Below are 56,467 nucleotides of genomic sequence, written 5' to 3'. Positions count from 1 at the left end.
AGGCGCGGGGACGCCGTGAGCACACGGTCCTGGACCTCGACTACCGGCCGATGTTCTGGCCTGACGTCGAAAGCGCGCGAACCGAGATCGGCGGGATGCTCGACCACGTCACCGTCGCGGTCGGCAACCGCGCCGAAGTGGAGGTGGCCGTCGGCACTGCGGATCCCGACACCGCCGCCGACCGCTTGCTGGAGCGCGGGCTGCACTTGGCCGTGATCAAGAAGGGCGCCGAGGGCGTCCTGGTGGCGACGCCGGAGGGGCGGTCGACGGTGCCACCGCAACGCGTCGAGGTCGTCTGCGGGCTCGGTGCCGGCGACGGCTTCGGCGGCGCGCTGATCCACGGGCTGCTGTCCGGCTGGGACCCGGTGCGGATCGCCGAGTACGCGAACGCGGCGGGCGCGCTGGTGGCGTCGCGGCTGGCCTGCGCCGACGCCATGCCGACCGCCGGGGAGATCGAGGAGCTGCTGTGATCCTCACCGACGAGCGCTGGCGCGAACTCCTGCACACCCGGGCCACGAACCCGGGCGCGGTCCGGCAGGCGTACGCGACGCGCAAACGGCGTCCGCAGCTGCTGTCCGACCAGGGCACGCTGTTCCTGGTCGCGGCCGACCACCCGGCCCGCGGGGCGCCGGACCGGCGGGCACTGCTGGAGCGGCTCCTGGTCGCGCTCGAGAACCCGGCGGTCGACGGCGTCGTCGGCACCCCGGACGTCGTCGAGGAACTGCTCCTGCTCGGCGCCCTGCACGACAAAGTCGTCTTCGGATCGATGACCCGCGACGACCGGTTCACCGGCTACGACGCCCGGATGCTGATCGACTGCGGACTGGACGGCGGCGAGCTGCTGCTGCACCTGACCGGCCCGGCCCTGCAGGCCTGCGCCGACGCCGTCACCGAGCTGGCCGCGTACGGCCTGGTCGCCATGATCGAGCTGCAGGAGGACCCCGCATCGCTGGCACGGGCGGTCACGGTCGCGTCCGGCCTCGGGACGACGTCGGCGCACACCTGGCTGAAGCTGCCGCCGACGAGCTCGGCCGCCGTTCTGGACGCCACGACGCTGCCGGTGGTGCTGGGCGACCTGCCATCGGACTGGACGCTGTCGCACGGGGTAGTCCGCGGCCTGGTCATGGGCAGCCCCCTGCTCCACCCGCCCAGCGGATCCACCCGCGCTGCCGTCGAAGCCGCCGCGAAAGCACTGGAGGCCGCGAAGTGAGCAAGCTGCACCGTCCACTCGGGACACTGTCCGACGACACCGACCCGGTCCGGCTCACCCCGGACAGCGCGGGCTGGACCTACACCGGGCTGCGGGTGCTCTCCCTGGCCCCCGGCGAGGTCCGGGTGCTGCACACCGGCGAATTCGAGGCGTTCGTGCTGCCGCTGGCCGGATCCGCGACGGTCCGGGTCGACGGGGAGGTCTTCGAGCTGCGCGGCCGGGAGTCGGTGTTCACGCGCGTGACGGACTTCGCCTACGTTCCGCGCGACGCCGAAGTCGAGTTGTCGACAAAGGACGGTCTGCAGGTCGCGCTGCCGATGGCGCGCTGCACCCGCCGTCTCTCCCCGGCATACGGCCCCGCGGAGGACGTCCCGGTGGAGGTGCGCGGCGCCGGGCAGGCGACGCGGCAGGTGACCAACTTCGGCGTGCCCGGGGTGTGGGACCACGCCGACAAGCTCAACGCGTGCGAGCTGATCACGCCGGGCGGCAACTGGTCGTCGTACCCGCCGCACAAGCACGACGAGGCGACCGAATGCGAAGTCGTCAACGAGGAGATCTACTACTTCCGCGTCGCCGGCCGCGACGGCGTGACACCGTCCCGCGAAGGTTTCGGCCTGCACCGGACGTACACGACCGACGGCGACCTCGACGAGGACGTCGCCGTGCGCGACCACGACGTGTTCCTCATCCCGCGCGGGTACCACGGGCCGTGCGTGGCCGCGCCGGGCTATCCGATGTACTACCTGAACGTCCTGGCGGGACCGGCTGACGAGCGTTCCATGGCGTTCTGCGACGACCCCGCGCACGGCTGGGTCCGCGACACGTGGGCGTCGCAGGAGCTGGACCCGCGGTGCCCCGTCACGAGTCACGAAGGGCGTGTGCAGTGAAGCTGACGACGGCTCAGGCGCTGGTCCGCTGGATCCTCGCCCAGCGCTCGGAAACCCTCGACGGGCGCGAAGTCCCGCTCTTCCCCGGCGTCTTCGCGATCTTCGGCCACGGCAACGTCCTCGGCCTCGGGACGGCGTTGGAAGAACACCGCGCCGAGCTGCCAGTCTGGCGTGGGCACACCGAGCAGGGCATGGCGCTGGCCGCGGTCGGCTACGCGAAGGCCACGCACCGGCGGCAGGTCGGCGTCGTGACGTCGTCGATCGGGCCGGGCGCGCTCAACATGGTCACCGCCGCCGGCGTCGCGCACGCGAACCGGCTGCCGGTGCTCCTGCTGCCGGGCGACACGTTCAGCAACCGGGCGCCGGACCCGGTGCTGCAGCAGATCGAACCGTTCGGCGACGCGACCGCGACGGTGAACGACGCCTTCCGCGCGGTCTCGCGCTACTTCGACCGGGTCACCCGGCCCGAGCAGCTGATCTCGACGTTGCCGCAGGTCGCGCGGGTGCTCACGGACCCGGCGGAGAGCGGGCCGGTGGTCCTGGCGCTGCCGCAGGACGTCCAGGTGGAGACGTACGACTTCCCGGACGCGCTGTTCGAGCCGGTGACGCACCGGCCGCTGCGCCCGCGTCCGGACCGCCGTTCGGTCACCGAGGCGGCGAGCGTCCTGCGTGCTTCCCGGCGTCCCCTGCTGGTGCTCGGTGGCGGCGTCCGGTACTCCGGCGCCGGCCGGCGCGCTCTCGATTTCGCCGAGCGGCACGGGATTCCCCTCGTCGAGACGACCGCGGGGCGCACGCTGGTGCCGCATTCGCACCCGTTGCACGCGGGGCCGCTGGGCATCACGGGCTCGTCGTCGGCGAACGCCGTCGCGGCCGAGGCCGACGTCGTGCTGGCGGTCGGGACGCGGCTGCAGGACTTCACGACGGCGTCCTGGACGGTGTTCTCCCCCGACGTCCGCCTGGTCACGCTCAACGCGGCCCGGTTCGACGCGGTGAAGCACGGGGCGCTTTCCGTGGTCGGGGACGCGGACGCCGGGCTGACGGACCTGGCCGCCCAGCTGGAGAGCTGGCGCGTCGACCCGTCGTGGACTTCGCGGGCGTCAAGTGAACGGGCTGCCTGGGACGCGCACATCGACTCGCTGCGCGCTTCCGCTTCGGAGGTTCCGTCCTATGCCCAGGTCGTCGGGGTGGTGAACGACCTGTCGGCGGCGGACGACTACGTCATGACGGCGTCGGGCGGCCTGCCGGGCGAGCTGATCGGCGGCTGGCGCGGGTCGGGATCGCTGTCGATGGACGTCGAGTACGGGTTTTCCTGCATGGGCTACGAACTGGCGGGCGCGTGGGGCGCGGCGATCGCGTGGCCGGGGCTGGTCACGACGCTGCTCGGCGACGGCTCGTACCTGATGCTGAACTCGGAGCTGTTCTCGGCGGCTTTCGCGGGACACCCGTTCGTCGCGGTGGTGTGCGACAACGACGGTTACGCGGTGATCGCGCGGCTTCAGGAGGGTCAGGGCGGGAAGCCGTTCAACAACTTCTACGCCGACTGCACGACTTCGCACGCTTCGCCGCCACGCGTTGACTTCGCTCAGCACGCGGAGTCATTGGGCTGCGTGGTGTTCTCTGCGTCCACAGTGGACTCGCTACGGACGGCTTACGCGTCGGCCCGCGAGGCCGCCGTGGCCGAACGGCGACCGGCGGTGGTCGTGGTGAAGACGCAGCCGTCGACGTGGACCGAGGCCGGCGCGTGGTGGGAAGTGGGCGTGCCCGAGCACTTGGCCGGCCGGGACGGCTACGAACGAGGGAAGGCCGAGCAGGTGCGCTACCTCGGATCCTGACCCCGGCCGCGGGGGCGCCCCCCATTTTCCACTTTACCGGAGGGCACCGACATTTTCGGCCGCTGCCCGCACCCGCGGACGCAGTGTGAACCCGCTCGGCTTGAGCGTCAACGACTCGACGATCTTCAGTTCGTACGACGGATCGACCTCGAAGTCGTAGCGCTGCAAAACCATCCCCAGCGCCAGCACGGCTTCGTGCAGCGCGAACTGGCGGCCGATGCAAGCGCGCTCGCCCGTCCCGAACGGCTTGTACGCCTGCGCCGGCCGCTTCTTCACCGCGGCGGGCTCGAAGCGGTCCGGGTCGAACCGCTCCGGCTCCGGCCAGGCCGCCGGATCGCGGTGCACCAAGGGAAGCGGCACGATCACCCAGTCGCCCTTGCGCATCCGGTACTTCCCGCCGAGCACGACGTCTTCGCGTGCTTCGCGCGAGTAGCCGGGCGCGGTCGGCCAGAGCCGCATCGCCTCGTCCAGGCAGCGACGCACGTAACGCAGCTTCGCGACGTCCGCGAACGCCGGCTCGCGGTCGCCCCACACCGCGTCGACCTCCGCGCGCGCCTTCGCCAGCAGCTCCGGGTGGCGCGTCAGGTAGTACAACGCGAACGACAGCGCGCCGGACGTCGTCTCGTGGCCCGCGACGACGAACGTGATGGCCTGGTTGCGGACGTTCACCGGGTCCAGCCGCTCCCCCGTCACCGGGTGGCCTTCGGTGAGCATCAACTCCAGCAGGTTGTCCGAGCCGGCGCGGGCGTCGATGACCTCGTCGACCAGGTTCGTCATGGTCGCGATGTCGGCCCGGTTCTGCTCGGGCGTCCCGGCGAACGCGCGTCGCACGAACGGGAGCTTGACGTTCTGCAACTGCGCGTACCGCAGCGCGCGGATCATCGCCGTCACGAACGGGTGCGGCTCGGCGCGCTCGAACGAGCCGAACCGGTAGCCGAAGCCGGCTCGGCCGATCGTCTCCAGGGTCAGCCGGGTCATGTCGGCGGCGACGTCGACCGGGCCGTCCGCCGCGTCCCAGGCCGCGGTCAGCTCGCGGGCGACGTCGAGCATCACCGGGTGGTAGCGGCGCATCGCCTCGGCGGAGAACGCGGGCTGCAGGATGTCGTGGGCCAGCCGCCAGTTCGGCTCGTGCGTGTGGGCGGTGAACAGCCCGTCGCCGGCGACCGCGCGGAGGTTCTCGATGCCCAGGCCGACGTGCTTGCCGAACTTCGTCTCGTCGTTCAGCTCGGTGACCAGGTCGACGCCGCCGACGAAGACGATCTCGAAGCCGAAGATCTTGCGCGTGAAGATCGGGCCGAGGCGCCGGCCGATGCGCAGGGTGTCCTGCAGCGGCGTACGCGGGTTGGCGCCGATCAGGTCGCCGAGCACCGGCAGGCGGCCCGGCCGGTGCGGAATCCCGGTGGTGTCCACGGCAAGCCCCTCTATTGAACCCGTATCCAATAGGGTCACGATCCCCTGCTACTGAACCCGTGTCAAGTAAGCTCGGGGCATGCGGACGAGGCTGAGCACCCAACAGCGTCGTGAGCAGCTGCTCACGATCGGCGCCGGTCTGTTCGCGAACCGGCCGTACGACGAGGTGTGGATCGAGGAGGTCGCCGAGATCGCGCAGGTCTCGCGCGGCCTGCTGTACCACTACTTCCCCACCAAGAAGGACTTCTTCGCGTCGATCGTCCGCGCGCAACGCGACCAGCTGCTGGCGATGAGCGAGCCCGACCCGGCGCTGCCCGTGGCGGAGCAGCTGCGGGCCGGGCTCGACGTCTACCTCGAGTTCGCGCGCACGCACCCGGACGGCTACCGGATCGTGCACCGCGCCGCGAGCGGCGCCGACCGCGAGATCCAGGAGATCCGCGAGGCCGGGATGGCCGCCAACGCCACCCGCATCCTCGACGCGGTGAGCGTGCTGACGCCGGTCACCGAGGTGACGCGGCTGGCCGTCCGCGGCTGGCTGACGTTCGTCGCGACGACCATCCTCGAGTGGCTGGACCAGCCGAAGGTCACCCAGGAGGAGCTGCGCGACCTCTGCGTCCGGACGCTGTTCGCGGCGGTCGGCGTCACCCCGTGACGGCGGGCGACGCCGCGCCGTCGACGAGCTTCCGCGGCGCGCCGGAGCCGTCGGCCGGGACCGCCCAGACGGCGTTGTCCAGCCCGTAGAGGACGGTGTGGTCGTCCTGCCACAGGGCCTGGTCGTCGACGCTCTTCTGTTCCGCCAGCTCGGTTTCCTTCATGGTCCTGAGGTCGAGGACCGAGAGCCGCCAGCTGCCGTCGGAGACTTTCTTCTTGAAGGCGACCCGGGTGGCGTCCGGGGACAGCGACGGGCATTCGACGTTCTCCCTGACGGTTTTCCCGCGGTAACGCTTGTAGTCGGCCTCGACGAGGTACGTCTTCCCTCTGCTGCCCAGAGTGGCGTAGAAGCGGTTGCCGTCGGAGGCGAACGTGATGCCCCAGTAGTTGACGTCGGCGGCGAAGTAGCGCTTGTCGCCGACGAACACCGGCAGCTCTTCGATCGTCTTGACCAGCCTTCCACTGTCCACTTCGTACAGTCCGGCGCGGGTCGAAAACCCGGTCTGCGCATAGGAGTCACCGGTCACGAAGAGCGTCCAGTAGACGCGCTTGCCGTCCGGCGAGACCCGGGCGCGGCTCGGCGTGCCCGGCAGGGTCTCGGTGTGGCGGACGGCGAGGTGGTCGTCGAGGACGAGGACGTCGGTCACCGCGGGGAGCGTCCCCGGCTGGACGGCCAGGCACACCGCCGTCTGCTTCGCCACCGCGAACCGGTCGCACTTCAGGCCGCTGAGCTGCGGTTTCTCGTCGGGTCGGCCGAGCGGGACGGCGCCGACGCGGCCGGTTGCCGTGTCGCGGAACAGCAACTGGCCGGGGCTCAAGGTGAGCTGGGCGGCCGGAGTGGCGTCCGCGTCGTGGCGGGCGCTGACGGTGTAACCGACGGCCGCGGCGACCAGGAGGGCCGTGCCGGCCAGGGCGAGGACGATCTTCTTCACGGGCGCACCGGTTTCGCGAGGGCGGCGGCGAGGGCGACGACGGCCAGGCAGCCGGCGGCGGCGAGCACCGCGGGCCGCAGGTCCCAGAGCGTCCAGGCCAGTCCGAAGAGGACGGAGGAGAGCATGCGGGCCACGGCCTGCCCGGTCTGCACGACGGCCATCCCGGTGGCCCGCAGGTCGCGCGGGATGAGCGGGCCGGCGGCGGCCATGAGGACGCCGTCGGTGGCCGCGTAGAACACGCCGTGCAGGCCGAGCGCGACGACAGGGATCACCGCGTAGGCCGGGCCGCAGAGCAGGACCAGCGCCAGGCCGAGCGCGGCGTGGCCGCCGAGGAACACCGGCCAGCGGCCGATCCGGTCGGCGAGCTTGCCCAGCGGCACGGCGAGCACCAGGTAGACCCCGGCGGTGCCGAGCGGCAGCAGCGGGAAGAACGTCGCCGCGATCTCCCACCGCCGTTGCAGGACGAGGTAGACGAACGAGTCGCCGACCGTCACCAGGCCGAGCAGCGCGGCCCAGAGCGTCACGCGCCGGAAGTCGCTCTGCTTGAGGAGACCCGCCGCTGTTCGCAGTGACACCGCAGCACGGTCCACGCCGCCGGGGTGGTCGCGGACGAACAGGGCGAGCAGCAGCACGGCGATCGCCGCGACGCAGAAGCTGGTGAAGAACACGCTGGTGTAGCTGCCGAGGCTCAGCGCCAGCACCGCCATGGCGACGAGCGGGCCGAGGAACGCGCCGACGGTGTCGAGCGCGCGGTGCACGCCGAACGACCGGCCGAGCGCGTCCGGCTCGCTGGACAGCGAGATCAGGGCGTCGCGCGGGGCGGTGCGCACGCCCTTTCCGGTGCGGTCGGCGGCGAGGACGACGCCGATCGCGGCGACCGACGAGCCGGCCGCGACCAGGCCGAGCTTGCACACCGCGGACAAGCCGTACCCGAACCCGGCGACGGCCTTCAGGCGCCGCCACCGGTCGGCGAGGTGGCCGCCGAGCACCCGCACCAGCGCGGTGGCGCCGGCGTAGAGCCCGTCGAGCAGCCCGAACTGCAGCGGGTTCAGGCCGAGGCCGAGCACCAGGTAGAGCGGGAGGACGGCGGTCACCATCTCCGAAGAGACGTCGGTGACGAGGCTGACCATCCCGAGCGCCACCACGTTGGCGGAAACCCTTTTGAGCGCGGGTTTCCGGTGGTTGCCCGCCGCCAGGTCCGAGGTGCGGCTTGCCGCGATGTACATGCCCGTCCTCCTAGTGGCAGGGGTAGGTCGGGCTGTTGTCGAGGACCTTGCCGTCGACGCCGATGAGCTGCGACTGGAACGAGGTGTCCGTCATCGACAGCTTGAGGACGCCGTAGGTCTTCAGCAGCTTCGCGGTCGTCGGGTGCGCGGTGTGGATGGTGTAGAGGTTCGCGCCGCCGCTGCCGCCGACGATCTCGACCGGGCCTGCTGCGTCGGCTTGGCCGTCGGCGTTCTGCGGGACGAACCGCTCGTAGTCGTGGTCGTGGCCGTTGAGGACGAGGTCGACCTTGTTGGCCGTCATGATGTTCCACAGCTCGATGCTGTCGGGATTGTCGCCGTGGTCACCGGAGCTCCACCGCGGGTGGTGGTAGTAAGCGGCGACGCAGCCCTTCGTGTTGTTGGCCAGGTCCTGCTTGAGCCAGGTGAGCTGGGGCGGCTCGGCGAAGTCGTCGTGGGTGACGAAGTCGTTGGAGTCGAGGGCGATGAAGTGCCAGTTGCCCATTTCCCAGCTGTAGTAGCGCTTTCCCTGCGGCTTGGCGATGGCGCCGAAGTAGTCCTCGTAGCCCTTGAACGGCGTGTCGTCGTAGGACTCGTGGTTGCCCGGGATCGGGTGGGTGATGCTCTTGAACTTGCCCCACGTCTTGTCGTAGTAGGACTTGAAGTCCGAGAGGTGCGCGTCGTCGTACTGGTTGTCGCCCATGGTGATCACGGCGGCGGGGTTCATGGTTTCGACGAGCTTCGCGGTCTTCACGTGGGCACAGCTCGAGCTGCTCGACGTACAGCGTTCGGCGATGTCGCCGGCCGCGGCGAGGACGAAGCTGGTGCCGCTGCCCGCCTTGGTCTTGACGGTGATGGGCGCGCTGGGGCCCGAGAGGTTCCCGGCGGCGTCACGGGCGCGGACGGCGTAGGTGTAGCTGGTGTCGGGTGTGAGGCCGGTGTCGGTGTAGGACGTCGTCGTGCTGGTGGCGACGGGGGTTCCGTTGCGCAGGACGTCGTAGCCGGCGACGCCGACGTTGTCCGTGGCGGCGGTCCACGTCAGGGCGGCGCTGGTGGCGGTGGTCGTCCCGGCGGTGAGGCCGGCCGGGGTGGTCGGGGCCTGGGTGTCACCGGAGGAGTCCGTGCTGCCGAAGACCTGCATCTCCCAGAAGGAGTAGCCGTAGCTGGTCGCGCGGGTGACGCCGACGAAGCGGACGTACCGGCCGTGGGCGTTGAGGGTGAGGTCGTCGATCTTGCCGTCACCGGCGTCGACGGACGTGGCGGCGGTGAAGTTCGCGCCGTCGTCGGAGACTTCGATGCGGTACTTCTTGGCGTAGGCGGCTTCCCAGTTGAGGAGGACGCGGTGGATCGCGGCAGACTGGCCGAGGTCGATCCGCAGCCACTGCGGGTCGGCGCCTTCGGCGCTGGCCCACCGGGTGGTGGTGCTGCCGTCGACGGCCTTGCTCCCGGCGTAGGACGAGCTCTCGACGGTGGAGGTCGCGACGGGTTTTCCCTGCGAGAGCAGGACATCGGCCTGTTCGCTGGCCTGCGCGGCGACGATCGCGGAGGGCAGCAGGGTGACCGCGGCTAGCACGGGGGTGAGGCGGGAGAATGTTCGCAGGCGGGTCGACGGCACGTCGCACTCCTTCTGGGCCTTGGCGGTGGCTGTGGGCTGCGGCGTCGGGTTGAAGTGTTAGGAAAGTTTCCTAACAAAGCAGACTGTATCGATGACCGGTTTCGGCTGACAAGACTTGTCTTGTCCTTGAATCGGTCAAGAGGGTGAGTTTTCGACGGTTTCCGCAGCTCAGGGCATGTTTCGATGAGCGGGATACTGCACCGTGAGCCGGGACCGCGAGGTCTGACCTTTCCCGGCGCTTCCGATTTTGTCGGTGGCTTCGGGTAGCGTGGGAACCGGGGGCAGCGCCCATCGGCTTTCGTTCTCCCGCAAGGAAAATCGAGTTCCTGCCGCCCCGCCGAGCTTCACCCGATCCAGTGATGATCTTCGCTCAGGTGTTCGGGTAGCTTCGGATGTATGACCTCAGCCGTCCGAACTCAGCAGCTTCTTGATCTCCCCGACCGCGGCCCGTCCCGCCCGATTCGCCCCGACCGTGCTCGCCGAAGGCCCGTACCCCACAAGGTGCAGCCGCGGCTCGCGCACCACGCGCGTGCCGTCCATCCGGATCCCGCCCCCGGGTTCCCGGATGTGCAGCGGCGCGAGGTGGTCGATCGCCGCGCGGAACCCGGTCGCCCAGAGGATGACGTCGGCGTCGAAGCGAGAGCCGTCCGCCCAGACGACCCCGTCGGGCGTGATGCGCTCGAACATGGGCCGCCGATCGAGGATCCCGGCAGCCCGCGCGGCGCGCACCTCGGGCGTCACGGCCAGATCGGTCACGCTCACCACGCTCTCGGGAGGCAACCCGGCACGCACTCGTTCATCGACCTTCGCGACGGCGTCGCGTCCCCAGTTTTCGCTGAACGGCTCGTCCCGCCACACGGGCGGCCGCCGGGTGACCCACGCCGTCGCCCGGGCGAGCGGGGCGAACTCCATGAGTAGCTGAACGGCGGACGCCCCACCCCCGACCACGACGACCCGCCGGCCACGGAAGTCTTCGGGCCCGGTGTAGTCGGCGGTGTGCACCTGGCGGCCGGCGAAGGTGTCCTGCCCGGGATAGCGCGGCCAGAAGGGCCGGTCCCAGGTACCGGTCGCACTGATCACGGCTTTCGCGGCCCAGGACTCCGCGGGGCTCGCCACCACCAGCCGATCCCCCGCCCGCGTCACGGACTGGACGTCGACGGGCCGGAAAACAGGGAGGTCATAGACGCTTTCGAAGCGAGCAAAGTACTCCGAGACGACTTCGGAGGCGGGACGCGTGACGTCCGGGCTGCCGAAGGCCATGCCGGGCAGGTCGTAGATGCCGTGCACCTTGCCGAGCACCAGGGAGGGCCACCGGTACTGCCACGCGCCCCCGGCCCGCTTCCCATGGTCGAGGACGACGAAGCCGGCACCGTTGGCAAACCCGGCCCGCCGAAGGTGATAGGCGGCGGAGAGCCCGGCCTGCCCAGCCCCGACAACCACGACGTCGGTCTCGTGATCCGCACGGCTCATGTCGGGTTCAACGGCTGTGGGCAGAAGGTATTTCGCGCCGTTCGTCACACGTCGACGGGTCGCGCCCTGCCATCTCGGCCACGATCCCGGCGACTGCGACCGATTTCGACCCGGCCGGCGCCATCGCGGCAAGGCGCCGACCTCGCCCGTCGGTCAGGGGCGCCGCTCGGTACCTCGGCCGTTCAGGTCCCTACCCATGCGAGCCCTCCGACCGGCACCGCACCCAGGCACGCGGCGGCCAATCACGGCGCCCATTGCCACCCGACCCGCACGCCGGGTCCCAATCCCGGCCAGCCGCGCGCCCTCACCCAGTTCCCGACCAGAACCGCGGCGGCGTCGGCGGCGGCGCCCTTGCCGCGCAACCTCAGCCGGCCCAGCGTGCGCCCTTGCGATGGCGGCGGCCAATCACGGCCCCCATTGCCACCCGACCCGCACGCCGGGTCCCAATCCCGGCCAGCCGCGCGCCCTCACCCAGTTCCCGACCAGAACCGCGGCGGCGCCGAGCAGCCCGAGCCCACTCCACAGGCCCGCCTCGGACCCGCCGCGGCATCGGCGGCGGTGCCCTTGCCGCGCAACCTCAGCCGGCCCAGCGTGCGCCCTTGCGATCGCGGCGGCCAATCACGGCCCCCATTGCCACCCGACCCGCACGCCGGGTCCCAATCCCGGCCAGCCGCGCGCCCTCACCCAGTTCCCGACCAGAACCGCGGCGGCATCGGCGGCGGTGCCCTTGCCGCGCAACCTCACCCGGCCCAGCGTGCGCCCTTGCGATCGCGGCGGCCAATCACGGCCCCCATTGCCACCCGACCCGCACGCCGGGTCCCAATCCCGGCCAGCCGCGCGCCCTCACCCAGTTCCCGACCAGAACCGCGGCGGCATCGGCGGCGGTGCCCTTGCCGCGCAACCTCAGCCGGCCCAGCGTGCGCCCCTTGCGATCGCGCCGGCCTTCGTCGCCCCGCGCCGACCTCACACGGCAACGCGGTTCCGCCCGGCCTCCTTCGCCCGGTACAACGCGGCGTCAGCCGACCGAAGCACGTCGTCCAGCGTCGGCCCCGCGTCCGGGTGGCGCGCCACCCCGATCGATACCGACAGGCCGCTCACCCGGACCGTGCCGCCGCCCGTCGAGATCACCACGTTCAGCTCCCCCACCGCCGCCCGCACTCGTTCGGCGATGCCCAGCACGTCCGCGCGGCCGATGCCCGGCAGCAGCACCACGAACTCCTCGCCGCCGAACCGGCCGACCGTGTCGCCCTGGCGCACCGCGCCGGAAATCGCGACCGCCACCGCGGCCAGGACGTCGTCGCCGGTCAGGTGGCCGTACGTGTCGTTGATGCGCTTGAAGTGGTCGAGGTCGATCATCAGCACCGCGAACCCGCCGCCGGCCGGGCCGCGCCGCTGCACCCGGGTGTGCTCGCGCACGGCGGACTCGTGCCAGCCCGCCGTGTTGAGCAGGCCCGTCTTCTCGTCCGTCACCGCCGCGACCTGCAATTGCTGTTTCAGCAACAGGTAGCGGTGCAACAGCAACAGCGGCGCGACGACGAACACCACCAGCACCGGCTGCTCGGCCAGCGCCAGCGCGGCGAGGCCGCCGAGGCAGAGCGTCGCCAGCTCGAAAGCGTTGTCCTCCCAGGTGCCCATCAGGTCGGCCGCCGAGCGCTGGCTCGTGTAGAGGTAGATGCCGGCCGCGACCAGGCCGACGTTCACCAGCTCGAACACCGCGGCGGCCAGGCACAGCGCGAACAGCCCGCGTGCCGTCTGCAGCGGCGTTCCGTGCAAACCGGACACCGCGAGAACGGACGAAGCGGCGAAGCACGAGAGCATCGCCCAAGCCGTGCTCGCGACGAAGCGGTGCGCGGGCCGCGTACGCACCTGACGCCACACGCGCACCCACAGGTGCGTGTAGAGCACGACGGCCAGCAGCGCGACCCACGCCGGCGGCAGCAGGACGACGCCGGCGAGGTACCAGACCGACGTGACGTTGATGTGGGTCTGCCCGCTCATCCACCGCCGCAGCCGCTCGATCCGGCGCGACATCTCGGCCTGGGCCACGCCGAGCCCGACGAGCACCGCGAACCACACCGGCCGCACGGGCCCGCCGAAGCCGGTGACCAGCGCCGTCCCGGTGGCGACGACGGCGACCAGTTCACACCCGAGCGCGTAGGTGATCCAGCGGGTTTTCGCCCCGGCCCACATTTCCCACCGCGCGGGCCAGCCCGGCCAGGTGGAAAGCGCTTCCCGGCGCACGGCGGCCTGGGCTCTCAAGAGCCGAAGCCACAGAAGTGACGGACCGGCATCGTGACGTACCCCTTGCGCGAAGTTCGGCCGACCAGGTAGCCCAGCGTAGCCGTTCCGACGACGCGCGTCGCCAGTCCGGGCGATTTGCGGGCAACGCACCTGCCCGAAGACCCGCGCAAAGTAGATCCACCCAGCTCAGCAGCTCACGAGCGGATCATCGCCCCGGGAATGCGGCCCGGGAACGCAGGGGCGGGAACGCGAACCCGGGAACGCGGCGTCGGGAACGCGCGGGCGAGAACGCGGACCTGGGAACCCAGCCCTGGGAACGAGCAGGCGAGAACTCGACCCTAGGAACGCCGCCCCGGGAACGCGCGAGCGAGAATGCGGATCTGGGAACGCCGAAGTGGGAATCCCACCTCGGCGATCCCACGCTCGCCGAGGGAAGAGCACAAATCACCGCGCGAGCCGGAGACCGACGGGCACAGATCCGGCCGGCGACGCACGGCTCGGCTGGGTGAATCACCCGCCGGCGCAGGTCACTGGGCCGCGCACGAACACAAGCGCACGACCGATGCCGAAGCACGGCGCAAGCCCACCAAACCCGGCCCTGCACCGCGCACGACCGGTACCGGAGCACGACACAAGCCCACCAAACCCGGCCCTGCACCGCGCACGACCGGTACCGGAGCACGACACAAGCCCACCAAACCCGGCCCCGCACCGCGCACGACCGGTACCGGAACACGACACAAGCCCACCAAACCCGGCCCCGCACCGCGCACGACCGGTACCGGAACACGAGGTAACCCCGCCGACCCGGCCCCGCACCGCGCACGACCGGCCGGCGCGGCGCGGCCCGGCGCGCCGGGGCCAGCCGCGGGCGCGGCCCGGCGCGGCGCGGCGCGGATCAGCCCACTACTTGCGCAGCGCCCTGATGATCGCCACCAGGCCCACCACCGCCGCGATCCCCAGCAGCACCGGCGCCACCCGCTTCAGCACCGACTGCCCCGCGTAATCGAGCAAGTCGATCGCTTCCGTCTCGGGCGCCGCCGGGACGCTCCGCAACGGGGGCCGGTCCGAGGACGATGCCGCCGGCTTCGGGTCCGTGTTGATCTCCGCCGTCGTCGGGGCCGGCTTCACCGCCGGGGCCGGCTTGGCCACCGGCTCCGCGGTCGACGTCGGCTCAGGCGTCGGCGCCGCTGCCACCGGCGACGGCGCCGGCGAAGCAGCCGGAGCCAATTTGCCCGACAAGCACCCCGCGAACGTGTCCAGGATCTTGCCGCCGACCTCGCTGATCAGCCCGCGGCCGAACTGCGCGGGCTTGCCCGTGATCGACAGGTCCGTCGCCACCGCGCCGTGGGTTCCGCCGTCGGCTTCGGTCAGCGTCAACGTCACCGTTGCCGCCGCCGTGCCCGCTCCGCGGGAGTCCTTGCCCGAGGCCTTGATCGTCACCTTGTGGGCGGCGTCGTCCTTCTCCAGGAACTCGCCGTTGCCCTTGTACAGCAGGGAAATCGGCCCGAGCTTGACCTTCACCGTGCCGCTGAACTTGTCGCCCTCGACCTTCGTCAGCGTGGCCCCCGGCATGCACGGGGCGACGCGCTCGGGGTCGACGACCGCCTGCCAGACCTCGCCGATCGGAGCCGGGACGGTGAATTCGTGGTCGAGCCGCACGGGCCGACCTCCTTCCTGATGACGACGGGGTCCGGTCCCCACCCTAGCCGCCGCCGGAGCGGCGGCCAGGGTGGAGCGTCAGGCTCCCGCGGCCGCCGCGATCGCGCGGCCCGTCAGCACCTGGGCCAGGTGCCGGCGGTATTCGACGTCGGCGTTGCTGTCGACCGGCGGATTCGTGCCCTCCGCCGCGTGCGACGCCGCCGCCGCGATCGAATCGGCCGAGGCCTGGACCCCGACCAGCGCCGCTTCGACACCGGACGCCCGGACCGGCGTCGAGCCCATGTTCGTCAGCGCGACGCGCGCCTCCTCGATGACGCCCGCCTCGGTGCGGACGGTGACCGCGACCGCGACCATCGACCACGCCTGGGCGACCCGGTTGAACTTCTCGTAGTGCGCCCGCCACCCGGTGTGCTTGGGCACGCGGACCTCGACCAGCAGCTCGTCCGGCGCGAGCGCCGTCGTGAACAGGTCCTGGAAGAACTCCGCGGCCGGCACCGTCCGGCGCCCCGAAGGCCCGGCGACCACCAGCGACGCGTCCAGCGCCAGCACCGGCGCCAGCAGGTCCCCGGCCGGGTCGGCGTGCGAGATCGCGCCACCGAGCGTGCCGCGGTGGCGGATCTGCGGGTCGGCCACCGTGTCCGTCGCCTCTTTGAGCAACGCGGCGTGCTCGGCGACCAGCGCGTCACGCTGGACCTCGTAGTGCGTCGTCATCGCGCCGATGACCAGCTCGTCGCCCTCCTCGCGGACGCCGCGCAGCTCCGCGACGCGCCCGAGGTCGACCAGCGTCGTCGGCGCGGCCAGCCGCATCCGCAGCACCGGCAGCAGGCTCTGCCCGCCGGCCAGCACCTTGGCGTCCTCGCCCGCCGACGCCAGCGCCTGCACCGCTTCGTCCACTGTGGACGGGCGAACGTAGTCGAAGGAAGCCGGGATCACTGCGCACCTCCGGTGGCGTCGAGGGAACCGAGCCCGCCGCCCGCTTCGTCGCGGCCGGGGCCGCCCGCGTCGGTCGTGCCGTGCTGGATGGCGTGCCACACCCGCATCGGCGTCAACGGCATCTCGATGTCGTTCACGCCGAAGTGGCGCACCGCGTCGATCACCGCGTTGACCACTGCCGGCGTCGAGGCGATGGTGCCCGCTTCGCCGACGCCCTTGGCGCCGAGCGGGTTCGTCGTCGACGGCGTTTCCGTGCGGTCGGTGGTGAACGAGGGCAGGTCGGCCGCCGACGGCAGCAGGTAGTCGGCGAATGTGCCGGTCGTGAGCGTGCCGCTGTCGTCGTGTTCGGTGCCCTCGAACAGCGCCTGCGCGATGCCCTGCGCGAGCCCGCCGTGCACCTGGCCCTCGACGATCAGCGGGTTCACCGCGACCCCGACGTCGTCGACGCAGACGTACGAGCGCAGCTTGATCCGCCCGGTCTCGGTGTCCACTTCGGCGGCGCACAGGTGCGTGCCGTGCGGGTACGAGAAGTTCTCCGGGTCGAACGTCGCGTCCGAGTCGAGCGACGGCTCGATGCCGTCCGGCAGGTTGTGCGCCGCGAACACCGCGAGCGCGACGTCCCCGATGCCGGTCGACGTGTCCGTGCCCTTCACCGTGAACTTGCCGTTCGTGAATTCGAGGTCGTCCTCGGCGCATTCGAGCAGGTGCGCCGCGATCGGCTTGGCCTTGGCGATCACCTTCTCCGCGGCCTTGACGATGGCGATGCCGCCGACGACCAGCGAGCGGGACCCGTAGGTGTCCATGCCCTTGTGCGACGACTGCGTGTCACCGTGGATGATCTCGACGTCTTCGAACGCGACGCCGAGCTGGTCGGCGACGATCTGGCTCCACGCCGTCTCGTGGCCCTGGCCGTGCGCGGACGCGCCGGTGATGACCTCGACCTTGCCGGTGGGCAGCATCCGGATCGCCGCGTGCTCCCAGCCGCCGGCGCCGTAGTCCAGCGAGCCGAGCACCCGCGACGGCGCGAGCCCGCACATCTCGGTGAACGTCGAGATGCCGATGCCGAGCTGCACCTTGTCGCCGGCCTTGCGGCGCTTGTCCTGCTCGGCGCGGAGGCCGTCGTAGTCGAAGAGCTGCTTCGCCTTCTCCGTCGCGGCCTCGTAGTTGCCCGAGTCGTAGGTCAGCCCGGCCACCGTGGTGAACGGGAACTCCTCGTGCTTGATCCAGTTCTTCTCGCGCAGCTCCATCGGGTCCATGCCGAGCTCGACGGCGAGCTCGTCCATGATCCGCTCGATCGCGAACGTCGCCTCGGGGCGGCCGGCGCCGCGGTAGGCGTCGGTCAGCGTCGTCGTCGTGTACACGTTGGTGCACGCGAAGTGGTACGCCGGGATCTTGTAGATCGCGTTGAACATGAACGCGCCGAGGATCGGCACGCCGGTGCCGACGAGCCCGTTGTACGCGCCGAGGTTGGCGAGCAGCTCGACCTTGAGCCCGGTGACCTGCCCGTCCCGCGTCGACGAGATGGTGATGTCCTGGATCTGGTCGCGGCCGTGGTGGGCGGCGAGCATCGTCTCCGACCGCGACTCGTTCCACTTGACCGGTTTGCCGAGCTTCTGCGCGACCAGCAGCGACATCATCTCTTCCGGCAGGACGCCGATCTTGCCGCCGAAGCCGCCGCCGACGTCCGGGGCGATCACGCGCAGCTTGTGCTCGGGGATGCCGAGCGTCAGCGCCGACATCACGCGCAGGATGTGCGGGATCTGCGTGGCCGACCACATGGTGATCTGCGTGCCGGTCGGGTCGACGACGCACGCCCGCGGCTCCATGAACGCCGGGACCAGGCGCTGCTGGCGGAAGCGGCGCTTGACCACGACCTCGGACGAGCTGATCGCGTCCTCGACGTTGCCGCCGGTGCCGGCCTCGGCGGAGTCGAACTTCCAGACCGCGCTGGTGTTGCTGCCCTGGTCCTCGTGGACCAGCGGGGCGCCGTCGGCGATCGCGGCTTCCATGTCGAGGATGACCGGGAGCTCGTCGTACTCGACGTCGATCTCCTCGAGCGCGTCGTGCGCTTCGGCCGACGACCGCGCGACGACGACCGCGACGCCTTCACCGGCGAAGTTGACCTGGTCGGACGCGAGCACCGGGCGGCGTGGCGCCTTCATGTCCGGCGTGATCGGCCACGCGCAGGGCATGCCGATCGAGCTGTCCGGGTCGAGGTCCTTGCCGGTGTAGACGGCGACGACACCGGACGCGCTCTTCGCGGCCGACGTGTCGATCGAGACGATCTTGGCGTGCGCGAACGGGCTGCGCAGGATCGCCATGTGCAGCATCCCGGGCAGCGTGATGTTGTCGGTCCAGCGGGTGCGGCCGGTGATCAGCCGCTCGTCCTCCTTGCGGCGGCGGGACTTGCCGACCTCGGGTTCGATCGTGGCGGTCATCAGTCACCACCCACGCCGACGTGCTTGGTCTCGGCGATCCGCTCGGCTTCGGGCCCGGCGCCGGGGCTCATGTGCTGCGCGGCGTCGCGGACCGCGCGGACGATGTTCTGGTAGCCGGTACAGCGGCACAGGTTGCCTTCGAGGCCTTCGCGGACGGCTTCCTCGTCCGGGTCGGGGTTGTCGGCCAGCAGGTCGATCGACTGCATGATCATGCCGGGCGTGCAGAACCCGCACTGCAGCGCGTGGTTGTCGTGGAAGGCCTGCTGCACGGGGTGCAGCTTGCCGTCGCGGGCGAGACCTTCGATGGTGGTGACCTCGCAGCCGTCGGCCTGCACGGCCAGGACGGAGCAGGACTTCACGCTGTGCCCGTCCAGGTGGACGGTGCACGCGCCGCAGTTGCTGGTGTCGCAGCCGACGACGGTGCCGACCTTGCCGAGTTTTTCGCGCAGGTGGTGCACGAGCAGGGTGCGGGGCTCGACTTCGTCGGTGTACTTCGTCCCGTCGACGGTGACGGTGATGCGCATCAGGCCTCCAAAAGCCGGTTCGGGAACGGCCTGCCCGACCGTGATCGGGCTCACAGACTCCCGAGCGTGCTACGCGACCTTCGCGCGGACAAGTCCTGATGTCACACGTTCAACTACTTGTTCCGCAGATACGCGGCGCCCATGGATTCGGCGCCGCATCTGCGGAAGTCCGGATGGGTGAACTTTTGTGGGCCACCCGGAGTATTCAACCGTGGATGCGTCCCGTCAGTTCCGCGAGCCGCTTTCCGCCGCCGCCCCACCGCAACGCGATGATTTCCGCGGCGATGGACACCGCCGTCTCTTCCGGGGTGCGAGCACCGAGGTCGAGGCCGATCGGCGACGACAGCCTCTCCAGCTCCGGTTCGGTGATCCCGGCTTCGCGCAGGCGGGCGAAGCGGTCGTCGTGCGTCTTGCGGGAGCCCATCGCGCCGACGTAGCCGACGTCGAGCCGCAGCGCGACCTCCAGCAGCGGCACGTCGAACTTCGGGTCGTGGGTCAGCACCGCGATCGCCGTGCGCTGGTCGATCCGGCCCGCGTCGGCCTCCGCCTTCAGGTAGCGGTGCGGCCAGTCGACGACGACGTCGTGCGCGTCCGGGAAGCGGCTGGTGGTGGCGAACACCGGCCGCGCGTCGCAGACCGTGACCTGGTAGCCGAGGTAGGCGCCCATGCGGGCCATCGCGGCGGCGAAGTCGATCGCGCCGAAGACCAGCAGCCGGGGCGGCGGCTCGAAGGAGTTGACGAACACCGCCATGCCCTCACCGCGGCGCTGCCCGTCCGGGCCGTAGTGCAGGGTGCCGGTGCGGCCGCTGGCCAGCAGGCCGCGCGCGTCGTCGGCGACCGCGTCGTCCATCCGCGACGACCCCAGCGAGCCCGCGGTCCGGTCCGGCCAGACGATCATGTGCTCGCCGATCAGGCCCTCACGCTCGTGCTCGATGATCGTGACGACCGCGACGGGCTCGCCGCCGCGCACCGACGCGACGACGTCGCCGAGCTCCGGCATCGACGCGCGGTCGACGTGCTCGACGTAGATGTCGATGATCCCGCCGCAGGTCAGGCCGACCGCGAAGGCGTCGTCGTCGCTGACGCCGTAGCGCTGCAGCACCGGCTTGCGCTCGGCGACGACCTCCTGCGCGAGCTCGTAGACCGCGCCTTCGACGCAGCCGCCGGACACGCTGCCGGCGACGGTCCCGTCCGGGGCGACGACCATGGCGGCGCCGGGCGCGCGCGGCGCCGACGAGAAGGTCGCGACCACGGTGCCGAGTCCCACCGTCTCGCCGTCGGACCAGCGGCGGAACACGTCGTCGAGTACGTCACGCATCGGAAATCTCCCCGAGCAGTCGTTCCAAGGTGGCCAGGGTGTGCCCGGCCAGGAGCCGGTCGATGTGGGGCAGCGCGGCGACGATGCCCGACTGGACCGGAGCGTACCCCGCACGGCCGGCGTGCGGATTCACCCAGAATACGGCGTGCGCGAGCCGGCGCAGGCGGGCGAGCTGGTCGCCGAGCAGCCCGGTGTCGCCGCGTTCCCAGCCGTCGGAGAAGACGGTGACCACGGCGCGGCGCGCGACTCCCCGCTGCCCCCAGCGGTCGAGGAAGGCCTGCAGCGTCTCCCCGAGCCGGGTGCCGCCGGCGAAGTCGGGCACCGCCGAGCCCGCGGCGAGCATGGCGCGTTCCGGGTCGCGTTGACGCAGCTGGCGCGAGACCCGCGTGAGGCGCGTACCGAGCGTGAAGACCTCGACGGACTGCGGCGCGGACCGCGTCAGGACGTGGGCGAACCGCAGCAGGGCGTCGGCGTAGGGCGACATCGAGCCCGAGACGTCGATGAGCAGCACGACCCGCCGCGGCCTGCTGCCGCGTCGGACGTGGGCGAGCTTCACGGGTTCGCCGCCACTGGCGAGCATGGCGCGCAGGGTCCGGGAGGGATCGAGCCGCCCCCGGTGCGCCGGGGTTTTGCGCGCGGCCGGGCGTTTCGGGGGGACGGGCTTCAGGGTGGCGAGCAGTTCGCGGAGGTGTTCGCGTTCGGCGGTGGTGAGGGCGGCGAGATCCCGGTGCCGCAGGACTTCTTGCGCACTGGCGGCGACTTTGAGCTGGTCAGGAGCGTCTTCGCTGGTGGTCTGCCCACCATCGGCATCGACGAGCGGCGCGATCCGGGCCTGCTTGGGCGCGGCGGCTTTCGCGCGTTGCGGAGTGGTCGGTTCGATGGCGAACCACTGGCTGAAGGCTTCTTCGTAGCAGGGGAGGTCGTCGGGGCTGGAGCAGAGGGTGAGCCGGCCGGCCCAGTAGAGCTGGGTGGGTTCGGCGACATCGACCTCGGCGACGGCGGCCAGGTAGGCCTGCACGCGCCGGGCATCACAGGCCACACCGGCTTCCCGCAGGGCGGCGGCGAACCCGGCGTACCCGGCAACGGGATCGGCGGCGGCGGTCATGACTCCATTGTGCGCTCAACCGGTGAGGAGGGCTCGCCTGTGGACAAGGCGGCGGTGGGCACCGGAGATTGTCGGTGCCCTCGGGTAGCGTGGAAAACGGGGGCGCAGCCCGATTGGCGCGGGCGGCGACCGGGCCGGCTTGGCGACGGTGCGGCCGGGCAGCCGCATGTATTGCCCGGCAGCAGGCGCGAGCCGGGTCGGCGCAAGACCGGTCCGGCAGGCGCCGCATCGGCTTGGCCAGGCACTCCGGCTTGCCGCGGCGCCCCGGCTTGCCCAGGGCACTCCGGCTCGCCGCGGCGCCCCGGCTTGGCCTGGGCGCGCGGATCGGGCACGCGATGAGCAGTCCAGCCTTTTGCGGTGGCGCGTGGTTTCGGCGTCCCGGCGAGGAGTCGAACCTCGGACCTCGGCGTTCGTAGCGCCGCGCTCTGTCCTGCTGAGCTACCGGGACGGGGCGGTCTGCGCGCACGCCCCTCCCCGGGCGGGCGCAGACCGCGCTCTTCGCCGCGGCCGACCCGAGGTAGCGAGGGGTGGGCGCGAAGAGCCTTCAGGAAGATTCAGCGAACGGCACGGGAGATCGTGCCGCATCGGTTCGCTTGCCGGTTCACGATCTCCTCCTCTCGGTGGCGGTTCCTGCTGTACTGCGAAAATGATGCCGGAGCCCGGCGCGCCGGGCAACGCATTTAATTTCTGTCCTTTGTGGACCGTCAGGCGAACAGCGCGTCGAGTTTCGCCCGGACCCGGTCGAGGTCTTCGCTGTACTTCAGGACGGCTCCGAGCGTTCGGGCCGCCGTCGCCGCGTCCAGCTCGTCGCGGTTCAGGGCCAACAACGCGCGAGCCCAGTCGAGTGACTCCGCCACTCCCGGGGGCTTGAGGAGGTCCATCTCGCGGAGCCGGTGCACCGCTTCCGCGATCTGTCGGGCCAGGACCTCACCGATCTCGGGGATCCGCCCGCGCAGGATGGTGACCTCGCGTGCCAGTTCGGGGTGTTCCAGCCAGTGGTACAGGCAGCGGCGCTTGAGGGCGTCGTGCACTTCGCGGGTGCGGTTCGAGGTCAGCACCACCAGGGGCGGCTGTTCGGCGCGGACTTCGCCGTACTCGGGGATGGTGACGGCGTGCTCGTCGAGCAGCTGGAGGAGGAAGGCTTCGAACTCGTCGTCGGCGCGGTCGATCTCGTCGATGAGCAGGACGCACGGCGCGCTGATCAGGGCCTGCAGCAGGGGGCGGGCGAGCAGGAAGCGTTCGGTGTAGAGCGAACGCTCGGCGGTCTCGACGTCGACGCGTCCGTCGCCGGCGGCTTCGAGGGCGCGCAGGTGCAGGAGCTGGCGCGGGAAGTCCCACTCGTAGAGGGCTTGGGCGGCGTCGATGCCTTCGTGGCACTGGAGGCGCACGAGCGGGCGGCCGAGCGCGGTGGCCAGCGCGATGGCGAGCGACGTCTTGCCGGTGCCGGGTTCGCCTTCGCAGAAGAGGGGGCGGCCCATCCGGAGGGCGAGGAAGCCGGCGGTGGCGAGCCCGTCGTCGGCGAGGTAACCGGTCGCGTCGAGCGCGGCGGCAAGTTCTTCAGGCGAGGCGAGCGAGTCCGTCACAGTGTCGATCGTAGGCGGCGCGCCGGTCACCGGCCGGGCAGATCGGCCCGGCGGTCGACGTCGCGGCCACTGCCGAGGTCACCGCACTCGACGAGCTTCAGGTCGGCGCGGGTCGACAGCCAGTCCCGGGCACCGCGGTCGCCCTGGGCGGAGTCGGCGATCTCGGACCACCAGCGGCGGCCGAGGAGGACGGGGTGGCCGGGGGTGCCGTCGTAGGACGCGCGGGCGACGGTTTCGGTGGTGGCGTCCGCGGCGACGCGGGTGAGGATGTCGGCGCCCGCCCACGGCAGGTCGACGAGGTGGACCAGGGCCGCGACCGGAGCCGGGTCGTCGGAGAGCGCGGCCAGGCCGGCTTTGAGGGAGGCGCCCATGCCGGTTTCCCAGCCCTCGGCGAAGACGGCTTGGCCGGGCTCGGGCAGGAGGGCCCGCACCTGCTCGGCGGCGGCGCCGACGACGACCCGGATGGGGTGGCAGCCGGCGGCGGAGAGGGTGGAGAGCGCGCGGAGGACGAGAGGTTGCCCATCGAGTTCGGCGAGGGCTTTGGGGCCGCCGAACCGGCGACCGGCCCCGGCGGCGAGCAGCAAGCCCGCGACAGGCGCGGTAGCCAGGCTCATCGGCACACCAGCTCCCCGGCGCCAAGCAGCACGCCGACGATGGGCAAGCGAACCGGCGTTGCCGCAGGCCGCTCCCCCGGCCGGCAGCCCCGGCTGCAAGCGGCGAGCCGGCGACCGGCGGTCATCGGCGCACCGAACGTGAGCTCAGCCCATGTGCTCAACCCGCCGCCCTCGGCCCCTGCCGCCCGGCCCGCGCTCTCAGCCATGGGCTCGGCCTGGGGCGCCGATGGCCAAGTCGGCCTCTATTGCGCGGGCCGTCTCCAGGAGTGGGGGTACCAAGTCCCTCTGCACCGACTCTGCCGTTGTGCGGCTCGCGTGCGTTGACAGGTTCACCGCCGCCGCCACCCGGCCTCTGCGGTCGTGGATGGGGGCCGCCACCGAACGGAGGCCTTCCTCCAGTTCCTGGTCGACCATTGCCCAGCCCTGCTCTGTCACCTTGGCCAGTTCCTCGCGGAGGCGATCGGGGGCCGTCACCGTGCGGTCCGTCAGGCGGTCGAGCTTGGCCACCACGAAGTACGCCTCCAGCTCCGCCTTGCTCAGGCCGGCCAGCAGCACGTGCCCCATCGAGGTCGCGTAGGCCGGGAAGCGGGTTCCCACGTTGATGCTCACCGTCATGATGCGGGAGACCGCCACCCGGGCCACGTAGACGATGTCCGTTCCCTCCAGGACCGACACCGAGCTGGACTCGTGCACCCCCGCCGACAGGTGCTCCAGGTGCGGCTGCGCCACCTCCGGCAGCGTCATGCTCGACAGGTACGAGTACCCCAGCTCCAGCACGCGGGCCGTGAGGGAGAAGTACTTGCCGTCCGTGCGGACGTAACCCAGGTCGGCCAGCGTCAGCAGGAACCGGCGGGCCGCGGCCCGGGTCAGGCCCGTCGACCGGGCCACGTCGCTCAGGGTCAGCTCCGCCGCGTCCGCGTGGAAGGCCTTGATCACCGCCAGGCCGCGCTCCAGCGACTGCACGTGGTGGGCACCGCGGTGCGCCGGTTCGGTGTCGACCGCGAACTCGCCTTCGATGTGCCTCCCCACGTCCATGAGCGCACCCTATCCGGCGTCGGCCGGGCGGGCGGTGGGCTCGCCGAGCTCGGCCAGGGTGCGCTGCGCGATGGCGAACGCCGCGTTCGCCGCCGGGGCGCCCGCGTAGACCGCCGTGTGCAGCAGGACCTCGCTGATCTCCGCCGCCGTCAGGCCGTTGCGGACCGCGGCCCGGACGTGCATCGCCAGCTCGTTGTGCGCCTGCAGCGCCGTCAGCGCCGCGAGCGTGACGCAGCTGCGCGTCCGGCGGTCCAGGCCGTCGCGGGCCCAGACCGAGCCCCACGCGCCCTCGGTGATGTAGTCCTGAAACGGGCGGCTGAAGTCCGTCGTGCCCGCGACCGCGCGGTCGACGTGCTCGTCGCCGAGCACCTCGCGCCGCACCTTCATGCCCTGCTCGTGGCGGTCGGTCACGCTCGCTCCAAGTGGTCCAGGATCAGCCGGGTGAACTCTTCGGGCCGCTCGTAGCTGCCCAGGTGCGCCGCGTCCGCGACGACTTCCAGGCGGGCGCCGGGGATGCCCGCCGCGATCAGGTCGGCGTGCCCCTCCGGTGGGGTGGCCGGGTCTTCGGCGCCCGCGATGACCAGGGTCGGCGCGGTGATCTTCGGCAGCGCGTCGAGCTGGTCCATCCGCTCGATCGCACCGCAGCAGGCCGCGTAGCCCTCGTCCGGCACCGCGGCGATCATCGAACGCAGGAACGCGGCGCGGTCCGGGTGCCGCTCGGCGTACGCCGGGGTCAGCCAGCGGGCGACCCCCGCCTCGGCGACGGCGGCGGTGCCCTCGGCACGAACCGTGCGAGCCCGGTCGGCCCACATCTGCGGCGGCCCCAGCTTCGCCGACGTGCAGCACAGCACCAGGCTTGCGACGCGGTCCGGCGCGTGGGCGCCGAGCCACATGCCGGTCATCGCGCCGAGCGACAGGCCGACCAGGTGCGCCCGCGCGACCTCGAGGTCGTCGAGCAGCGCCAGGACGTCGGCGCCCAGGTCGTCGATTTCGTACGGACCGGCCGGCACCGGCGAGGCGCCGTGCCCGCGCGTGTCGTAGCGGACCACCCGGAAGCCGCGCTCGAGCAGCGGTACGACCTGCGGCTCCCACATCCGGACGTCGCTGCCGAGCGACCCGCCGAACACGACCACCGGCCCCTCCTCGGGGCCTTCCACGACCCGGTGCACCCGCACGGCGCCCACGTTGCCACCTCCGTTCATACGGTGAAGAACACCGTCTCTCCCTCGCCCTGCAGCCGCACGTCGAAGCGGTAGCCGTCCTCGGTCTTCGCCGCGATCAGCGTGCCGCGCCGCTCCTCCGGCACCGTCGCCAGCACCGGGTCCGCGGCGTTGTCCTGGTCCTCGAAGTAGATCCGCGTGACGACCCGGTTGAGCAGGCCGCGGGCGAACACCGAGACGTCGATGTGGCGGGCCTGCGTGGTGCCGTTTTCGCCTGGCACCGGGCCCGGCAGCAGCGTCAGGATCCCGTACGTGCCGTCGGTTTCGGTCGGGCAGCGCCCGAAGCCGCGGAACTCGCCGGTTGCCTCGCCGCGCGGGTCGTCGGGGTGGCGGAAGCCGCCGTCCGGGTCGGCCTGCCACGTCTCGATCATGGCGTCCGGGACCGGGTCGCCGTTGCCGTCCCGGACCGTGCCGCGGATCCAGAACGCGCCGGGCGTGCCCTCGGGCACCACGTGCGGGCCGTCCGGCCAGGGCAGCCCGATCGACAGGTACGGGCCGACGGTCTGCGACGGGGTGGGCAGCAGCTTGGTCATTCGTCCTCGTCCTCTTCCTCTTCGAACACCGACGCGTCGCGCCCGCGCAGCACGATGTCGAACTGGAACCCGAGCGCCCACTCGGCCTGCGTGATCTCGTGGTCGTAGCGCGAAACCATGCGCTGACGGGCCTTCTCGTCGGGGATCGAGTTGAAGATCGGGTCCTGGTAGAAGAGCGGGTCGTCCGGGAAGTACATCTGGGTGACCAGCCGCTGGGTGAACGCCGAGCCGAACACCGAGAAGTGGATGTGCGCGGGGCGCCAGGCGTTGTCGTGGTTCTTCCACGGGTACGCGCCGGGCTTGATGGTGGTGAACGTGTAGCGGCCGTCGCTGTCGGTCAGGGTGCGCCCGACGCCGTCGAAGTTCGGGTCCAGCGGCGACGGCCAGCGGTCGCCGGTGTGGCGGTAGCGGCCGCCGGCGTTCGCCTGCCAGATCTCGATGAGCGAGTCGCGCACCGGACGGCCGTCGCCGTCGAGGAGGCGGCCGGTGACGATGATCCGCTGCCCCTGCGGCTCGCCTTCGTGCTGACGGGTGAGGTCGTTGTCGTGCTCGCCGAGGCGGCCGGGGCCGAGCAGCGGGCCGGTGACCTCGGTCAGCATCTGCGGCAGCAGCACGAGGTCCTGCTTCGGGTGCCGCAGCGCCGTCGAGCGGTAGCCGGTGAAGCCGAGTTGCGGGTGCGTGCCTTCGGGGTCCTGCCCGTAGCGCGGCAGCCTGAGTTCGGTCGGAGTGCTCACGATTTCTCTCCTTACCGGCCTTCGAGGACGACGGCCAGGCCCTGGCCGACACCGATGCAGATGGCGGCCAGCCCCCAGCCACCGCCGCGGCGGTGCAGGTCGTGGGCCAGGGTGCCGAGGATGCGGCCACCGGACGCGCCGAGCGGGTGGCCGATGGCGATCGCGCCGCCGTGGGTGTTGACGATCTCCGGGTCGAGCTTCTTCCAGTCGCGCAGGCAGGCCAAGGACTGCGCGGCGAAGGCTTCGTTGAGCTCCACCGCGGCCAGGTCGTCCCAGCCGATACCGGCCCGCTCGAGGGCGATCTCCGCCGCGCGGACCGGGCCGATGCCGAAGACGTCCGGGTCGACGCCCGCCGCGCCCCGGCCGGCGATCCGGGCCAGCGGTGCCTTGTTCAGGCGGTTCGCGGTCGCTTCGTCGCCGAGGAGGAGCGCCGAGGCGCCGTCGTTCAGCGGGGAGGCGTTGCCGGCCGTGACGGTGCCGTTCTCCTTGCGGAAGACGGGCTTCAGCTTCGCGAGCTTCTCCGGGCTGGAGTCCGGGCGGATGCCTTCGTCGCGGGCCAGGTCGACGCCCTCGACCGGGACGACCAGGTCGTCGTAGAAACCGTCGTCCCACGCCTTGGCGGCGTTGACGTGGCTGCGGGCGGCGAAGGCGTCCTGCTCGTCGCGGCCGATGCCGTAGCGCTCGGCGAGCAGTTCGGTGGATTCGCCGAGGGAGATCGTCCACTGCGACGGCATCGCCGGGTTGACCATGCGCCAGCCGAGCGCGGTGTTGTAGAGGGTCTGGTTGCCGGCGGGGAAGGCCTTTTCCGGCTTGGGCATGACGAGCGGCGAGCGGGTCATCGACTCGACGCCGCCGGCGACGACCAGGGACGCGTCGCCGACCTGGATCGCGCGGCTCGCCTGCATCGCCGCGTCCAGGCCGGAGCCGCAGAGGCGGTTGACGGTGTTGCCGGGGACGCTGGTCGGCCAGCCGGCGAGGAGGGCGGCCATGCGGGCGACGTTGCGGTTGTCCTCGCCCGCGCCGTTCGCGTCGCCGAGGGTCACTTCGTCCACTGTGGACGGGTCGAGGTCGTTGCGGGCCTGGAGCGCCTTGAGGACCCCGGCGGCCAGGTCGTCCGGGCGGACGCCGGCCAGCGCGCCGCCGTAGCGGCCGAACGGGGTGCGGATCGCGTCGAGGACGTAGACGTCGGTCATGCGCTCGCCTTCCGGAGTGCCGGGGTGGTCGGGTGGACCGAGCCTGCCACGGCGGGGCCGGCCGGGCTGGACGCGGGAGCGGAGGTGCCGGTCGGCGCTGCCGGGTGGGCGCGCGTGGGAGTCATGCGCTTGCCTGGCCGGGCGCCGAGCCGGGCCGAGAACGCCACCGAGGTGCTCGGCGCGGTGGGGACGGAGTTCGACACTGCGGGGAGAAGGAGCACGTCGGTCATGCCTTCTCCAGGTCTCGGAGCACCGTCAGCTCCTGCTCGGTCGGGGCGGGGGTGACCTTCAGGTCGGCCGCGACCTTCAGTGTCCACCCCGTGGCCTTGATCGCCTGCTCGAGCTCCACGCCCGGGTGGAGCTCGGTGAGGGTCAGCTCGGCGGTCTCCGGGTCGGGGCGCATCAGGCCGAGGTCGGTGACCACCAGGGTCGGGCCCTTGCCCGGCAGGCCGAGCTTCTCGCGGTCGCCCTTGCCCGTGCCGTGGCCGAAGGACGTCACGAAGTCGACCTTTTCGACGAAGGCGCGGGGGCTCTGGCGCAGGACGATGAACACCTCGCCGCAGGAGGCCGCGATCTCGGGCGCGCCGCCCGCGCCGGGGAGGCGGACCTTCGGGTCGTGGTAGTCGGAGCCGATGACCGTGGTGTTGATGTTGCCGAACTTGTCGAGCTGGGCGGCGCCGAGGAAGCCGACGTCGATGCGGCCCGGCTGGAGCCAGTAGTTGAACACCTCGGGGACGCTGACGACGGCGTCGGCGGTGTCGGCCAGCTCGCCGTCGCCGATGGACAACGGGAGGCGCGAGGGCTTCGCGCCGAGGCAGCCGGATTCGTAGATCAGGGTGAGGTTGGGGGCGTGAGCGCGGCGGGCGAGGTTGGCCGCCTTGCTGGGGAGGCCGATGCCGACGAAGCAGGAGGTGCCGTCGGCGAGGGCGCGGGCCGCCGCGATGCTCATCATCTCGTCGGCGGTGTAGTCGGTGCTCATGCCGAAACCCCCGTCAGCTCGTTCAGCCACTTCGTGAACTCCTCGCGATCCCGGCCCACCTCGTCCCACGCTTGGTACGCCGAGTTGTCGCGCTCGTAGTACCCCGCCGCATACGACGGCTTGGCGCCGCCGGGGACTTCGGCCACCGCGGTGACCACCCAGGCCGGGAGGACCACCGCTCCCGGACGGGGCTCCAGCTCGTCGACGATCTCCTCGACCGTCACGATCGAGCGCTTCGCCGCCAGGACCGCTTCCTTCTGGACCCCCGTGATGCCCCACATCTGGACGTTGCCGTCGCGGTCCGCGCGCTGGGCGTGGACGATCGTGACGTCCGGGTTCAGCGCCGGCACCGCCGTCAGCCGTTCGCCGGTGAACGGGCACGTGATCGGCTTGATCGTGTCCGTCTGGGCCGGGAGGTCCGTGCCCGTGTAGCCGCGCAGCACCGCGAACGGCAGGCCGGACGCGCCGGCCACGTACCGGTTCGCCATGCCCGCGTGGCTGTGCTCCTCGATCTCCAGCGGGACCGGCCAGTCGTGCTGGACCGCGTCGCGGAACCGGTGCAACGAGCCGACCCCGGGGTTGCCGCCCCAGGAAAAGACCAGCTTGCTCGCGCAGCCCGCGCCGATCAGCTGGTCGTACACGATGTCCGGGGTCATCCGCACCAGCGTCAGGCCACGCCTGCCCTGCCGGATGATCTCCTGCCCGGCCGCGACCGGGATGAGGTGCGTGAACCCTTCGAGCGCGACGGTGTCGCCGTCGTGCACCAGCCGGCCCACGGCCTCCTCCAGCGACAGCAGCTCCGCCATCCCACACTCCGAATCTGTTCGCATCACGCACACTCGTTCTGCAACCGAACATAGCACGGTTCGGAGGGCGCCGACCAGACGTCTTCCACCCAATGGATGACGCACGCACGACGAAGGGGACTTTTCTCGCGTGAACAGCGAGAAAAGTCCCCTTCGACAGAGAACGCTCAGCCGATCCGGACCAGCCGTGAGCCGTGCGGAGGCACCGCGGACGCCGTCCACGAGCCGGGGAACCGCCCGAGGTCCTTGCGCGCGACGAGGTCACGCACCGGTCGCGCCCCATGGAAGTCCACCGTGATGTCCGCGGGTGTGGACCCCAGGTTGTAGACGGCCGCGTACGTCCGGCCGTCCGGCGCGCGCTTCGTCCACACCTGGTGGTCGCCGCCGGTCACCTGCGTCGGGTAGGTGCCGGACTGGTCGACCCGGATGACTTCGGGGTTCGTCAGGATCGAGACCGCGGACGCGTCCAGAAAGTAGATGTCTCCCCCGACGTACAGCGGCGACGACGCCATGGACCAGAACGTCATCACGCTCTGCCGCTCGACGTCGGAAATTCCGTCCTGGATGCCGGAGCCGGTGTTGTTGCTGATCGGCATCGAGTCCAGGTCCGGCCGGTACTGCGGGCCGAACACGCCGAGCCAGCCCGGGAGATCCGTCCAGCGGGCCTTCACCGAGCTGTCCCAGGTGGACACCGTCTCGCAGTAGCACTCGACGTCGGTGTCGACGCGCACGCCGTTGGCGTAGGGGGCCAGGGAAGAACCGATGGACCGCGGCACCGGCCACGCGCTCGCCGTCAGCCACATCGGCCGCCGCGAGTGGTCGATCGCCTTCGACCACGCCGCGATGTCGGGGACGTTGTCCGCGGTAGTCCCGTCGACCTTGAGGAAATCGACGCCCCACGAAGCGAACTTGGCCACGATCGAGTCGTAGTACTTCTGCGCGCACGGGTTGCTGAAGTCGACCTTCCAGTTGCCGCCCCAGCCATTGGACGGCGTCAACGGCCGGTAGGCGATGTCCTGCGCGTGGCACGACGTCCCGAGGATGGGCGCGTTCTTGTCGTAGACCTCCTTCTCGAGGCCGGTGACCGCGTACAGGCCGAGCTTGAGCCCGAGCGAGTGCACGTAGGAGGCCAAAGCGGGAATTCCGGAAGGAAAGCGCCCCGGATCGGGCGTCGGGATGCCGTTGACGTCGGTGTGGAACACCCATGACAAGTCGGCGTTCCAGCCGGAGTCGATGTTGACGTAGGTGTAGCCGGCCGACTTGAGCTTCGAAGCCATGGCCGATGCCGCGTCGCGGATGTGCGACTCGTTCAGCCACGAAGTGCCGTAACCCGCGCGGGTCGACGACTCCAGGCTCCAGCTGCTCCAGCCCATGAACGGCTTGACGAACGGCGTGCGCGCGTCGGCAGCCGAAACCAAAAAGGACGAAAGCCCGAGCACGGCGAGGAAAACGGAAAGGAGGCGCTTCACTGAACACTCCTCGATAGGGGGGACCTACTCCTTGAGCCCGCTCGCCGCGATCCCGCGGACGATGAACCGCTGGGCGACCAGGAACATCGCGACCAGCGGCGCGATGGTGACGAGCGCGCCGGCGAACAGCGCCGGCAGGTTGACCGACTGCGCGGTCAGGAACGTCGAGAGCGCGATCTGCGCGGTCCACGACGACGGGTCCTGCCCGATGACGAGGGGCCACAGGAACGCGTTCCAGCTTTCGATGAACATCAGCGCGCCGAGCGACGCGATCATGCTCCCGGAGTTCGGCAGGACGAGCCGCCGGTAGACGCCGAGGTAGCCGAGCCCGTCGAGCCGGCCTGCCTCTTCGAGTTCGACGGGGAACCGCAGGTAGAAGTTGCGGAACAGGATCACGGTGAACGCGCTGAACAGGTTCGGCGCGATGATGCCCCACTCGGTGTTGACCCCGCCCATCGAGCCGACGACGACGAACGTCGGCACGAACGTCACCGACTGCGGGATCATCAATGTGACCAGCACATAGGTGAAGACAAAGCGTCGCCCGGGAACGTTGATCCGGGCCAGCGCGTACCCCGCCATCGAGCCGAACAGCGTCCCGACCGGCGCGGTGACGATCGCGACCAGGAACGAGTTCCCCAACGCGTGCGCCATCGGTACCGACGTGTCCGCGAACAGATCGCCGAAGTTCACCCACGACAGCGGGTCCGGCAGCCACGACCAGTCCGGCGAGCTGACCTGCTGCCGCGTCATCAGCGCGTTGCGCACCATGATGTAGAACGGCAGCAGGAAGATCAGCGACAGCACGGACGCGAGAACGTACTTCGGCGCCTTCCGGACGCGAGGAGCGGCGAGGACGGCCATCAGTCCTTCTTCCCGAAGCCGACGAACCGGCCCTGCAGCAGCGTGATCACGATGATGATCACCGTCAGCACGAACGCGCCCGCCGAGCCGACGCCGTAGTTCTGGTCGCCGAGCGCGGAGTCGTACAGGTAGACGAGCGGCGGCTTCACCGGTGCGGTCGCCGTGCCGGAAAGGCCGGTGCCGAACAGGTTGTAGAACTCGTCGAACGCCTGGAACGCCGCGATCAGGATGAGCAGCAGGACCGCGACCGACGTGTTCCGCAGCTGCGGCAGCGTGATGTAGCGGAAGGCCTGCCACTTCGTCGTGCCGTCGAGTTCCCCGGCTTCGTACAGCGACGGCGAGATCGCCTGCAGCCCGGCCAGGAACAGGATCATGTACAGCCCGACCTGCAGCCACAGCCGCAGCGTCACGACCGCGACCCAGTACACCGGCGGGCTCGTCGTCGACAGCCACGGCACCGGGCCGGCGCCGAACAGCCCGCCGACGACGTTCGCGACGCCGGACGGCAGGCCGTTGAACAGCGCCATCTTCCACACCAGCGCCGCGACGACGTACGACACCGCCGCCGGGATGAGGAACACCGTCCGGAAGAACGCCTTGCCGCGCTTGATGCTGTTGATCAGCACCGCCAGCCCGAGCGACGCCACGAACGTGATCGGCACGATGAACACGGTGAAGATCGCGATCGTCGACAACGACGTCAGGAAGGCGTCGTCGCCGAGCAGGAACGCGTAGTTGTCGAAGCCGATCCAGTGCCCGAGCGTGATGGTGCCGCGGGCGTCGTTGAAGCTGAGCAGGAAGCTCCACGCGATCGCGACGTACTTGAACAGCCCCAGCCCGATCACGACGGGCCCGGTCAGCACGGCGAACGCGCCGATCGCCCGCCAGTCGCGACGGCGGCGACGTCTCTTCACAGCCGCCGCCGGGACTGGCGGAGCCGCCATCACGGCCGTCATGCCAGCTGCTTGTCGACTTCGGCCTGCGCCTTCTTCGCCGCGTCGGCCAGTTCGGCGGCCGGGTCGGCCTGCCCGTTCGCGATCTTCGTCGCGGCCTGCAGGAACAGCGTCGCCGACGCCTTGTTCCACAGCCCCGAGTAGGACTTGCCGTTCTGCTGCGAGATCGTCACGGCGTCCTTCGCCGGACCGCTGGAGAACTCGGTGGTCTGCGCGGCGACCGGCTTGCGGGCCGGGATGTGGAAGCCGTACTTGACGCACCAGTCCTTCTGCAGGTCGGCGTTCTTGATCCACAGCCAGTCGATGAACTTCTTGACAGCTTCCAGGTTCGGCGACTTCGCGTTCGCCAGCTGATACCACCCGCCGACGCGGGCGACCTGCTTGCCGGCGTCGCCGAACTTCGGCCACGCGACGACGCCGAAGTCGTCCCCGAGCGCTTTCTTGATGTCCGGCAGCGACCACAGGCCGCCCCACTGCATCGCCGTGGCGCCGTTGGCGAACGCGCCCGGGTCGGACCAGTCCGTCGGGTAGCCCTGGAGCAGGCCGCCGGTGTCGTGCAGCTGCTTGAGCCCGCCGATCGCGGCGATCGCTTCGGGCGAGGCGAAGGCGACCTTCTTGCCGCTCGAGTCGAAGAAGTCGCCGCCGGACGACCAGAGCAGGAGCGTCGCCGCTTCGCCGACGCCGTCGGTGCCGACGTACAGGCCCTTCTGCTTGCCGGTGTTCAGCTTCCGCGTCGCTTCCAGGAGCTCGGCGAACGTCCGCGGCGGCTGGACGCCCGCGGCCTGCAGCGCGCTCTTGCGGTAGTACAGCATCATGACGTCGTCGATCATCTTGACGCCGTAGATCTTGCCGTCGACGGTCACGGTGTCCAGCGCGGCTTGGCTGAAGTCGCCCTTGACCGGGTCCACGATGTCGTCGAGCGGCGCGAGCAGGCCGTTCTTGACGTTCTGGTACCGGAAGTCGCCCAGCTCGAACAGGTCGGGCGCCTGCGCGGTGAGCATCGCCGAGTTCAGCTTGGTTTCGTAGTCGCCGGCGATCCAGCTGACGTTGATCGCGATGTCCGGGTTGGCCTTGGTGAACTCCTGGGCGTACCGCTGGACGGCCTGCTGCGTCCCGGATTCGCCGTACGCGTGGTACCACTGCTGCAGCGTCACTTTCGCGCCGGAGGCGGCGCCCGCGTTCTTGTTCAACGGGTCCGAGGTGCAGCCCGCGAGGGCCGCTCCCCCGGCGAACAACACGGAACCGACCAGGAAGCTTCTGCGATTCAGTTTGGATGTCACAGGGCTCACTCCTTATGCGCTCTCGGCGACGAAAAGACTTTGGATGGCGACGGCGGCCGCGCCCCGCGCCCACTCCTCGAACGGCAGCGGCCGGATCACCAGGCCGCAGCGGGCGGCGCTGCCGAACGCCTGGACCGCGAAGGTCCGGCGGATCTGGTCTTCGAACAGGTCGTAGGTGGCGACGCCTTCCCCGGAGACGACCACCCGTTCCGGGCCGAACAGGTTGACCAGCGCGGCCAGGCCGAGCCCGATCGCGTGCCCGGCCCCGGCGAACACCCCGCGCAGCGACTCGTCGCCGCCGCGGGCGCGCGTCACGGCGTCTTCCATGGTCAGCGCGGGTTCGCCGGCGACTTCCCTGGCCCGGGTCAGGATCGCTTCGGTGGACGCGATCGCCTCGACGCAGCCCTGGCCGCCGCAGTGGCAGGACGGGCCGCCGTCGGCGACCGGGACGTGCCCGATCTCGCCGGCGACGCCGTGCGCGCCGCGGACCAGGTCGCCGTTGACGACGAGTGCGCTGCCGATCCCGGTCCCCACCGTGACCAGCGCGAACGACGACGCGCCGACGCCTTCGCCGAACCACTGCTCGGCGACGGCGAGGGCCTTGACGTCGTTCTCCAACGTCGCCGTGAGCCCGGTGGCGTCTTCCAACAGCGAGGCCAGGGGGACGTCCCGCCAGCCGAGAAACGGCGAGTACCGGACGACGCCCGACGCGCGGTCGACGTCACCGGAAACGGCGACGCCCAGGCAGTACGCACGTTCGCGGAGGTTGCTGGTGCCGTCCGGGGTCGGCCCGGCCAGCAGCTCGCCGACGAGGTCGGCCAGCGCGCGGACGACGTGGCCGACGTCGTGGCTCTTCAGCGCGTGGTGGGCGCTGGCCCGGACGTCGGCGCGCAGGTCGGTGACCACGCCGATCAGGTCGTCGCCGGTGATCTTGACGCCGACGAAGTACTCGCGGTCCGGGCGGATCGCGAGGGGGTTCGCGGGGCGGCCGGCACCGGGCGTGGTGCGGCCTTCGGAGGCGAGCTCTTCGAGGTAACCGGCTTCGATGAACGGCCGGGCCGCCTTGGTGACCGCGGCCGACGACAGACCCGTGCGCCGGGCGACGTCGACGCGAGAGACCGGCCCCTCGGTCAGGACCGTGGTGAACACGGTCGCTGCCGCGGGACTGGTGATCGGCGCCCTTGCCGGTGCACTGCGAGGCATGGCCGGAAGGGTAGGCAGTATTAATTAACTTCGTCAAGAATTTATTTTTTCGCTGGTCATGCCTACGCTCGGGAGCATGTCGCTCGTCGAACACGACCCCGCGCACCGGCTCTGGCTGCTGCGCACCCCCGACAGCTCCTACGCGTTCCGGCTCGACGCCGACGACCGGCCGCGGCACGTCCACTGGGGCCCGCCGCTGACGTTGGCCCAGGCCACGCAGGTCGCCGCGCGCCGCAACCCGGCCGACAGCAGCTTCGACGAACCGGGCGACGAGCGGCAGGAACTGCCGGCCGAGGGCGGCGCGTTCTTCGGCGTCGCGGCCCTGGCCGTGCGGTACGAGGACGGGACGTCGGCGCTCGAGTGGCGTTACGACGGGCACACCAGCACCGACGACTCCCTGGTCGTGCGCCTCGCCGACCGGCACTACCCCCTGGAACTCTCGCTGCACTACCGCGTGCGCGGCGACGTCGTCGAGCGCTGGACGTCGCTGCGCAACACCGGCGAGGCCCCGATCTCGTTGCTGCGCACGGATTCCGCGTCGTGGACACTCCCCCGGCGGGCGGGCGCGCGGCTGACCCGGACGTCAGGGGCGTGGAGCGCCGAGTACGGCGTGCTGCGCGAAGCCGTGCCGGTCGGCGAAACCACGCTCACCAGCCGTCGCGGCGTGTCCAGCCACCAGGTCAACCCCTGGGTGATGCTCGACGCGGGCGACGCGACCGAGACGGCCGGCGAGGTGTGGTCGACCGCGCTCGCGTGGAGCGGGAGCTGGCGGATCACCGTCGAGCACACGCACACCGGCCGCGTCACGTGGACCGGCGGATTCGGCCACGAGCACGTCGGCTGGCGGCTGCTGCGCGGCGAAACGTGGGAGACGCCGGTGTTCGCCGGGCTCTACGCGGCCGACGGCTTCGGCGGCACCAGCCGCCGCTGGCACGCCTACGTCCGCGAGTTCGTCCAGCCGCACCCCGAGGAGCTGCGGCCGATCGTCTACAACTCCTGGGAGGCGACCGGCTGGGACGTCGACGAGCGGACCGAAACGGGCCTGGCCGCGGCGGCCGCTCGCCTGGGGGCCGAACTGTTCGTGATGGACGACGGCTGGTTCGGCGCCCGCACCGGCGACACCGCGGGGCTCGGCGACTGGACCCCCAACGAGCAGCGTTTCCCCGCGGGACTGGGCCCCCTGGTCGACGCCGTCCACGCGCACGGGATGAAGTTCGGGCTGTGGGTCGAGCCGGAGATGGTCAACCCGGACAGCGATCTTTATCGCACGCACCCGGACTGGGTGCTGCACATGGCGAACCGGTCGCGGACGACGTTGCGCAACCAGCTCGTGCTGAACTTCGCGCGCGCGGACGTCGCGGACTGGGCGCACAAGTGGCTCGACCGGCTCGTCGGCGAGCACGGCATCGACTACCTCAAGTGGGACATGAACCGCGCGTTCACCGAAGCCGGCTGGCCCGGCGGCGAGGCGGGGCGCGTGTGGGTCGACCACGTCCGCGCGGTGCACACCATCCTGGACCGGCTGCGCGCCGACCACCCGGCGTTGCGGATCCAGGGCTGCGCGGGCGGCGGCGGGCGCACCGACCTCGGGATCCTCGCGCGCACCGACGAGATCTGGGCGTCCGACAACACCGACGCCGCCGACCGGATCACCATCCAGCACGGCTACGGGCAGCTCTACCCGGCCGGCACGATGTCGGCCTGGGTCACCGACAGCCCGAACCCGACGACGGGCCGCGAAGCGCCGCTGAGCTTCCGCTTCCACGTCGCGATGGCCGGCGTGCTCGGCCTCGGCGGCGACCTGCCGAAGTGGTCCACCGCGGAACTCGATGAGGCCGCGGAACTCGTGGCGCTGTACAAGGAGATCCGGCCGGTCGTGCAGCACGGCGAGCTGTACCGGCTGGCGGACCCGGCGACATCGGCGCTCACCGCCGTCCAGTACGTCCTGGGCGGCGAGGTCGTCGTGTTCTTCTGGCGGCGTCCCACGGAGTTCGCACGGCCGGTCACGCCGCCGCGGCTGGCGGGGCTGGACCCGTCCGCGCGGTACCGCGACTCCGGCGGCGTCGTGCACGACGGGGCGGTGCTGCTGAGCCACGGCCTCGACGTCGACCTGCCGGGCAGCGGGTACGCGAGCGCTGTCGTGCGCCTGACCAGGGTCTGATTACCCACGCCGATCGGCGTGACCGGGGCGGGTGAGGCCGATTGACTTTTCACCGGCCGCGAGCTGAATGTGAAAGTCCTTCACCCTGCTCGCCAACGGAGGCAGCATGCGCCAGCGCCTGTCCGCCCTGCTCGTCGTCCCCGCGCTCGCCGTGCTCGCCTTCGCCGCCCCGGCGTCGGCGAGCACGGGCTACCACGAGTACGTCGCCCTGGGCGATTCGTGGACCGCCGACGTCTTCGTCACCTTGCCACCCAGCACGGAGTTCACCCCGCTCGACTGCGCACAGTCCACTTCGGACTACCCGCACGAGCTGGCCGGCGCGCTCGGCGTCGAGACGTTCCGCGACGCGAGCTGCGGCGGCGCGACGACGACCGACTTCACGCAGCCGCAGAAGCTGCCGCTGGGCGGGACGAACCCGCCGCAGTTCGACCGGCTCACGGCCACCACGGACCTGGTCACCGTCGGGATCGGCGGGAACGACATCGGGCTCGCTTCCGCGGTGACGAAGTGCCTCAACCTGCTGCCGGTGAGCACGTGCAAGGCGAAGTTCACCGCGGGCGGCGTCGACCAGCTGGAAAACGCGGTCACGGCGACGGAACCGAAGATCGCCGCCTCGCTGCGGGCGATCAAGGAGCGCTCGCCGAACGCACGGATCCTGCTGGTGAACTACCTCGCCGGCCTGCCCGCGAGCGGGAAGGGCTGCTGGCCGGTCATCCCGATCGCCGATGGCGACGTCGCCTACCTGCAGGCGAAGTTCCTCTCGATGAACGCCATGCTGGCGCGGGTCGCCGCGGACAACGGCGTCGAACTCGTCGACACCTACTCCCCCACGCTCGGCCACGACGCGTGCCAGGCGCCCACCGTGCGGTACGTCGAGGGCCTGATCCCGATCTCGACGAGCAACCCGCTGCTGCTCGCGTTCCCCTTCCACCCCAACGGAGCCGGGGCCGCGGCGCAGTCGGAGATCGTCCTGGACGCGGTTCAGCGGAGCTGAATTGTCGGTGCCGTGAACTAGGCTGTCGGCGTGACCAAGATCGCGGTGACCCGATGGATTCCCGACGACGCGGTGAAGCTCCTCGCCGAGGCGGGCGACGTGGCGGTGTCGCCCGCCGATCGGCCGTTGGCGCCGGGCGAACTGCACGAGTTCGTCTCCGGCGCTTCGGCCGTCGTCGGGATGCTGCACGACCGGCTCGACGGCGCGCTGGCCGACGCCGCCGGTCCCGGGCTGAAGGTGGTGGCGAACGTCGCCGTCGGGTACGACAACGTCGACGTCCCGGCGCTGGCTTCCCGCGGGGTCGTCGTCACGAACACGCCGGGGGTGCTGACCGACGCGACCGCCGACCTCGCGTTCGGCCTGCTGCTCGCCGTCACGCGGCGGATCGGCGAAGGGGAACGGCTGCTGCGCTCGCGCACGCCGTGGTCGTTCCACCTCGGGTTCCTGCTCGGCTCGGGCCTGCAGGGCAAGACGCTCGGCATCGTCGGGCTCGGCCAGATCGGCCGCGCGATGGCTCGCCGGGCACAGGCGTTCGGGATGTCGATCGTCTACTCAGGACGGTCGAAACAGGATTTCGACGCGGCGTACGTGTCTTTCGAGGAACTCCTGGCACGCTCGGACGTCGTTTCGCTGCACTGCCCGTTGACGCCCGAGACCCGGCACCTCATCGACGCGGCCGCGTTGCGCGCCATGAAACCCGGCGCCTACCTGGTGAACACGACGCGCGGCCCGGTCGTCGACGAGGCCGCGCTGGCGGACGCCCTCGAAGCCGGGGAGATCGCCGGCGCGGCGCTGGACGTGTTCGAGAAGGAGCCCGACGTCGAACCGCGGCTGCTCGGCCGTGACGACGTCGTGCTGAGCCCGCATCTCGGATCCGCCACGGTCGAAACCCGCACGGAGATGGCCGCGCTGGCGGCCCGCAACGTCGTCGAAGTCCTGGGCGGGCGTCCCCCGCTGACGGAGGTGAAGCCGTGACCCGCGTCGTCATCGCGCCCGACAAGTTCAAGGGCAGTCTCACCGCGGTCGAGGCCGCGGACGCGATCGCGCTCGGCGTGCGCGATGCGTTGCCGGACGCCGAAATCGTCACGTGCCCGGTCGCCGACGGCGGCGAAGGCACCCTCGACGTCCTCGAAGCGGCGGGCGCGCGGATCGTCCGGCTCACGGTCCGCGGGCCGCTCGAGGAGCCGGTCAAGGCTTCCTACGCGGTGCTGGACGGCACGGCGTACGTCGAGTCGGCGCGCGCGTGCGGGATCGAGTTCGTCGAGCCCAGCCCGGAAACGGCGCTGGCCGCGCACACGTGGGGTGTCGGCGAGCTGCTCGCGGACGCGCTGATCCACGGCGCCCGCCGGCTCGTCCTGACCGTCGGCGGCACGGCCAGCACCGACGGCGGCGCCGGGATGCTGGGCGCACTCGGCGCCGGCGTGCTGGACGCGTTCGGCGCACCGGTCGGCTTGGGCGGCGGGACGCTGGGGCGCGTCGCGTCGACCGAGCTGACGCCGGTGCGGGAACGCCTCGACGGGGTGAGCGTCGCGGTCGCGACCGACGTCACGAACCCGTTGCTGGGACCGTCAGGGGCGGCGGCGGTGTTCGGGCCGCAGAAGGGCGCGGGGCCATCGGAGGTCGCGTTGCTCGACGAAGCACTCAGCCGGTGGGCGCACGCGCTGCAGGTGGGTGGTGCCCCGGACGTCTCGAAGGTGCCGGGGGCGGGGGCCGGCGGCGGGGTGGCCGCGGCCGCGATCGCGCTCGGGGCGTCCGTCGAGTCCGGGTTCGACCTCATCGCCGGGCTGACCGGGGTCGACCAGGCGCTGGACGGCGCCGATCTCGTCATCACCGGCGAGGGGTCGCTCGACGAGCAGAGCCTCAACGGCAAGGCACCGGCCGGGATCGCGGACCGGGCGCGGCCGCGCGGGGTGCCGTTGCTGGCGCTGGCGGGGCGGATCCAGCTCGACTCCGCCGGGCTGGAACGGCTGGGCGTGGTGGGGAGCAGCGCGTTGCTCGACCACGCGCCGTCCCTGGAGTACGCTCGGGCCCACGCGGCGGAGTTGCTGCGGGCTCGCGCGGAGGAGGTGGTGCGCGCCTGGCGGTCTCGCTAGCCCGGCGGTCGCCCAGGTGGTGACAGGAATGAGTCATTCATGTCACCGGACGACAGGAATGAGTCATTCATGTCGTCGGCCACCCGGCGAACGGACCTCCCGCCACGCCGCGAAAGGCCCGTCCGCCGAGGTCAGCTCGTGTGCTGCGGCAGCACGGCGAAGGCGACTCCGCCGGCTTCGTCCTCCTGGACGTCGAGCACCTTGTCGTCGAGCAACGCCGCGGCCTGCGGTTCGAGGAAGACCTTCGGGCCTTCCTCGGCGCCGAGCACGCTGTCGCCCTCCGCGGGTTCGGGGGCCACGGACAGCGCGAGCTGCGCGCTCTCGCCGTCGGCGTTCTGGACAGCCAGGCGGAGCCCGGCCTCACCCTCCCCTTGGCTGGTCAGTGCGGTGATCGCCTCGGCGGCGGCTTCGGTCACGGTCAGCATCTACGGCCTTCCCTTCGTCGCGGTCCGATGCACTGGAAGCCCCCACGCTAGGGGCGTCCGTTCGGACGTGCAGTCTGAGCGGATCAGCCCTGCCGCGCCTCGCGGATGGCGTCCGCCACGGACCCGCCCGCGTAGTCCGCCTGTTCGCGCGGATCGGGGTCGGCGTGCCGGCGCGGGATCTCGTCTTCCGGGGCCACCGGCTCGAAGTCCGGCGGCGCGTCCTCGACGGACTCGTCGAGCTGATCCGCCGGGGTCACCGCGAGCGGGCGCTCCGGGACGGGCTCCGGCTCGGTGTCGGGCACCTCTTCGGCGAGGCGCTGGTCCATCGGCTCGCCCTCGCGGATTTCGCGGGGCGTCGTGCCGAAGCGGTTGGCGGCGCTCCAGTGCTCGGGCGGCTCCACGCCTTCTTCGAGCGGGTCCACGCGCAGCTCGTCCTCGTCCAGCGCTTCGCTGGGGTCCAAGCTTTCCGGTTCGGCCGCGTCACGGTCACTCACTGGTCTCTCCCGGCGCGTAGGCAATGGGCATCATCCGTGGTGACCTACCCGGGGTCCCGGAGGCCGAAACTCCGGCCGTGTCGCCGGGATCACATTTCTTCAACCGGTTTAACACATTCACAAGTTTGTGAACGCAGGGTAGGTTGGGATCATGGCCACCACCAGGTGCGCACCGGAGCACCGGCTGCTCGCCACCGACCCCGAACGCCACCACGAGCTCGGCACGCACGCGGCGTGGTACGTCGTGGCCGGCGTGGTGACGACCGGCGTCCAGGCGGTGCTGTTCCTCCTGCTGCGCGACGAGCTCGGCTCCCAGGTGGCGAACCTGGTCGCGATCGCGCTGACGACGGTCGGGAACACGGAGTTCCACCGCCGCGTGACGTTCGCCGGGCGGCGGAGCAACGCGGGGAAGCGGCACCTGCAGGACCTGCTGACGTTCGCGTTCTACGCGGGGTACGGCTCGGCGGTGCTGGCGGTCCTGGACGCGGTGGTCGAGCGGCCGACGTCGTGGGAGGAAACGGGCACGCTGCTGCTGGCCAGCCTGGTCGGCGGGTTCGTGCGGTTCGCGGTGCTGCGCTGGTGGGTGTTCGCGCACCGCGCCGAAGGCGCCGCGGCGGCCCACACCGGCTAGCGTCTGGGGGCGTGGCCTCGGACGACATCACGCCCCACGCGGGCGGCAGCGAACCGGACTATCGCTTCACCCTGGCCAACGAGCGGACGTTCCTGGCGTGGCTGCGGACGGCGCTGGGGTTGCTGGCGGGCGGGGTGGCGGTCCACCAGCTGGTCCCGGCGCCCGAAGCGGCGAGCGCGGTACTGGCGGGGTTGTGCGTGGTGCTGGCGGCCGCGCTGGCGGCGACGGCTTATCCGCGGTGGCGGCGGGTGCAGATCGCCATGCGGGCCGGGGAGCCGTTGCCGCGGAGCCGGATGATCGTGGTGCTGACCGGTGGCCTGCTGGCGCTGACCGTGGCGGCGGCCGTGTTGCTGGTCGTGTCGTGAGGAAGCTGGACGGGGCTCGGGCGGCCGAGTCGACCGTGAGCGCGCGACCCGGCGAGCCGGCCAAGCCATCCCGAACCGGGCAAGCTTCACCGGCCACGAAGACTCGGCGCTGCCGACCGCCCTCGAGCGCCGGACCCGAGCCGCGGTCGGGCGCTCGACCACGGACCGCACTCACTCGGACCTCACCCGATCGGGTTACCCGCGCCCCGGAAAACGCCTCTCCGCCCATTCGGCTCAACCGCGCTTCATTCCGTCCCGCCGCCCGAATACCGCTTCCTCGCGATTATCGCGACGTCAGAAGTACCGTCATCCGCGCTTGGACCCCCGCGTGACCGGCCCCGGCGGCGCTCAAGCCGAGCGGACCGGGCTCGCCTGGCGGCGGACCGCGCTCGCCTCCGCCGCCTGCACCGTACTGCTCCTGCACTCCGCCGCCCAGCGCCATTGGGGTGCTGCCCTGGTCCCCGTTCTGCTCGCCGCCGCCACATCCGCCCTGCTCGCGGGCGTGGGCGTGCGGCGGGAACGCGCTCTGCGGGCCGGGCGGCCCGCCGTCATGGGCCCGATTCTGCCCGCGATCGCGTCGCTCGCCGTGACCGTGACTGCCGCTTCCGTGGCGGTCCTCCACTGACGGGTGAACTCGGCACATCCTGAAACCGATTAATCGCAATGTGCACGGCTGGGTCGCGGGAACATCACGGTCACTGCTGCTAACGGGGTATTGGTCGTTGAAATCTGGACTGATGGCCCGAGAGGTGCTTACGATTACCGAGCGTCGCACAGAGCGCAGGTCAAGCGGGGGAGCCCGAGAAGATCTGCAATCGAATAGTCACGGAGAGTGGAACCCCCGGCAGCGACGGTCGAGGGTCGGCCGGGGAGACGACCATGACAGCACCGCCGAGGACCACCGAGCAATCCGCTTCCGACGTTCGCGATTATCGCACCCTGGAGTCATCTCCGAGGCCGAGCGGACGCCTGACGAAGGAGGACCTCGACCCTCTGGTGAAGGACGCCGGCGAGGGCAACCCCGCCGCCATCCACAACCTGCTCCAGATGATCGAGCCGGTCGTCGTGCGGTACTGCCGCGCGCGGATGGGCGGCCGCGACCTCTCCTACCTCTCGGCCGACGACGTCGCCCAGGAGGTCTGCCTCGCCGTCCTGAAGGCCCTTCCGGATTACCAGGACCGCGGCGGCTCCTTCCTCTACCTCGTCCACGCGATCGCGGCCAACAAGGTCGCCGACGCCTACCGGGCCGTCGCCCGCGACCGCTCCGAGCCCGTCCCCGAGCTCCCGGAGCGCCCGCTCCTCGCCGGCAACGAGCCCGAGTCCCACGCGCTGCACCTCGACCTCGGCGCCCGCCTCGGCCGGCTGCTCGCCTCGCTGCCGCGCGTCCAACAGGAGATCCTCACCCTGCGCATCGCCGTCGGCTTCTCCGCGCAGGAGACCGCCGAAGCGCTCGGCATCTCCGCCGGCAACGTCCGCGTGACGCAGCACCGCGCCCTGACCCGGCTGCGCGGCATGATCCGCGACGAAGAGTTCTGAGGCACCCCACCGGCCACCCCAGCGGCGGGCGGGGGAACCTCTTTTACCCCCTGGAAGAGGTTTCCCCGCCCGCATCCAAGCCGTACACGCGGCGCGCGTTGTGCTCGAACACGCCCAGCCGCTCGGCGTCCGACAGCGAGCCGGTCAGCGCGATCGCCGCGTCCAGGACCACCTCGTAGGACGCCGCCAGCTCGCAGACCGGCCAGTCCGAGCCGAACAGCAGGCGCGACGGGCCGAAGACGTCCAGCACGTGGTCGACGTACCGGCGCAGGTGCCCGACCTCCCAGCCCGTCCAGTCCGCCTCCGTGACCAGCCCGGAGAGCTTGCACACCACGTTCTCGCGCGCGGCCAGCGCCGCGACGCCCGACGCCCACGGCTCCCACTCCCCCGCCGCGATCGGCGGTTTCGCCGCGTGGTCCAGCACCAGCCGAAGCTGCGGCAGCCGTGCCGCCAGCGAAGCCGCCGCGGGCAGCTGCGCCGGGCGGACCAGCAGGTCGTACGCCAGGCCCGCCGCCGCCACCGCGTCCAGCCCGGCCAGCACCGAAGGGCGCAGCAGCCAGTCGTCGTCGGGCTCGTTCTCCACCTGGTGCCGGATCCCCACCAAGGGGCCGTCCAACGAAGCCAGCCGGTCCACGACGTCCGCGGCGGCCAGGTCCACCCAGCCGACGACGCCCGCGATGACCGGCTCCGCGGCCGCGATCGACAGGAACTCCGCGGTCTCTTCCGAAGACGACACCGTCTGGACCAGCACGGTCGCGTGCACGCCGGCCGCCTTGGTCACCGCGCGCAGGTCGTCCACCGTGTACGGACGGCGGATCGGGTCCAGGGCCGCCCCCGCCATCCACGGGTACTCGCGCCGCGCCGGGTCCCACAGGTGGTGGTGGGCGTCGATCATGAGACTCCTTCGGCGAGGACGACGTCGGCGCGCAGCAGGCCCGCGTCGACCAGGTCGGTCCACAGCTCGGGCGGCACGACGGCCCGCGTGCGCCGCGCGTTCACGCTGACCTGCGAAGGATCATGCGCGCCGACGACCACCGACGCCACCGCGGGATGTGCCATCGGCAGCGCCAACGCGGCTTCCGGCAGCTCGACGCCGTGCCTCGCGCAGATCGCGGCGATCTTCCCGGCCCGCTCGACCAGCTCCGCCGGGGCCTCCGCGTAGTCGTAGAAGCGGCCCGGCTCGGCCGTCGCCAGGATGCCGCCGTTGAACGCGCCGCCGGCGACGACGGAGACGCCGCGGTCGAGGCAGAGCGGCAGCAGCTCGTCGAGCGCCGGCTGGTCGAGCAGCGTGTAGCGCCCGGCCACCAGCAGCACGTCGAGATCGGTCCGGCGGACGAACTCGGCGAGCATCGGCGCCTGGTTCATCCCGGCGCCGAACGCGCCGATCACGCCCTGCTCGCGCAGTTCGCGCAACGCCGGGAACGCGCCGCGCAGAGCGTCCTCGAAGTGGTCGTCGGGGTCGTGGACGTAGACGATGTCGACGCGGTCGAGCCCGAGCCGCGTCAAGCTGTCCTCGAACGAGCGCAGGACGCCGTCGCGGCTGAAGTCCCAGCGTCGCTTGTACGCCGCCGGGACGGCGAAGCCCTGGTCGTCGACGGCACCGGCGCCGTCCGGGTTCGGCTCGAGCACGCGGCCGACCTTCGTGGACAGCACGTACTCGTCGCGGGGGAACGACCGCAGCGCCGCGCCGAGGCGGGCCTCGGAAAGGCCGAGTCCGTAGTGCGGTGCCGTGTCGAAGTACCGGAAGCCTTCGTCCCACGCGCGGCGGACGGTCGCGGCCGCCGTCTCGTCGCTGATCGCGTGGTAGAGGTTGCCCAGCTGCGCGCAGCCGAGCCCCAGCCGGGACAGGGAGAGTTCCAACGCCGTCACTCCTTTTCCGGCAGTTCCCAGACCAGCCCGATGCCGGTGTCGCCGCCGGAGTAGTCGTCTTCGACGGCCAGCAGCTCGGCCATCCGGGCCTGCCAGGGGACGTTCGCGGGGTGGTCCCGCAGGGCCGCCCGCATCGCCGCGTAGTCGTCGACTTCGACGACGTGGAAGAGGTCGAGACCGTTACGCCAGATCCGCCAGGTGCGCACCCCGGCTTCGCGCAGCGCGGTGTCCAGCTCAGGCGGGATCACGGCGTGGACGGACTCGTACTCGGCTTCCTTGCCCGGCTTGAGCCGGGTATGCAAAGCCACTCTTTGAGGTGCGGGCTGGTGGGTCATCACCACTCCTTGGCCGGGTCATGGCACGCTGGTGTCGAACACCGAAACATCCGAGGTCTGTTGCAGGGAGGGCGCACACGATGCCCGTCACCGATGTCGCGATCGACAAGATCAAGGACATGATCATCTCCGGCGAGCTGGCGCCGGGCGACCGGCTGCCGAAGGAGGCCGAGCTGGCCCAGCGGCTCGGGCTCTCGCGCAGCTCCCTGCGGGAGGCCGTCAAGGCGTTGTGCCTGATCAGGGTGCTCGACGTCCGGCAGGGCGACGGCACGTACGTCACCAGCCTGGAGCCGAACCTGCTGCTCGACGCGATGACGTTCGTCGTGGACTTCCACCGCGACGACACCGTGCTCGACTTCCTCGCCGTGCGGCGGATCCTCGAGCCGGCCGCGACCGCGCTGGCCGCGCTGCACATGAGCGACGACGACATCACCGAGCTGGGCCGGCTGCTCGGCGAGCTGGAGGACTCGCCGACCGTCGAGGCGCTGGTCGCCAACGACCTGCAGTTCCACCGCAAGATCGCCGACGGCTCCGGCAACCCGGTGCTGTGCTCGCTGCTCGACAGCCTCTCCGGACCGACCGCCCGCGCCCGCATCTGGCGCGGCCTCACCCAGGAGGGCGCGGTCGCGAAGACGCGCGAACAGCACACGGCGATCTACGAGGCCATCGCGGCGCGCGAGCCGGAGCTGGCGCGTTCGTGGGCGACCGTGCACGTCGCGGGCGTCGAGCAGTGGCTGCGCAACGCCCTGGGCACCGCGGACGACCCGACAGTGCCCGATTCGGACGCCGAGCCGGCCGCGGAAGCTTCCTGACAGTGATCCGATGATCACAGGCTGACCATCAGGTCTGGGGCTTTCCGCCCGCGTACCGGGCGATGATCAGCGCGACCAGGATGATGGCGCCGTAGATCGCGCCCTGCCACTCCGCCGTCACGTGCGCGTAGTTGAGCAGGCTCGACACCGACGACAGCAGCAGGACGCCGGTCAGCGCGCCGACCAGGGTGCCCTTGCCGCCGTCGAGCGAGACGCCGCCGATCACCGCCGCCGCGAACACCTGCAGGATCATGCCCGACCCCTGGTTCGCGCCCAAAGCGCCGACGTAGCCTGTGTACGCGAGGCCGCCGATCGCGGCGAGGATCCCGGCGACGACGAACACCGCCCACGCGATCCGGTCGACGCGCACCCCGGCCGCCCGCGCGGCTTCGCGGTTGCCGCCGATCGCGTACAGCGCGCGGCCGACGCGGTGGTAGCGCAGCACCCAGCCGGCCACCGCGAACAGCAGCGCCGCCAGCCACACCGACATCGGCAGCCCGGCGAACGTCGTCGTCGCCAGGTTCGTGAACGAGTCCGGCAGGTTGAACAGCGTCTTGCCCTTGGTCGACCCGACCTGGACACCGCGCAACACGGTCAGCATGGCGAGCGTGACGATGAAGGCGTTCAGCTTCAGCTTCACGATCAGGAAGCCGTTGACGAACCCGACCAGCGCCCCGCACAGCGGGATCACCAGCAGCCCGATCGCGGCCGGCAGCTCGACGCCGAAGCCGGCCGACGCCGCCGGGATCACGACCATCGCGCCCAGCGCGGGCGCCAGGCCCATCGTCGATTCCAGCGACAGGTCGAACTTCCCGGTGATCAGCACCAGCGATTCGCCCAGCACGACCAGCGACAGTGCCGCCGACGCGGTCAGGATGCTGACGATGTTGCTCCAGCCGACGAACGTGTCGTCGACCAGGCCGCCGATGACGAACACCACGACCAGCGCGGGCAGCAGCGCGAGTTCACGCAGCCAGACGGCTTTGCGACGCCGCGGTGGGGCGGGCAGCTCCGTCTGCGGAGAGGTCATCACGTCGGTCACGAAAGCTCGACTCCTTCGATGTCGGCCACGAGGTCGCCGTCGGACCACCCGGCCTGGTGTTCGGCCACCACGGCTCCGGCGCGCAGCACCAGGACCCGGTCGCTCAGGCGCAGGTCGTCCAGCTCGTCGCTGACGATCAGCACCGCCTTGCCCTCGGCGCGCACCCGGTCGACGACCGCGAGCAGCGCCTCCTTCGACTTCACGTCCACCCCGGCCGTCGGGTTGATCAGCACCACGACCCGCGGGTCGCCGATCAGGGCCCGCGCCAGCACGACTTTCTGCTGGTTGCCGCCCGACAGGTCGGACACCGGCTGCTCGGCGCTCGCGGCCACGATGTCGTAGTCCCGCAAAGCTTGCGACGCTCTCGCGAACCGCGTGCGCGGCGACGCGATCCCGCCGCGGCCCAGCTTGTCCAGAATGGACAGCGTGGCGTTGTCGGCGATCGAGTGGTCCAGGACCAGGCCTTCGTGGTGCCGGTCGCGTGGGACGCACCCGATGCCCGCCCGGAGCGCCGCCGGGATGTCGCCCGGCCGCAGCGGTGAGCCGTCCACGCGGATCGTCCCGGCGGACGGCGTCCGCAGGCCGTAGACCGTCTCGGCGACCTGGTGCTTGCCGCTGGCGTTGCTGCCCGCGAGCCCGACGACTTCGCCGCGGCGCAGCCGGAAGGAGACGTCGCGGAAGCCGTCGCCGGAGAGCCCGTCGACGCTGAGGATCTCCGCGGCGTCCGCTTCGAGGGACTCCCGGGACGCGGCGTCGCGGACGGACAGGCCGCCGGGCTCGCCGGTCATCGCGTCGACCAGCTGGGCCTTGCCGACCTCGGCGACCGGCGCGGTGAGCACGTGCTTCGCGTCGCGCAGCACCGTCACCGCCTGGCAGACCTCGTAGACCTCGTGCAGGTGGTGCGAGATGAACAGGAACGTCACCCCGCCCGCCTGCATCTGGCGCATCCGCTCGAAGAGCCGCTCGATGGCCTGGCTGTCCAGCTGCGCGGTCGGCTCGTCGAGGACGATGAACCGGGCGCCGTAGGACAGCGCGCGGGCGATCTCGACGAACTGCCGGTCCTCGACCGACAGCTCGCCGGCCGGGGTGTCGACGTCGACGTGGACGTCCCACGAGTCGAGCAGCTCGCGGGCCTTGCGCCGCAACGACTTCCAGCCGATCGAGAACCCGCCGCCCGCCTGCCGGTTGAGGAACAGGTTCTCGGCGACGGTGAGCTGCGGGACGACCATCGCGTGCTGGTACACGCAGGCGACGCGCGCCTTCCAGTCGTCCTGTTTGGACAGTGGCGGGGCCGGCTCGCCGCCGAACTCGACGTGCCCGGTGTCCGTGGCGGACAGGCCGGTGAGGATGGAGACGAGCGTCGACTTGCCGGCCCCGTTGCGCCCGACGAGCGCGTGCGACTCGCCGGGGCGCACGGTGAGACTGACGTCGTGGAGCGCCACGGTGGGGCCGTAGCGCTTCCCGACTCCTACGGCGCTGACCACCGGGACGGCGGATTCGCCGGCGGGCAGCGCGGTCACAGGTTGTTCCCCCAGAGGGCCTTGTCGTCCACGTTGGCCTTGGTGATGACGGGCGCGGGCAGCTGGTCCTCGAGGATGCCGGGGCTGATCTCGACGATGGTGCTGTCGTGGTCGGTCGGGCCCGGCTTGAACGTCTCGCCCGCCATGGCCTTCTTCAGCCAGTACAGGCCGTACTTCGCGTACGCGTCGGCCGGCTGGGACACGGTGGCGTCCAGTTCGCCGGCGCGGATCGCGGCCAGCTCCTGGGGGATGCCGTCGTTGGACACGAGCACGATGTGCTTCGGGTCGCCGACCGGGAAGAACAGGTTCTTGCGCTTGAGCGCCTGCTCGGTCGGGGCCAGGTAGACGCCGCCGGCCTGCATGTAGACGCCCTTGATGTCCGGGTTGGCGGTCAGCATGCTGTCCAGGCCGGAGGACGCCTTGTCGGCCTTCCACTCGGCCGGGATCTCCAGCACCTGGACGCCGGGGTACTTGGCCTTCATGCAGTCGCGGAAGGCTTCCGAGCGGTCGCGGCCGTTGACCGAGGCGAGGTCGCCCATGATCTGCACGACCTTGCCGGACTTGACCTTCTCGCCGATCGCTTCGCAGGCCTTGGTGCCGTAGGCCTTGTTGTCGGCCCGCACGACCATGGCGACCTTGCCGCTCTCGGGGGCGACGTCGACGGCGACGACCGGCACGCCCTTGTTCTCGGCCTGCTTGAGCCCGGCGACGATCGCGGCCGAGTCCAGCGGCGTCACGACCAGGCCCTTGACGCCCTGGTTGAGGAAGGTGCCGATGTCGGTGATCAGCTTCGCGGGGTCGCTGTCGGCGTTGACCGTCGGGAGGACGTCGACGCCCTCTTCCTGGGCCATCTTCGGCACGTAGTTGTTGTAGGCCTGCCAGAACGGCGAGGTCAGCAGGGGCAGCGTCGCCCCGACCTTGCCGCCGGCGCCGCCGCCCGCCGCGGGCGCCGACGCGTTGTCCTTGGTGGACCCGCACGCGGCCAGGACCAGGCCGCAGACGGCGGCCGTGGCGGCCACCTTGATCACCCTGTTTTGAACCAACACAGCGCGCACCGCATCCTCCTTGATGACAGCGGAAATCAAGTCTTACCGGGGTTGGACCGGGCCGCGCGGGCGCAGGCCGTACATGCCGCCGTCCACCGCGAGCGCGGTGCCGGTGGTCGAAGCGGAGAGGGGACTCGCGAGGTAGACGATCGCGTTCGCGACCTCCTCGGCGGTGACCAGCCGGCCCATGGGCTGGCGGGCCGCGAGGGCCGCGCGTTCGGCCGCGGGGTCGGCGGCGGCGTCGAGCAGCCGGCCCACCCACGGGGTGTCCGCCGTGCCCGGGCACACGCAGTTGACGCGGACGCGGTCGGGCAGGTGGTCGGTCGCCATCGCCAGGGTCAGCGAGAGCACCGCGCCCTTGGTGGAGGAGTAGAGCGCGCGGTTGGGCAGGCCGGCCCACGCCGCGATGGAGCAGGTGTTGACGATCGCCGCGGACGGCGAGTTCTTGAGGTGCGGCAAGGCGGCGCGGGCGAGCCGGACCATGCCGACGACGTTGACGTCGAACACGCGGTGCCACTCGTCGTCGTCGTTGGCCGTGACGTCGCCCTGCGCGCCGATCCCGGCGTTGTTGACGAGGATGTCGAGGCGCCCGAAGCGGTCCACGACGGCGTCGATCGCGCTCCGCACCTCGTCATCCGAGGAAACGTCGCAGCGGAAGCCGTCGTCGTCCGGCTTCAGGTCCAGCACCGCCACCCGCGCACCGCGCTCGGTGAGCAGGTTCGCCACCGCCTTGCCGATGCCCGAGGCGCCTCCGGTGACGGCGGCCACCAGGCCCTCGAATTCACTCACTTGCGGTCTCCGTCCACTCGGGACCGTCCGGGAAGCGGAACCGGCGCAGCGTCGCGTCGTGCATGCGCGCGGAGAACCCGGGGGCGGTCGGGGCGAGGTACCGGCCGCGCTCGACGACGGCCGGGTCGGTGAAGTGCTCGTGCAGGTGGTCGACCCACTCGATCGAGCGGTCCGCGTCGGTGCCGGACACCGCCACGAAGTCGAACATCGACAGGTGCCGGACGAGCTCGCAGAGCCCGACGCCGCCCGCGTGCGGGCACACCGGGACGCCGAACTTGGCGGCCAGCAGCAGGATCGCGAGGTTCTCGTTGAACCCGCCGACGCGGGCGGCGTCCAGCTGCAGCACGGAGATCGCGTCCGCCTGCAGCAGCTGCTTGAAGATCACGCGGTTCTGGACGTGCTCACCGGTCGCGACGCGGATGGGCGCAAGCGCTTTCGCGATGGCCGCGTGGCCGAGGACGTCGTCCGGGGACGTCGGTTCCTCGATCCAGTACGGGTCGTACGGCGCCAGCGCGGTCATCCACGTGACGGCGGCGGAGACATCCCAGCGCTGGTTGGCGTCCACGGCGATCCGGACGTCCGGGCCGACCGTCTCGCGGGCGAGTTTCATGCGGCGGACGTCGTCCTCGAGGTTGCCGCCGACCTTCAGCTTGATCATCTCGAAGCCGTCCGCGACCGCTTGTTCGGCGAGCCGCACGAGCTTCGCGTCGGCGTACCCGAGCCAGCCGGGAGACGTGCTGTAGGCGCGATAGCCGTGCGCTTCGAGCTGCTTCGCGCGCTCGGCTCGGCCGGGTTCCGCGCGCCGCAGGATCTCCAGGGCTTCGGCCTCGGTGAGCGCGTCGGACAGGTACCGGAAGTCGACCAGGGACACCAGTTCTTCGGGGGTCATCCGCGCGGCGAACTGCCAGACCGGCAGGTTCGCGCGGCGGGCGGCGAGGTCCCACGCTGCGTTGACGATCGCGCCGACGGCCATGTGCGCGACGCCCTTTTCCGGGCCCAGCCAGCGGAACTGTGAGTCGCCGACGAGCGTGCGGGACAGGTCGCCGAGCGCGGCCGCGTCCTCCGGGACGTCCCGGCCGACGACGTGCGGGGCGAGCGCGCGGATCGCGGCGGCCTGGACGTCGTTGCCGCGGCCGATGGTGAACGCGAGGCCGTAGCCGTCGGGGCCGCCGTCGGTGTGCAGCACGACGTACGCGGCCGAGTAATCCGGGTCGGGGTTCATCGCGTCCGAGCCGTCGAGCTCCTTCGACGTCGGGAAGCGGACGTCGAGGACCTCCATGCCGATGATCTTCGCCATGGTCAGGCCTGCCTCGCGACCTGGCGCTGCCGGCCGAGCCCGTCGATCTCGAGCTCGATGACGTCGCCGTCGCGCAGGTACGGCTTCGGGTCGGGCTGCCCGAGCGCGACGCCTTCGGGCGTGCCGGTGTTGATCAGGTCGCCGGGCCGCAGCACCATCACCTGGCTGAGGTGGTGCACGATCTCGGCGACGCTGAAGATCATGTCCTTGGTGGACGAGTCCTGCTTCTTCTCGCCGTTGATCCACAGCCGCAGGCCGAGGTCCTGCGGATCGGGCACCTCGCTCGCCGGGACGAGCGCCGGGCCGAGCGGGTTGAAGTTCTCGCACGACTTGCCCTTGTCCCACTGGGCGGTGCGGAACTGCAGCGCGCGTTCGGAGACGTCGTTCGAGACGACGTAACCGGCGACGTGGTCGAGGGCCTCCTCGACGCTGTCGAGGTAGCGGGCGGTCTTGCCGACGACGACGCCGAGCTCGACCTCCCAGTCGGTGCTCGTGGAGCCGCGCGGGATGAGGACGTCGTCGCCGGGGCCGACCACGACGTCCGGCGCCTTCATGAAGACGACCGGCTCGGTGGGCGGCGTCGCGCCGGTTTCCTCGGCGTGGCGGCGGTAGTTCATGCCGATGCAGACGACCTTGCCGGGCTGGGCGATCGGCGAGCCGACGCGCAGTCCCTCGACGTCCGCCGGCGGCAGCTCCCCGGCGGCGAGCGCGGCGGCCAGGCGGGCGACGCCGTCCGCGGCGAGGAAACCGCCGTCGATGTCGGCGGTCAGCCCGCCCAGCTCGTAGGTCGTGCCGTCGTCGGCACGCACGAACGGACGCTCACTTCCCGGCTCCCCGAGACGCACAAGCTGCACGGATTTTCCCTTCACCCACCCGACCAGACATCCGATGTATATCGCAGCCGGTTCGCTCGATCCAGAGCTGACGCCCAAACGGTCGGAAAATTGATCGGATCAGTACCGGTTCAGTGCTCAGATGAGCACTGCGTGTCACCGATCACAGCCCGGAATAGCGCAGGCCACCCGCGTCGCTGGTCGGAGTCGAGACCGACAGGAGGCACATGACCACCGCGGCGAAACTTACCGCGCCGAGCAGGCGGTCGCAGCTGAAGTTCGTCCTCGTCCTGGGCGGGCTTTCGGCGTTCGGGCCGCTGTCGATCGACATGTACCTGCCCGCGCTGCCGCGGATGGCGGCCGACCTGCACGCGGCGGACACGACGGTCCAGCTGACGCTCAGCGCGTTCATCGCCGGCCTGGCGCTGGGGCAGCTGGTGGTCGGCCCGCTGTCGGACTCCCTCGGCCGCCGTCGCCCGCTGCTGGCGGGGCTGATGCTGTACGTCGTGGGGTCGGTGCTGTGCGCGGTGAGCCCGGACGCGTGGCTGCTGGTCGCGGCGCGGCTCGTGCAGGCCGTCGGCGCGGCGGCCGGCATCGTGATCGCCCGCGCCACCGTGCGCGACCTGTTCTCCGGCACCGCGATGACGAAGTTCTTCTCGACGCTGATGCTGGTCAGCGGGCTGGCCCCGATCCTGGCGCCGCTGCTCGGCGGGCAGCTGCTGAACTGGACGTCGTGGCGCGGGGTGTTCGTGGTGCTGACGGCGTTCGGGGCGCTGCTGCTGGCCGTGGTGGCGTTCTCCCTGCCCGAGCCGTCGGTTTCGCGGTCTCCCGCGCGGCTCGGCCAGGTGATGCGGACCTACGGGCGGCTGGCGCTGGACCGGTCGTTCGCGGGATACGCGCTGGCGTCCGGGCTGCTGTTCGCGGCGATGTTCGCCTACATATCCGGGTCGTCCTTCGCGCTGCAGGGCGTGTACGGGCTCAGCCCGCAGGCGTACAGCGTGGTGTTCGGGGCCAACGGCGTCGGCATCGTGCTGGCGGGCCAGCTCAACGGGCGGCTCGTGGGGCGGGTGCCCGAACGCGTCTTGCTGCTGTCCGGGCTGCTGCTGGGCGTTCTCGGCGGGGCCCTCGTTTTGGTGTCCGCGTTGTCCCGGGCTCCCCTGGCTTTCCTCCTGGTGTCGTTGTTCCTGCTGGTGTCGAGCATCGGGCTGGTCATGCCGAACGCGAGTTCGCTGGCGCTGGCGTCCCACGCGCGGTCGGCGGGGGCGGCGTCGGCGTTGCTGGGCGTGCTGCAGTTCGTCGTGGGCGCGGTGGCGACGCCGCTGGTCGGGCTCGGCGGGCCGGGGACGGCCGTGCCGATGGCCGCGACCATGGCGGGGTTCGCGCTGCTGGCCCTGCTGGCCTACCTGACCCTGACGCGCGAAGTCACTTCCTGAGCAGGCGCTCCAGCTCCTCGCCGGCCGGGTCGTGGCCGGCGTCGGCGATCCGCTGCAGCTCCAGGAGGTCGCCCGCGGCGACCGCGCGGCGGGTCAGCAGCGCGCCGGCGTGGTCGCAGCCTTCGTCCAGCAGCTCGCTCAGCCCTTCGACGTCGCCGCGGGCGTCGGCCAGGTCGGCGAGCCGGTCGAGGGCCGTTTCGTTGCCCTCGTCGGCCAGCGCGCGCAGGGTGTCGTAGTCCGCCATGCCGGTCATCCTGCAACCTTGCCCCTGGGGCAAGGTCAAGTGCGACGATGGCGGGGTGCTCACCATCGGGCAGCTCGCCGGGTACGTCGGGGTGACGGCCAAGACGATCCGCGTCTACCACGCCAAGGGGCTCCTCCCGGAGCCGCCGCGCGACGCGTCCGGCTACCGCCGCTACAGCGCGGCCGACGCCGTCGAGCTGATCAAGATCCGCACGCTGGCCGAGGCCGGCGTTCCGCTGGCGCGGATCCGCGAACTCCGCGGCGGCGGCCTGCTTCCGGCGCTCAAGCAGATCGACGACGACCTCGCCGCCCGGATCCGCGGCCTGCGGGACACCCGGGCCCGGCTGCGGCAGCTCGCCGACGGCCGGCTGTCCGCGTTGCCGGCCGACGTCGTGGACCACCTCGCCGAGCTGCCCGCTCTCGGGTTCAGCGAACGCTGGGTCGCGCTGCAGAACGACCTGTGGCTCCTGGTGTTCGCGACCCACCCGGAGACGGCGCGCGCGAACTTCCGGGACCAGTCGGCGATGCTGACCGATCCAGCACTGCTCGAGCTGGTCCTCGAGTACGACCGGGTGCACGACCTCGACCCGCACGACCCGCGCGTCGACGCGCTGGCCGAGCGGCTCGTCTCG

55 protein-coding genes and 1 tRNA gene (2 of these 56 running past the window's edge) are annotated in these 56,467 nt (G+C 71.3%); 16 read left to right on the top strand and 40 right to left on the bottom strand.

Features of this window, described 5'->3' with window-relative positions:
- The 4 genes in view from iolC to iolD are tightly spaced (each overlapping or abutting the next) and all read left to right on the top strand, a layout consistent with a single transcriptional unit that may run on beyond the window.
- Positions 1-470, top strand: the 3' portion of a protein-coding gene (iolC, locus tag ABFJ78_RS27715) for a 5-dehydro-2-deoxygluconokinase (RefSeq protein WP_436389532.1). The gene continues 460 nt to the left of window position 1, outside the view; 470 of the gene's 930 nt are visible here — the last part of the coding sequence; the start codon falls outside the window, past its left edge; its stop codon occupies positions 468-470.
- A complete protein-coding gene (locus ABFJ78_RS27710; RefSeq protein ID WP_436389531.1) occupies positions 467-1,210 on the top strand; it encodes a Cgl0159 family (beta/alpha)8-fold protein in 744 nt (247 codons plus the stop codon). Before iolC ends, ABFJ78_RS27710 begins: the two co-directional genes overlap by 4 nt.
- Positions 1,207-2,097: a 5-deoxy-glucuronate isomerase gene (gene iolB / locus ABFJ78_RS27705; protein ID WP_436389530.1), complete on the top strand. Its 891-nt coding sequence runs from the start codon at positions 1,207-1,209 to the stop codon at positions 2,095-2,097. Before ABFJ78_RS27710 ends, iolB begins: the two co-directional genes overlap by 4 nt.
- Positions 2,094-3,929, top strand: a complete 1,836-nt coding sequence (gene iolD / locus ABFJ78_RS27700; RefSeq protein ID WP_436389529.1) for a 3D-(3,5/4)-trihydroxycyclohexane-1,2-dione acylhydrolase (decyclizing) — start codon at positions 2,094-2,096, stop codon at positions 3,927-3,929. Before iolB ends, iolD begins: the two co-directional genes overlap by 4 nt.
- 33 nt (positions 3,930-3,962) lie before the next feature.
- On the opposite strand, the gene ABFJ78_RS27695 is transcribed toward iolD, so the two are convergent.
- Positions 3,963-5,339, bottom strand: coding sequence for a cytochrome P450 (locus tag ABFJ78_RS27695; protein WP_436389528.1), 1,377 nt, complete (start codon positions 5,337-5,339; stop codon positions 3,963-3,965).
- A 79-nt stretch (positions 5,340-5,418) separates the two neighbouring features.
- Between ABFJ78_RS27695 and ABFJ78_RS27690 the strand changes: the two genes are divergently transcribed.
- A complete protein-coding gene (locus ABFJ78_RS27690) occupies positions 5,419-5,991 on the top strand; it encodes a TetR/AcrR family transcriptional regulator (RefSeq protein WP_436389527.1) in 573 nt (190 codons plus the stop codon).
- On the opposite strand, the gene ABFJ78_RS27685 is transcribed toward ABFJ78_RS27690, so the two are convergent.
- From ABFJ78_RS27685 to ABFJ78_RS27555, 27 genes are all read right to left on the bottom strand, one after another.
- Positions 5,981-6,922: a hypothetical protein gene (locus ABFJ78_RS27685; protein ID WP_436389526.1), complete on the bottom strand. Its 942-nt coding sequence runs from the start codon at positions 6,920-6,922 to the stop codon at positions 5,981-5,983. The two genes, ABFJ78_RS27690 and ABFJ78_RS27685, sit on opposite strands and share 11 nt — an antisense overlap.
- Positions 6,919-8,148, bottom strand: a complete 1,230-nt coding sequence (locus ABFJ78_RS27680) for an MFS transporter (protein WP_436389525.1) — start codon at positions 8,146-8,148, stop codon at positions 6,919-6,921. The genes ABFJ78_RS27685 and ABFJ78_RS27680 overlap by 4 nt, the downstream gene beginning before the upstream one ends.
- Positions 8,149-8,158: 10 nt before the next feature.
- Entirely contained in the window at positions 8,159-9,718 is a 1,560-nt protein-coding gene (locus tag ABFJ78_RS27675; protein ID WP_436389708.1) for a discoidin domain-containing protein, read from the bottom strand.
- A 444-nt stretch (positions 9,719-10,162) separates the two neighbouring features.
- Positions 10,163-11,230, bottom strand: coding sequence for an NAD(P)-binding domain-containing protein (locus tag ABFJ78_RS27670; RefSeq protein WP_436389707.1), 1,068 nt, complete (start codon positions 11,228-11,230; stop codon positions 10,163-10,165).
- A gap of 963 nt (positions 11,231-12,193) precedes the next feature.
- Positions 12,194-13,420 (bottom strand): diguanylate cyclase, encoded by a 1,227-nt coding sequence (locus tag ABFJ78_RS27665; RefSeq protein WP_436389706.1) that lies wholly within the window; start codon positions 13,418-13,420, stop codon positions 12,194-12,196.
- 957 nt (positions 13,421-14,377) lie between these two features.
- Positions 14,378-15,133 (bottom strand): SRPBCC family protein, encoded by a 756-nt coding sequence (locus tag ABFJ78_RS27660; RefSeq protein ID WP_436389524.1) that lies wholly within the window; start codon positions 15,131-15,133, stop codon positions 14,378-14,380.
- A 78-nt stretch (positions 15,134-15,211) separates the two neighbouring features.
- Positions 15,212-16,066 (bottom strand): FAD binding domain-containing protein, encoded by an 855-nt coding sequence (locus ABFJ78_RS27655; protein ID WP_436389523.1) that lies wholly within the window; start codon positions 16,064-16,066, stop codon positions 15,212-15,214.
- Positions 16,063-18,504, bottom strand: a complete 2,442-nt coding sequence (locus ABFJ78_RS27650) for a xanthine dehydrogenase family protein molybdopterin-binding subunit (protein WP_436389522.1) — start codon at positions 18,502-18,504, stop codon at positions 16,063-16,065. Before ABFJ78_RS27650 ends, ABFJ78_RS27655 begins: the two co-directional genes overlap by 4 nt.
- A complete protein-coding gene (locus ABFJ78_RS27645; RefSeq protein ID WP_086673709.1) occupies positions 18,504-19,028 on the bottom strand; it encodes a (2Fe-2S)-binding protein in 525 nt (174 codons plus the stop codon). The genes ABFJ78_RS27650 and ABFJ78_RS27645 overlap by 1 nt, the downstream gene beginning before the upstream one ends.
- A 205-nt stretch (positions 19,029-19,233) precedes the next feature.
- Entirely contained in the window at positions 19,234-20,346 is a 1,113-nt protein-coding gene (locus tag ABFJ78_RS27640; RefSeq protein WP_436389521.1) for an XdhC family protein, read from the bottom strand.
- The gene (locus ABFJ78_RS27635; RefSeq protein WP_436389520.1) at positions 20,339-21,451 is read right to left on the bottom strand and encodes a vWA domain-containing protein; all 1,113 of its coding nucleotides are present in this window, start codon (positions 21,449-21,451) and stop codon (positions 20,339-20,341) included. The genes ABFJ78_RS27640 and ABFJ78_RS27635 overlap by 8 nt, the downstream gene beginning before the upstream one ends.
- A gap of 374 nt (positions 21,452-21,825) precedes the next feature.
- Positions 21,826-21,899 (bottom strand) — tRNA-Arg (locus ABFJ78_RS27630).
- Positions 21,900-22,155: 256 nt separating this feature from the next.
- Positions 22,156-23,034 (bottom strand): AAA family ATPase, encoded by an 879-nt coding sequence (locus ABFJ78_RS27625; RefSeq protein WP_436389519.1) that lies wholly within the window; start codon positions 23,032-23,034, stop codon positions 22,156-22,158.
- A 26-nt stretch (positions 23,035-23,060) separates the two neighbouring features.
- On the bottom strand, positions 23,061-23,648 hold the full coding sequence (locus ABFJ78_RS27620; RefSeq protein WP_436389518.1) for a nucleotidyltransferase family protein: 588 nt from the start codon (positions 23,646-23,648) through the stop codon (positions 23,061-23,063).
- Between the two features lie 198 nt (positions 23,649-23,846).
- Positions 23,847-24,683 carry an IclR family transcriptional regulator domain-containing protein gene (locus ABFJ78_RS27615; RefSeq protein ID WP_436389517.1) on the bottom strand — a complete coding sequence of 279 codons (837 nt, stop codon included), beginning with the start codon at positions 24,681-24,683 and terminating at the stop codon, positions 23,847-23,849.
- Positions 24,684-24,692: 9 nt separating this feature from the next.
- Positions 24,693-25,094 carry a 4-carboxymuconolactone decarboxylase gene (gene pcaC / locus ABFJ78_RS27610; protein WP_372670541.1) on the bottom strand — a complete coding sequence of 134 codons (402 nt, stop codon included), beginning with the start codon at positions 25,092-25,094 and terminating at the stop codon, positions 24,693-24,695.
- On the bottom strand, positions 25,091-25,885 hold the full coding sequence (gene pcaD, locus ABFJ78_RS27605) for a 3-oxoadipate enol-lactonase (protein WP_436389516.1): 795 nt from the start codon (positions 25,883-25,885) through the stop codon (positions 25,091-25,093). Before pcaD ends, pcaC begins: the two co-directional genes overlap by 4 nt.
- Positions 25,882-26,436, bottom strand: coding sequence for a protocatechuate 3,4-dioxygenase subunit alpha (gene pcaG, locus ABFJ78_RS27600; RefSeq protein WP_436389515.1), 555 nt, complete (start codon positions 26,434-26,436; stop codon positions 25,882-25,884). The genes pcaD and pcaG overlap by 4 nt, the downstream gene beginning before the upstream one ends.
- Positions 26,433-27,170 carry a protocatechuate 3,4-dioxygenase subunit beta gene (pcaH, locus tag ABFJ78_RS27595; protein ID WP_436389514.1) on the bottom strand — a complete coding sequence of 246 codons (738 nt, stop codon included), beginning with the start codon at positions 27,168-27,170 and terminating at the stop codon, positions 26,433-26,435. Before pcaH ends, pcaG begins: the two co-directional genes overlap by 4 nt.
- A gap of 11 nt (positions 27,171-27,181) precedes the next feature.
- A complete protein-coding gene (locus ABFJ78_RS27590) occupies positions 27,182-28,363 on the bottom strand; it encodes a thiolase family protein (protein ID WP_436389513.1) in 1,182 nt (393 codons plus the stop codon).
- 226 nt (positions 28,364-28,589) lie between these two features.
- Positions 28,590-29,342 (bottom strand): CoA-transferase subunit beta, encoded by a 753-nt coding sequence (locus ABFJ78_RS27585; RefSeq protein WP_436389512.1) that lies wholly within the window; start codon positions 29,340-29,342, stop codon positions 28,590-28,592.
- Entirely contained in the window at positions 29,339-30,148 is an 810-nt protein-coding gene (locus tag ABFJ78_RS27580; RefSeq protein ID WP_436389511.1) for a CoA transferase subunit A, read from the bottom strand. Before ABFJ78_RS27580 ends, ABFJ78_RS27585 begins: the two co-directional genes overlap by 4 nt.
- A gap of 167 nt (positions 30,149-30,315) precedes the next feature.
- Entirely contained in the window at positions 30,316-31,617 is a 1,302-nt protein-coding gene (locus tag ABFJ78_RS27575; RefSeq protein ID WP_436389510.1) for a glycoside hydrolase family 27 protein, read from the bottom strand.
- 24 nt (positions 31,618-31,641) lie between these two features.
- Positions 31,642-32,481 carry a carbohydrate ABC transporter permease gene (locus ABFJ78_RS27570; protein ID WP_436389509.1) on the bottom strand — a complete coding sequence of 280 codons (840 nt, stop codon included), beginning with the start codon at positions 32,479-32,481 and terminating at the stop codon, positions 31,642-31,644.
- Positions 32,481-33,437: a carbohydrate ABC transporter permease gene (locus tag ABFJ78_RS27565; RefSeq protein WP_436389508.1), complete on the bottom strand. Its 957-nt coding sequence runs from the start codon at positions 33,435-33,437 to the stop codon at positions 32,481-32,483. Before ABFJ78_RS27565 ends, ABFJ78_RS27570 begins: the two co-directional genes overlap by 1 nt.
- Positions 33,434-34,714 (bottom strand): ABC transporter substrate-binding protein, encoded by a 1,281-nt coding sequence (locus ABFJ78_RS27560; protein WP_436389507.1) that lies wholly within the window; start codon positions 34,712-34,714, stop codon positions 33,434-33,436. Before ABFJ78_RS27560 ends, ABFJ78_RS27565 begins: the two co-directional genes overlap by 4 nt.
- Before the next feature lie 12 nt (positions 34,715-34,726).
- Positions 34,727-35,917, bottom strand: a complete 1,191-nt coding sequence (locus ABFJ78_RS27555) for an ROK family protein (RefSeq protein WP_436389506.1) — start codon at positions 35,915-35,917, stop codon at positions 34,727-34,729.
- 76 nt (positions 35,918-35,993) lie between these two features.
- Here ABFJ78_RS27555 and ABFJ78_RS27550 point away from each other — a divergent pair, with 76 nt between their 5' ends.
- The 4 genes from ABFJ78_RS27550 to ABFJ78_RS27535 all read left to right on the top strand — a co-directional run bounded on the left by ABFJ78_RS27550 (position 35,994) and on the right by ABFJ78_RS27535 (position 41,165).
- Positions 35,994-38,078, top strand: coding sequence for an alpha-galactosidase (locus tag ABFJ78_RS27550; protein ID WP_436389505.1), 2,085 nt, complete (start codon positions 35,994-35,996; stop codon positions 38,076-38,078).
- 106 nt (positions 38,079-38,184) lie between these two features.
- On the top strand, positions 38,185-39,072 hold the full coding sequence (locus ABFJ78_RS27545) for an SGNH/GDSL hydrolase family protein (protein ID WP_436389504.1): 888 nt from the start codon (positions 38,185-38,187) through the stop codon (positions 39,070-39,072).
- A gap of 30 nt (positions 39,073-39,102) precedes the next feature.
- The gene (locus ABFJ78_RS27540) at positions 39,103-40,047 is read left to right on the top strand and encodes a 2-hydroxyacid dehydrogenase (RefSeq protein WP_436389503.1); all 945 of its coding nucleotides are present in this window, start codon (positions 39,103-39,105) and stop codon (positions 40,045-40,047) included.
- Positions 40,044-41,165: a glycerate kinase gene (locus ABFJ78_RS27535; protein WP_436389502.1), complete on the top strand. Its 1,122-nt coding sequence runs from the start codon at positions 40,044-40,046 to the stop codon at positions 41,163-41,165. The genes ABFJ78_RS27540 and ABFJ78_RS27535 overlap by 4 nt, the downstream gene beginning before the upstream one ends.
- Before the next feature lie 131 nt (positions 41,166-41,296).
- On the opposite strand, the gene ABFJ78_RS27530 is transcribed toward ABFJ78_RS27535, so the two are convergent.
- Together ABFJ78_RS27530 and ABFJ78_RS27525 are read right to left on the bottom strand one after the other, a co-directional pair.
- Positions 41,297-41,590, bottom strand: coding sequence for an iron-sulfur cluster biosynthesis family protein (locus tag ABFJ78_RS27530; protein WP_003070074.1), 294 nt, complete (start codon positions 41,588-41,590; stop codon positions 41,297-41,299).
- An 83-nt stretch (positions 41,591-41,673) separates the two neighbouring features.
- On the bottom strand, positions 41,674-42,084 hold the full coding sequence (locus ABFJ78_RS27525) for a hypothetical protein (RefSeq protein WP_436389501.1): 411 nt from the start codon (positions 42,082-42,084) through the stop codon (positions 41,674-41,676).
- Positions 42,085-42,235: 151 nt separating this feature from the next.
- Here ABFJ78_RS27525 and ABFJ78_RS27520 point away from each other — a divergent pair, with 151 nt between their 5' ends.
- From ABFJ78_RS27520 to shbA, 4 genes are all read left to right on the top strand, one after another.
- Positions 42,236-42,715: a GtrA family protein gene (locus ABFJ78_RS27520; RefSeq protein WP_436389500.1), complete on the top strand. Its 480-nt coding sequence runs from the start codon at positions 42,236-42,238 to the stop codon at positions 42,713-42,715.
- 11 nt (positions 42,716-42,726) lie between these two features.
- Positions 42,727-43,080 carry a YidH family protein gene (locus ABFJ78_RS27515; protein ID WP_436389499.1) on the top strand — a complete coding sequence of 118 codons (354 nt, stop codon included), beginning with the start codon at positions 42,727-42,729 and terminating at the stop codon, positions 43,078-43,080.
- A gap of 316 nt (positions 43,081-43,396) precedes the next feature.
- On the top strand, positions 43,397-43,705 hold the full coding sequence (locus tag ABFJ78_RS27510; RefSeq protein ID WP_436389498.1) for a DUF202 domain-containing protein: 309 nt from the start codon (positions 43,397-43,399) through the stop codon (positions 43,703-43,705).
- 254 nt (positions 43,706-43,959) lie between these two features.
- On the top strand, positions 43,960-44,616 hold the full coding sequence (gene shbA / locus ABFJ78_RS27505) for an RNA polymerase sigma factor ShbA (protein ID WP_436389497.1): 657 nt from the start codon (positions 43,960-43,962) through the stop codon (positions 44,614-44,616).
- A gap of 43 nt (positions 44,617-44,659) precedes the next feature.
- Here the strand turns inward: shbA and ABFJ78_RS27500 are convergent, their stop codons facing one another.
- Genes ABFJ78_RS27500 through ABFJ78_RS27490 form a run of 3 tightly spaced genes read right to left on the bottom strand, consistent with a single transcriptional unit; the run spans position 44,660 to position 46,820 of the window.
- A complete protein-coding gene (locus ABFJ78_RS27500) occupies positions 44,660-45,511 on the bottom strand; it encodes an amidohydrolase family protein (protein WP_436389496.1) in 852 nt (283 codons plus the stop codon).
- Complete coding sequence (locus ABFJ78_RS27495; RefSeq protein WP_436389495.1) at positions 45,508-46,476, bottom strand: aldo/keto reductase; 969 nt, start codon at positions 46,474-46,476, stop codon at positions 45,508-45,510. Before ABFJ78_RS27495 ends, ABFJ78_RS27500 begins: the two co-directional genes overlap by 4 nt.
- 5 nt (positions 46,477-46,481) lie before the next feature.
- Positions 46,482-46,820, bottom strand: a complete 339-nt coding sequence (locus ABFJ78_RS27490) for an L-rhamnose mutarotase (RefSeq protein ID WP_372670518.1) — start codon at positions 46,818-46,820, stop codon at positions 46,482-46,484.
- An 80-nt stretch (positions 46,821-46,900) separates the two neighbouring features.
- Here ABFJ78_RS27490 and ABFJ78_RS27485 point away from each other — a divergent pair, with 80 nt between their 5' ends.
- Positions 46,901-47,632, top strand: coding sequence for a FadR/GntR family transcriptional regulator (locus ABFJ78_RS27485; protein ID WP_436389494.1), 732 nt, complete (start codon positions 46,901-46,903; stop codon positions 47,630-47,632).
- A gap of 28 nt (positions 47,633-47,660) precedes the next feature.
- Here ABFJ78_RS27485 and ABFJ78_RS27480 read toward each other — a convergent pair whose 3' ends face one another.
- The 6 genes from ABFJ78_RS27480 to ABFJ78_RS27455 are packed head-to-tail and all read right to left on the bottom strand — an operon-like array spanning position 47,661 to position 54,180.
- Positions 47,661-48,674 carry an ABC transporter permease gene (locus ABFJ78_RS27480; protein ID WP_372670517.1) on the bottom strand — a complete coding sequence of 338 codons (1,014 nt, stop codon included), beginning with the start codon at positions 48,672-48,674 and terminating at the stop codon, positions 47,661-47,663.
- Complete coding sequence (locus ABFJ78_RS27475; RefSeq protein ID WP_436389493.1) at positions 48,671-50,194, bottom strand: sugar ABC transporter ATP-binding protein; 1,524 nt, start codon at positions 50,192-50,194, stop codon at positions 48,671-48,673. Before ABFJ78_RS27475 ends, ABFJ78_RS27480 begins: the two co-directional genes overlap by 4 nt.
- The gene (locus tag ABFJ78_RS27470) at positions 50,191-51,222 is read right to left on the bottom strand and encodes a sugar ABC transporter substrate-binding protein (protein ID WP_436389705.1); all 1,032 of its coding nucleotides are present in this window, start codon (positions 51,220-51,222) and stop codon (positions 50,191-50,193) included. Before ABFJ78_RS27470 ends, ABFJ78_RS27475 begins: the two co-directional genes overlap by 4 nt.
- A gap of 60 nt (positions 51,223-51,282) precedes the next feature.
- A complete protein-coding gene (locus tag ABFJ78_RS27465) occupies positions 51,283-52,029 on the bottom strand; it encodes an SDR family NAD(P)-dependent oxidoreductase (RefSeq protein ID WP_436389492.1) in 747 nt (248 codons plus the stop codon).
- Positions 52,022-53,326 carry an enolase C-terminal domain-like protein gene (locus ABFJ78_RS27460; protein WP_436389491.1) on the bottom strand — a complete coding sequence of 435 codons (1,305 nt, stop codon included), beginning with the start codon at positions 53,324-53,326 and terminating at the stop codon, positions 52,022-52,024. The genes ABFJ78_RS27465 and ABFJ78_RS27460 overlap by 8 nt, the downstream gene beginning before the upstream one ends.
- Before the next feature lie 2 nt (positions 53,327-53,328).
- A complete protein-coding gene (locus tag ABFJ78_RS27455; protein ID WP_436389490.1) occupies positions 53,329-54,180 on the bottom strand; it encodes a fumarylacetoacetate hydrolase family protein in 852 nt (283 codons plus the stop codon).
- A gap of 206 nt (positions 54,181-54,386) precedes the next feature.
- Here ABFJ78_RS27455 and ABFJ78_RS27450 point away from each other — a divergent pair, with 206 nt between their 5' ends.
- Positions 54,387-55,592 carry a multidrug effflux MFS transporter gene (locus ABFJ78_RS27450; protein WP_436389489.1) on the top strand — a complete coding sequence of 402 codons (1,206 nt, stop codon included), beginning with the start codon at positions 54,387-54,389 and terminating at the stop codon, positions 55,590-55,592.
- On the opposite strand, the gene ABFJ78_RS27445 is transcribed toward ABFJ78_RS27450, so the two are convergent.
- Complete coding sequence (locus ABFJ78_RS27445; protein ID WP_436389488.1) at positions 55,582-55,845, bottom strand: hypothetical protein; 264 nt, start codon at positions 55,843-55,845, stop codon at positions 55,582-55,584. The genes ABFJ78_RS27450 and ABFJ78_RS27445 overlap by 11 nt on opposite strands.
- On the opposite strand from ABFJ78_RS27445, the gene ABFJ78_RS27440 reads away from it, so the two are divergent.
- Positions 55,835-56,467, top strand: partial view of a MerR family transcriptional regulator gene (locus ABFJ78_RS27440; RefSeq protein WP_436389487.1) — the 5' portion only. 165 nt of this gene lie beyond the right edge of the window; only the first 633 of its 798 coding nucleotides appear in the window; the start codon lies at positions 55,835-55,837; the stop codon falls past the right edge of the window. The genes ABFJ78_RS27445 and ABFJ78_RS27440 overlap by 11 nt on opposite strands.

The organism is Amycolatopsis sp. MEPSY49 (genome assembly GCF_051337345.1).
Classification (GTDB): Bacteria; Actinomycetota; Actinomycetes; order Mycobacteriales; family Pseudonocardiaceae; genus Amycolatopsis.
This window is presented reverse-complemented; position numbering and strand designations above follow the sequence as displayed.

What these genes read in the sequence shown, in the direction of transcription:
- ABFJ78_RS27690 (WP_436389527.1), top strand. Translation starts at nt 5,419, where the DNA reads ATGCGGACGAGGCTGAGCACCCAACAGCGTCGTGAGCAGCTGCTCACG.
- ABFJ78_RS27680 (WP_436389525.1), bottom strand. Translation starts at nt 8,148, where the DNA reads ATGTACATCGCGGCAAGCCGCACCTCGGACCTGGCGGCGGGCAACCAC.
- ABFJ78_RS27670 (WP_436389707.1), bottom strand. Translation starts at nt 11,230, where the DNA reads ATGAGCCGTGCGGATCACGAGACCGACGTCGTGGTTGTCGGGGCTGGG.
- ABFJ78_RS27665 (WP_436389706.1), bottom strand. Translation starts at nt 13,420, where the DNA reads ATGTGGGCCGGGGCGAAAACCCGCTGGATCACCTACGCGCTCGGGTGT.
- ABFJ78_RS27650 (WP_436389522.1), bottom strand. Translation starts at nt 18,504, where the DNA reads ATGACCGCCACGATCGAACCCGAGGTCGGCAAGTCCCGCCGCCGCAAG.
- ABFJ78_RS27645 (WP_086673709.1), bottom strand. Translation starts at nt 19,028, where the DNA reads ATGCGCATCACCGTCACCGTCGACGGGACGAAGTACACCGACGAAGTC.
- ABFJ78_RS27640 (WP_436389521.1), bottom strand. Translation starts at nt 20,346, where the DNA reads ATGCGTGACGTACTCGACGACGTGTTCCGCCGCTGGTCCGACGGCGAG.
- ABFJ78_RS27635 (WP_436389520.1), bottom strand. Translation starts at nt 21,451, where the DNA reads ATGACCGCCGCCGCCGATCCCGTTGCCGGGTACGCCGGGTTCGCCGCC.
- ABFJ78_RS27620 (WP_436389518.1), bottom strand. Translation starts at nt 23,648, where the DNA reads ATGAGCCTGGCTACCGCGCCTGTCGCGGGCTTGCTGCTCGCCGCCGGG.
- ABFJ78_RS27615 (WP_436389517.1), bottom strand. Translation starts at nt 24,683, where the DNA reads ATGGACGTGGGGAGGCACATCGAAGGCGAGTTCGCGGTCGACACCGAA.
- pcaD (WP_436389516.1), bottom strand. Translation starts at nt 25,885, where the DNA reads ATGAACGGAGGTGGCAACGTGGGCGCCGTGCGGGTGCACCGGGTCGTG.
- pcaG (WP_436389515.1), bottom strand. Translation starts at nt 26,436, where the DNA reads ATGACCAAGCTGCTGCCCACCCCGTCGCAGACCGTCGGCCCGTACCTG.
- ABFJ78_RS27590 (WP_436389513.1), bottom strand. Translation starts at nt 28,363, where the DNA reads ATGACCGACGTCTACGTCCTCGACGCGATCCGCACCCCGTTCGGCCGC.
- ABFJ78_RS27585 (WP_436389512.1), bottom strand. Translation starts at nt 29,342, where the DNA reads ATGAGCACCGACTACACCGCCGACGAGATGATGAGCATCGCGGCGGCC.
- ABFJ78_RS27580 (WP_436389511.1), bottom strand. Translation starts at nt 30,148, where the DNA reads ATGGCGGAGCTGCTGTCGCTGGAGGAGGCCGTGGGCCGGCTGGTGCAC.
- ABFJ78_RS27570 (WP_436389509.1), bottom strand. Translation starts at nt 32,481, where the DNA reads ATGGCCGTCCTCGCCGCTCCTCGCGTCCGGAAGGCGCCGAAGTACGTT.
- ABFJ78_RS27565 (WP_436389508.1), bottom strand. Translation starts at nt 33,437, where the DNA reads ATGACGGCCGTGATGGCGGCTCCGCCAGTCCCGGCGGCGGCTGTGAAG.
- ABFJ78_RS27555 (WP_436389506.1), bottom strand. Translation starts at nt 35,917, where the DNA reads ATGCCTCGCAGTGCACCGGCAAGGGCGCCGATCACCAGTCCCGCGGCA.
- ABFJ78_RS27550 (WP_436389505.1), top strand. Translation starts at nt 35,994, where the DNA reads ATGTCGCTCGTCGAACACGACCCCGCGCACCGGCTCTGGCTGCTGCGC.
- ABFJ78_RS27545 (WP_436389504.1), top strand. Translation starts at nt 38,185, where the DNA reads ATGCGCCAGCGCCTGTCCGCCCTGCTCGTCGTCCCCGCGCTCGCCGTG.
- ABFJ78_RS27530 (WP_003070074.1), bottom strand. Translation starts at nt 41,590, where the DNA reads ATGCTGACCGTGACCGAAGCCGCCGCCGAGGCGATCACCGCACTGACC.
- ABFJ78_RS27520 (WP_436389500.1), top strand. Translation starts at nt 42,236, where the DNA reads ATGGCCACCACCAGGTGCGCACCGGAGCACCGGCTGCTCGCCACCGAC.
- shbA (WP_436389497.1), top strand. Translation starts at nt 43,960, where the DNA reads ATGACAGCACCGCCGAGGACCACCGAGCAATCCGCTTCCGACGTTCGC.
- ABFJ78_RS27500 (WP_436389496.1), bottom strand. Translation starts at nt 45,511, where the DNA reads ATGATCGACGCCCACCACCACCTGTGGGACCCGGCGCGGCGCGAGTAC.
- ABFJ78_RS27490 (WP_372670518.1), bottom strand. Translation starts at nt 46,820, where the DNA reads ATGACCCACCAGCCCGCACCTCAAAGAGTGGCTTTGCATACCCGGCTC.
- ABFJ78_RS27485 (WP_436389494.1), top strand. Translation starts at nt 46,901, where the DNA reads ATGCCCGTCACCGATGTCGCGATCGACAAGATCAAGGACATGATCATC.
- ABFJ78_RS27460 (WP_436389491.1), bottom strand. Translation starts at nt 53,326, where the DNA reads ATGGCGAAGATCATCGGCATGGAGGTCCTCGACGTCCGCTTCCCGACG.
- ABFJ78_RS27450 (WP_436389489.1), top strand. Translation starts at nt 54,387, where the DNA reads ATGACCACCGCGGCGAAACTTACCGCGCCGAGCAGGCGGTCGCAGCTG.
- ABFJ78_RS27445 (WP_436389488.1), bottom strand. Translation starts at nt 55,845, where the DNA reads ATGACCGGCATGGCGGACTACGACACCCTGCGCGCGCTGGCCGACGAG.